General features: G+C 53.4%; 45 protein-coding genes (1 of these 45 running past the window's edge). 19 read left to right on the top strand and 26 right to left on the bottom strand.

Going from position 1 to position 57,671, the window contains the following annotated elements; translation table 11 throughout:
- The 4 genes from EGT74_RS23355 to EGT74_RS23340 form a co-directional block, all read right to left on the bottom strand.
- Nucleotides 1-315, bottom strand: partial view of a RagB/SusD family nutrient uptake outer membrane protein gene (locus tag EGT74_RS23355; protein WP_123849036.1) — the 5' portion only. It extends 1,533 nt beyond the left edge of the window; the window shows 315 of its 1,848 coding nt (coding positions 1-315); it begins with the start codon at nucleotides 313-315; its stop codon lies off the left edge, out of view.
- Nucleotides 316-327: 12 nt separating this feature from the next.
- A complete protein-coding gene (locus tag EGT74_RS23350) occupies nucleotides 328-3,462 on the bottom strand; it encodes a SusC/RagA family TonB-linked outer membrane protein (protein ID WP_123849035.1) in 3,135 nt (1,044 codons plus the stop codon).
- Between the two features lie 1,325 nt (nucleotides 3,463-4,787).
- Nucleotides 4,788-5,555: a LytR/AlgR family response regulator transcription factor gene (locus EGT74_RS23345; protein WP_123849034.1), complete on the bottom strand. Its 768-nt coding sequence runs from the start codon at nucleotides 5,553-5,555 to the stop codon at nucleotides 4,788-4,790.
- Nucleotides 5,536-6,591, bottom strand: a complete 1,056-nt coding sequence (locus tag EGT74_RS23340) for a sensor histidine kinase (RefSeq protein WP_123849033.1) — start codon at nucleotides 6,589-6,591, stop codon at nucleotides 5,536-5,538. Before EGT74_RS23340 ends, EGT74_RS23345 begins: the two co-directional genes overlap by 20 nt.
- Nucleotides 6,592-7,051: 460 nt before the next feature.
- Here EGT74_RS23340 and EGT74_RS23335 point away from each other — a divergent pair, with 460 nt between their 5' ends.
- Nucleotides 7,052-7,831 (top strand): Cif family virulence factor, encoded by a 780-nt coding sequence (locus EGT74_RS23335; RefSeq protein ID WP_123849032.1) that lies wholly within the window; start codon nucleotides 7,052-7,054, stop codon nucleotides 7,829-7,831.
- A gap of 412 nt (nucleotides 7,832-8,243) precedes the next feature.
- Here EGT74_RS23335 and EGT74_RS23330 read toward each other — a convergent pair whose 3' ends face one another.
- The 4 genes from EGT74_RS23330 to EGT74_RS23315 form a co-directional block, all read right to left on the bottom strand.
- On the bottom strand, nucleotides 8,244-8,609 hold the full coding sequence (locus EGT74_RS23330) for a nuclear transport factor 2 family protein (protein ID WP_123849031.1): 366 nt from the start codon (nucleotides 8,607-8,609) through the stop codon (nucleotides 8,244-8,246).
- Between the two features lie 485 nt (nucleotides 8,610-9,094).
- On the bottom strand, nucleotides 9,095-9,862 hold the full coding sequence (locus tag EGT74_RS23325; RefSeq protein ID WP_123849030.1) for a ThuA domain-containing protein: 768 nt from the start codon (nucleotides 9,860-9,862) through the stop codon (nucleotides 9,095-9,097).
- Between the two features lie 59 nt (nucleotides 9,863-9,921).
- Nucleotides 9,922-10,764 carry a tetratricopeptide repeat protein gene (locus EGT74_RS23320; RefSeq protein ID WP_123849029.1) on the bottom strand — a complete coding sequence of 281 codons (843 nt, stop codon included), beginning with the start codon at nucleotides 10,762-10,764 and terminating at the stop codon, nucleotides 9,922-9,924.
- A 128-nt stretch (nucleotides 10,765-10,892) separates the two neighbouring features.
- The gene (locus tag EGT74_RS23315) at nucleotides 10,893-11,087 is read right to left on the bottom strand and encodes a hypothetical protein (protein WP_123849028.1); all 195 of its coding nucleotides are present in this window, start codon (nucleotides 11,085-11,087) and stop codon (nucleotides 10,893-10,895) included.
- 391 nt (nucleotides 11,088-11,478) lie between these two features.
- On the opposite strand from EGT74_RS23315, the gene EGT74_RS23310 reads away from it, so the two are divergent.
- Nucleotides 11,479-11,751, top strand: coding sequence for a helix-turn-helix domain-containing protein (locus EGT74_RS23310; RefSeq protein ID WP_158618276.1), 273 nt, complete (start codon nucleotides 11,479-11,481; stop codon nucleotides 11,749-11,751).
- 42 nt (nucleotides 11,752-11,793) lie between these two features.
- Here EGT74_RS23310 and EGT74_RS23305 read toward each other — a convergent pair whose 3' ends face one another.
- The gene (locus EGT74_RS23305) at nucleotides 11,794-12,987 is read right to left on the bottom strand and encodes a copper amine oxidase (protein WP_181954774.1); all 1,194 of its coding nucleotides are present in this window, start codon (nucleotides 12,985-12,987) and stop codon (nucleotides 11,794-11,796) included.
- Nucleotides 12,988-13,619: 632 nt separating this feature from the next.
- On the opposite strand from EGT74_RS23305, the gene EGT74_RS23300 reads away from it, so the two are divergent.
- The 3 genes from EGT74_RS23300 to EGT74_RS23290 all read left to right on the top strand — a co-directional run bounded on the left by EGT74_RS23300 (nucleotide 13,620) and on the right by EGT74_RS23290 (nucleotide 16,041).
- The gene (locus tag EGT74_RS23300) at nucleotides 13,620-14,051 is read left to right on the top strand and encodes a carbohydrate-binding protein (protein ID WP_123849026.1); all 432 of its coding nucleotides are present in this window, start codon (nucleotides 13,620-13,622) and stop codon (nucleotides 14,049-14,051) included.
- A 107-nt stretch (nucleotides 14,052-14,158) separates the two neighbouring features.
- Nucleotides 14,159-15,130, top strand: a complete 972-nt coding sequence (locus tag EGT74_RS23295) for a glycoside hydrolase family 43 protein (protein ID WP_123849025.1) — start codon at nucleotides 14,159-14,161, stop codon at nucleotides 15,128-15,130.
- Between the two features lie 86 nt (nucleotides 15,131-15,216).
- Nucleotides 15,217-16,041 carry a universal stress protein gene (locus tag EGT74_RS23290; protein ID WP_123849024.1) on the top strand — a complete coding sequence of 275 codons (825 nt, stop codon included), beginning with the start codon at nucleotides 15,217-15,219 and terminating at the stop codon, nucleotides 16,039-16,041.
- 208 nt (nucleotides 16,042-16,249) lie between these two features.
- On the opposite strand, the gene EGT74_RS23285 is transcribed toward EGT74_RS23290, so the two are convergent.
- The 3 genes from EGT74_RS23285 to EGT74_RS23275 are packed head-to-tail and all read right to left on the bottom strand — an operon-like array spanning nucleotide 16,250 to nucleotide 19,150.
- Nucleotides 16,250-17,689: a glycosyltransferase family 2 protein gene (locus tag EGT74_RS23285; protein WP_123849023.1), complete on the bottom strand. Its 1,440-nt coding sequence runs from the start codon at nucleotides 17,687-17,689 to the stop codon at nucleotides 16,250-16,252.
- The gene (locus EGT74_RS23280) at nucleotides 17,686-18,783 is read right to left on the bottom strand and encodes a HEAT repeat domain-containing protein (RefSeq protein ID WP_123849022.1); all 1,098 of its coding nucleotides are present in this window, start codon (nucleotides 18,781-18,783) and stop codon (nucleotides 17,686-17,688) included. Before EGT74_RS23280 ends, EGT74_RS23285 begins: the two co-directional genes overlap by 4 nt.
- Before the next feature lie 7 nt (nucleotides 18,784-18,790).
- On the bottom strand, nucleotides 18,791-19,150 hold the full coding sequence (locus EGT74_RS23275; protein ID WP_123849021.1) for a response regulator transcription factor: 360 nt from the start codon (nucleotides 19,148-19,150) through the stop codon (nucleotides 18,791-18,793).
- A 100-nt stretch (nucleotides 19,151-19,250) separates the two neighbouring features.
- Between EGT74_RS23275 and EGT74_RS23270 the strand changes: the two genes are divergently transcribed.
- Nucleotides 19,251-20,489: a YaiO family outer membrane beta-barrel protein gene (locus EGT74_RS23270; RefSeq protein ID WP_220392959.1), complete on the top strand. Its 1,239-nt coding sequence runs from the start codon at nucleotides 19,251-19,253 to the stop codon at nucleotides 20,487-20,489.
- Nucleotides 20,490-20,953: 464 nt separating this feature from the next.
- On the opposite strand, the gene EGT74_RS23265 is transcribed toward EGT74_RS23270, so the two are convergent.
- The 4 genes from EGT74_RS23265 to EGT74_RS23250 form a co-directional block, all read right to left on the bottom strand.
- Entirely contained in the window at nucleotides 20,954-22,942 is a 1,989-nt protein-coding gene (locus tag EGT74_RS23265) for an LTA synthase family protein (protein ID WP_123849020.1), read from the bottom strand.
- 2 nt (nucleotides 22,943-22,944) lie between these two features.
- On the bottom strand, nucleotides 22,945-26,583 hold the full coding sequence (locus EGT74_RS23260; protein WP_123849019.1) for a PAS domain S-box protein: 3,639 nt from the start codon (nucleotides 26,581-26,583) through the stop codon (nucleotides 22,945-22,947).
- Nucleotides 26,584-26,933: 350 nt separating this feature from the next.
- Complete coding sequence (locus EGT74_RS23255; RefSeq protein ID WP_158618275.1) at nucleotides 26,934-29,528, bottom strand: S8 family serine peptidase; 2,595 nt, start codon at nucleotides 29,526-29,528, stop codon at nucleotides 26,934-26,936.
- A gap of 12 nt (nucleotides 29,529-29,540) precedes the next feature.
- Nucleotides 29,541-32,717 carry a caspase family protein gene (locus tag EGT74_RS23250; RefSeq protein WP_123849017.1) on the bottom strand — a complete coding sequence of 1,059 codons (3,177 nt, stop codon included), beginning with the start codon at nucleotides 32,715-32,717 and terminating at the stop codon, nucleotides 29,541-29,543.
- Nucleotides 32,718-32,901: 184 nt separating this feature from the next.
- On the opposite strand from EGT74_RS23250, the gene EGT74_RS23245 reads away from it, so the two are divergent.
- Together EGT74_RS23245 and EGT74_RS23240 are read left to right on the top strand one after the other, a co-directional pair.
- Nucleotides 32,902-34,737 (top strand): CHAT domain-containing protein, encoded by a 1,836-nt coding sequence (locus tag EGT74_RS23245; RefSeq protein WP_158618274.1) that lies wholly within the window; start codon nucleotides 32,902-32,904, stop codon nucleotides 34,735-34,737.
- Nucleotides 34,738-34,746: 9 nt separating this feature from the next.
- Nucleotides 34,747-37,833: an ATP-binding protein gene (locus EGT74_RS23240; RefSeq protein WP_123849015.1), complete on the top strand. Its 3,087-nt coding sequence runs from the start codon at nucleotides 34,747-34,749 to the stop codon at nucleotides 37,831-37,833.
- Here the strand turns inward: EGT74_RS23240 and EGT74_RS23235 are convergent.
- From EGT74_RS23235 to EGT74_RS23215, 5 genes are all read right to left on the bottom strand, one after another.
- Nucleotides 37,830-38,846, bottom strand: a complete 1,017-nt coding sequence (locus tag EGT74_RS23235; protein WP_123849014.1) for a sugar kinase — start codon at nucleotides 38,844-38,846, stop codon at nucleotides 37,830-37,832. The genes EGT74_RS23240 and EGT74_RS23235 overlap by 4 nt on opposite strands.
- Nucleotides 38,847-38,936: 90 nt before the next feature.
- Nucleotides 38,937-39,407, bottom strand: coding sequence for a RidA family protein (locus tag EGT74_RS23230; RefSeq protein WP_123849013.1), 471 nt, complete (start codon nucleotides 39,405-39,407; stop codon nucleotides 38,937-38,939).
- Nucleotides 39,408-39,420: 13 nt separating this feature from the next.
- Nucleotides 39,421-40,722 carry a gluconate:H+ symporter gene (locus EGT74_RS23225; protein WP_123849012.1) on the bottom strand — a complete coding sequence of 434 codons (1,302 nt, stop codon included), beginning with the start codon at nucleotides 40,720-40,722 and terminating at the stop codon, nucleotides 39,421-39,423.
- A gap of 225 nt (nucleotides 40,723-40,947) precedes the next feature.
- The gene (locus EGT74_RS23220) at nucleotides 40,948-42,495 is read right to left on the bottom strand and encodes a SusD/RagB family nutrient-binding outer membrane lipoprotein (RefSeq protein ID WP_123849011.1); all 1,548 of its coding nucleotides are present in this window, start codon (nucleotides 42,493-42,495) and stop codon (nucleotides 40,948-40,950) included.
- A gap of 11 nt (nucleotides 42,496-42,506) precedes the next feature.
- On the bottom strand, nucleotides 42,507-45,674 hold the full coding sequence (locus tag EGT74_RS23215; protein ID WP_123849010.1) for a SusC/RagA family TonB-linked outer membrane protein: 3,168 nt from the start codon (nucleotides 45,672-45,674) through the stop codon (nucleotides 42,507-42,509).
- A gap of 327 nt (nucleotides 45,675-46,001) precedes the next feature.
- Here EGT74_RS23215 and EGT74_RS23210 point away from each other — a divergent pair, with 327 nt between their 5' ends.
- The gene (locus EGT74_RS23210) at nucleotides 46,002-46,784 is read left to right on the top strand and encodes a DeoR/GlpR family DNA-binding transcription regulator (RefSeq protein ID WP_123849009.1); all 783 of its coding nucleotides are present in this window, start codon (nucleotides 46,002-46,004) and stop codon (nucleotides 46,782-46,784) included.
- A 504-nt stretch (nucleotides 46,785-47,288) separates the two neighbouring features.
- Here the strand turns inward: EGT74_RS23210 and EGT74_RS23205 are convergent.
- Nucleotides 47,289-47,669: an MmcQ/YjbR family DNA-binding protein gene (locus tag EGT74_RS23205; protein WP_158618273.1), complete on the bottom strand. Its 381-nt coding sequence runs from the start codon at nucleotides 47,667-47,669 to the stop codon at nucleotides 47,289-47,291.
- Nucleotides 47,670-47,775: 106 nt separating this feature from the next.
- On the opposite strand from EGT74_RS23205, the gene EGT74_RS23200 reads away from it, so the two are divergent.
- The 3 genes from EGT74_RS23200 to EGT74_RS23190 all read left to right on the top strand — a co-directional run bounded on the left by EGT74_RS23200 (nucleotide 47,776) and on the right by EGT74_RS23190 (nucleotide 51,194).
- On the top strand, nucleotides 47,776-48,543 hold the full coding sequence (locus EGT74_RS23200) for a cyclase family protein (RefSeq protein ID WP_123849007.1): 768 nt from the start codon (nucleotides 47,776-47,778) through the stop codon (nucleotides 48,541-48,543).
- A 104-nt stretch (nucleotides 48,544-48,647) separates the two neighbouring features.
- Nucleotides 48,648-49,232, top strand: a complete 585-nt coding sequence (locus EGT74_RS23195; protein ID WP_123849006.1) for a hypothetical protein — start codon at nucleotides 48,648-48,650, stop codon at nucleotides 49,230-49,232.
- A gap of 279 nt (nucleotides 49,233-49,511) precedes the next feature.
- Entirely contained in the window at nucleotides 49,512-51,194 is a 1,683-nt protein-coding gene (locus EGT74_RS23190) for a C25 family cysteine peptidase (RefSeq protein WP_123849005.1), read from the top strand.
- A 355-nt stretch (nucleotides 51,195-51,549) separates the two neighbouring features.
- On the opposite strand, the gene EGT74_RS26975 is transcribed toward EGT74_RS23190, so the two are convergent.
- Together EGT74_RS26975 and EGT74_RS23185 are read right to left on the bottom strand one after the other, a co-directional pair.
- Nucleotides 51,550-51,699, bottom strand: a complete 150-nt coding sequence (locus tag EGT74_RS26975; protein WP_158618272.1) for a hypothetical protein — start codon at nucleotides 51,697-51,699, stop codon at nucleotides 51,550-51,552.
- Nucleotides 51,700-51,965: 266 nt separating this feature from the next.
- Nucleotides 51,966-52,166: a hypothetical protein gene (locus EGT74_RS23185; protein ID WP_123849004.1), complete on the bottom strand. Its 201-nt coding sequence runs from the start codon at nucleotides 52,164-52,166 to the stop codon at nucleotides 51,966-51,968.
- Nucleotides 52,167-52,316: 150 nt separating this feature from the next.
- On the opposite strand from EGT74_RS23185, the gene EGT74_RS27105 reads away from it, so the two are divergent.
- The gene (locus EGT74_RS27105) at nucleotides 52,317-52,700 is read left to right on the top strand and encodes a Fic family protein (protein ID WP_220392958.1); all 384 of its coding nucleotides are present in this window, start codon (nucleotides 52,317-52,319) and stop codon (nucleotides 52,698-52,700) included.
- Nucleotides 52,697-52,879, top strand: coding sequence for a Fic family protein (locus tag EGT74_RS27405; RefSeq protein WP_220392957.1), 183 nt, complete (start codon nucleotides 52,697-52,699; stop codon nucleotides 52,877-52,879). Before EGT74_RS27105 ends, EGT74_RS27405 begins: the two co-directional genes overlap by 4 nt.
- A 298-nt stretch (nucleotides 52,880-53,177) precedes the next feature.
- Here the strand turns inward: EGT74_RS27405 and EGT74_RS23175 are convergent, their stop codons facing one another.
- Nucleotides 53,178-54,077, bottom strand: a complete 900-nt coding sequence (locus tag EGT74_RS23175) for an alpha/beta fold hydrolase (protein WP_123849003.1) — start codon at nucleotides 54,075-54,077, stop codon at nucleotides 53,178-53,180.
- Between the two features lie 37 nt (nucleotides 54,078-54,114).
- Nucleotides 54,115-54,540: a nuclear transport factor 2 family protein gene (locus EGT74_RS23170; protein ID WP_123849002.1), complete on the bottom strand. Its 426-nt coding sequence runs from the start codon at nucleotides 54,538-54,540 to the stop codon at nucleotides 54,115-54,117.
- 260 nt (nucleotides 54,541-54,800) lie between these two features.
- Between EGT74_RS23170 and EGT74_RS23165 the strand changes: the two genes are divergently transcribed.
- The 5 genes from EGT74_RS23165 (at nucleotide 54,801) to EGT74_RS23145 (ending at nucleotide 57,081) form a co-directional block, all read left to right on the top strand.
- Nucleotides 54,801-55,382, top strand: coding sequence for a Crp/Fnr family transcriptional regulator (locus EGT74_RS23165; RefSeq protein ID WP_123849001.1), 582 nt, complete (start codon nucleotides 54,801-54,803; stop codon nucleotides 55,380-55,382).
- A gap of 248 nt (nucleotides 55,383-55,630) precedes the next feature.
- Nucleotides 55,631-55,921 (top strand): cyclic nucleotide-binding domain-containing protein, encoded by a 291-nt coding sequence (locus EGT74_RS23160; protein WP_123849000.1) that lies wholly within the window; start codon nucleotides 55,631-55,633, stop codon nucleotides 55,919-55,921.
- Nucleotides 55,922-55,958: 37 nt separating this feature from the next.
- Entirely contained in the window at nucleotides 55,959-56,225 is a 267-nt protein-coding gene (locus EGT74_RS23155; protein WP_123848999.1) for a hypothetical protein, read from the top strand.
- Nucleotides 56,198-56,407: a site-specific integrase gene (locus EGT74_RS23150; protein WP_123849677.1), complete on the top strand. Its 210-nt coding sequence runs from the start codon at nucleotides 56,198-56,200 to the stop codon at nucleotides 56,405-56,407. The genes EGT74_RS23155 and EGT74_RS23150 overlap by 28 nt, the downstream gene beginning before the upstream one ends.
- Before the next feature lie 311 nt (nucleotides 56,408-56,718).
- Nucleotides 56,719-57,081 (top strand): hypothetical protein, encoded by a 363-nt coding sequence (locus tag EGT74_RS23145; RefSeq protein WP_123848998.1) that lies wholly within the window; start codon nucleotides 56,719-56,721, stop codon nucleotides 57,079-57,081.
- Nucleotides 57,082-57,671: the final 590 nt, after the last annotated feature.

Genomic DNA, 57,671 nt, shown 5'->3' with positions numbered 1-57,671 from the left:
GGTGGGGTCGTAAATACCGCCGGCTCCGTTGTACGCATCCCCCAACCGGAGGTCGGTGCTGCTCACGGCGCTGCCGCGCACGCGGGTGTACTCCCCATGGCCTTCCATTAAATAATCGCGGTCGAATACGGAGCGCACGTCCGCGTAACAGCCCATCATGGCCAGCGTGGCGTCCGATTCGGTTTTCCAGAGGTTGACCAGTTGCGGGTCAACAGTCGGATCCTGGTCGAGCAGGTTTTTCACACAACCGGAAGAAAATACTCCCCAGCCCGCCAGCATGCCTATCAGATATATTTTTGCAATTGATTTTTTCATGTTCGTACGTTTTTAAAGCCCAACATTAATGCCTGCGGAATAAGATTTATTCAGCGGGTAGGCATTGCTCCTGTTACCCGTCAGTTCCGGATCGAGGCCGCGGTAATTTGTGATGGTCGCGAGGTTTTCGGCGGAACCGAAAATGCGGAAGGAATTGATGTGCAGCCTTCTCAGAATTTTCGACGGCACGGAATATCCCAGCTGGATGTTCTTCAGGCGAACGTAACTCATATCGTCGAGCCAGTAAGCTGTTTCCTCCCGGTTGCCGCCGCTGCCCGCCAGGCGCGGCCATGGGCCGGTGCGGTTATCGAGCGACCAGGCATTGTTCCAGTGGTTCCAGGTCCAGGCGTAACGCGCGGCCGAGGGGTTGGTGTTGTTGTAGTTGTTCGTCACAAAATCCTTACGGCCGGTGCTGCCCTGCAGCAGGATGCCCAGGTCGATCCCTTTCCACGATACGTTGCCGTTGAGGGCGAAGAAAGTGGTGGGCCGTTCGCGCTGCGCGTTGGGATAAACCTTGCGGTCTTCCGCCGTGATCCTGCCGTCGCCGTTCAGGTCTTTACGGATAAGGTCGCCCGGAGAAATGCCCTGCGGTGTGGCGTTATACACGTCCTGCCAGGTTTGCGCGATGCCCGCGTCCTGGTAAGCGTATACAAAGCGGTAAGGCAGGCCGAGGAAAATGTTGCCTTTCCCGAGGAACTCGTTCCATTTTTCCAGTTCCGTCTGGTTATAGGAAGCGTTCACGTTGATGCTGTAATTGAATTCACCGACGCGGTCGCCCCAGGTGATGTTCGCTTCCACGCCCCTGTTCCGCAGGTTGCCGATGTTTTTGCGGGGCGCATCGTAAGCGCCGGTGAGCAGGTTCGACATTTCCGAGGGCCTGTTCATGCCCGTTGTCAACCTGTTGTAATAATCCAGCTCGGCGGTGAGGCGGTTATCGAAGAAACCGAGGTCGAGGCCGATATTCATGACCGTGGTGGTTTCCCACGACAGTGCGGTGTTGATCATTTTTTTGTAGACGATGCCCCTTGCGATGGAGTTATCCACGAAGTAGTGGCTGGCGTCGAGCGTTTCCTGCTGTTCGTACCGGCCCACGCCGCTGTTGTTGCCCAGGCCGCCGTAGGAAAACCGGAGCTTGCCGCTGCTCAGCACGTTTTTGGTGAAGGCGCTGATGAAGTTCTCTTCCGTAAACCGCCAGCCCAGTGCCACAGAGGGAAAGAAGCCGTAACGGCTGCCGGGCAGGAAGCGGGAGGAACCATCATAGCGGGCGTTGATCTCAAGCAGGTATTTGTCGTACGCCGTGTAGTTGATACGCCCGATGTAGGAACGCAAACCCTCGGTGTTGGAATTGCCCGCCGTCATCTGGATCCAGGTAAGGCCCGCGTCGATTTCACGCAGCGTAGGGTGGATGCGGTCGTTCCTGCCGCTGGCCTGGTAACGGTCGTACCAGAACTCTTCACTGTACACAAACAGCGCGCTCAGGTCGTGGTGCTGCGCGATTTTTTTCTGGTACGTCAACCGGCCGTTCAGCATGGTTTTGTACCCGGTGTTGGTGTAATTGTTCACCCCGGCGTTCTCCCCCACATACACGCGGCTGCCGAAGTTGCCCGTCTGGAAATTGAAGGCGCGGTTCGGCATGTTCGCGTTCCAGCGGAACTGGTTGTAGTAGTTGAGCGAATAATCGATGCGGCCGGTGAGCCCTTCGATCGGCGACCAGTCGATGTAAGCGATGGTGTTCGCTTCCTGCCGGTTCTGGCGGTTCAGGGTGTTCACGTAAACCGTATAGGGATTATAGGCCTGTGCGTCTTCGTTGTAGGCCATCACGCCGCCAAAATACCCGGTTTTCGGGTCGTAAGGCTGGATGCCCGCAATGGCGAACTGGAGGTCGAAACCGGCGGTATTGCTGCTGTTATCGTCGGTAAACCCGTCTTCCAGCGCATACTGGAATTTAGACCAGTTGCCGTTGAAACGCACCCCGATGTTCATGTTTTTGCGGAGCTTGTAATCGTAGTTGAAGCGCGCATTATAACGTTTGTAATCGTTATTGATCTGGAGGCCTTTTTCATCCATCACCCCGATGGAGAAAAAGAAGTTGGAATTATCGCCGCCGCCAGAAGCCGAGAGGTTGTAGTTCTGCAATTGCCCGTCGCGGGTGATGAGCTCCCACCAGTCCGTATTCGGATATTTCAGGGGGTCGATCATGCCGAGCGCCATCCACTGGTCGATGGTGCCGTCTTTGAAGAGCCAGTTGGTTTTAAGCTGTCCCACCGCGGCCTGCCGCTGGTGCAGGGTGAGCGCGCGGGGATAGTCGGCCATAAAATCGTATGCCTTGGTCGGTTTGGTGAGCCCATACGTGCCGTTGAAGTTCAGCTGTGTTTTCTGCTGGCCCTTCCCCGATTTGGTGGTGATGAGGATAACGCCGTTCGCCGCGCGGGAACCGTACACAGACGCAGAGGTCGCGTCTTTCAGCACCGAGATGCTTTCGATATCGTTGATGTTGATCCGGTTGATGTCGCCGTCCGGCATTCCATCGATGACGATGAGCGGGTTGGCGTTGTTGACGGTGCCGAGGCCGCGGATGATGAGGCTCGCGCCGTTGCGGCCCGCCATGCCCGTTGACTGCGATACCGCGAGCCCCGGAACGAGCCCCGAGAGCGCTGAAGAAGCGTTCGGGAGGGCGCGGTTGGTGATGGCCTCATCTACTTTGATGGCCGATACGGCGCCCACCAGGTTTACTTTTTTCTGGGTGCCATACCCCACTACAACTACTTCGCCCAGCGCACGCTGGTCCGATTTCAGCTGCACGTTCACGGCGCTGTTGCCCGAAAATGCGACTTCCTGTTTGGTATAGCCGATGAAGGAAAATTCCAGCACGCCTTGTGTGGCGGATGTTTTAAGGGAGAAGTTGCCGTTGGCATCCGTCACGGTGCCGAAAGACGTTCCTTTCAGGGAGACGCTGACGCCGGGGAGGGGGGACTGGGTTTCGTCTGTTACGCGGCCCCTGACGGCGCGTTCTTCCTGGAAATACACGGCCGTTGATGCGGCTGTGGCGGTTCCCTGCAATGGTCCCGCCAGTGGGATGCAGGCCATGAATATCCACCTGACGCCGAGGCGCCGCGGGGATATTGAAAGTGGTAGACAATTGAACATAACGCTTATTTTTTGAGTAAGGCAAGAAAAAGGAGGTCCGTTCCGTTCGTGGAGGAACGGCGGTACGGTGCGGCATGTCTCCATGCGGCAAACGTTTGCACTACATTGTTGTTTTCTGTACTGTCAGTTTACACGTGCACGCGGAAAGAATAATAAGTTTAGTTTTTAGTTGAATTACGAAATCAATTTCAAGAAAGCTCTGCTATTAAAGTTTACCATTGAAAAAATCCGCTTGGTTGATAGTCTTCACGTAATCGGAGATTACAATGTTAGCCATGGAATTCATTTTTGTACGGATCCGTCTCCAGATGTTAGATTTGGTATTTATTACCACCAGTTTTTAACGTGTCATTCAGTTCCCGAAAACACCCGATTTAGCATTTCAATCGATTGTTATTTCATCATCTTACCACAAAATAATACTATTTAATCATTTTCAAAAAAAAGTATATCGCGTACTTTTTACGTTTATCATTGAATAGTGAGGAGAGAAAACAGGGAGGCAGCAAACGTTTGCTTTAATTTTGTAATATCTAAGAATGGGCGGTTTGTTCCCGGGATTGGTTATTTACTTGTTTATGCTCTGCTGGCGTGGTATGATGGGCCCATCTATCCCTTATGAGAACTGGTGAAGCGCCCCACCGTCCCTTCTTCAACGCTAAGTTTTTGGGGAAGCGAACCTACAGCAGCCGATATTCGGAGGAATAACCAGCTTCGGGATATTATCGTGGATAGGCAGGAGCTCAAAATGATGAAGATAATGCTGGAATAACAGGCTTCGGGAGATTATCGCGGATACGCAGACCTCAAAATGGTGATGATTATGCGAATAACCGGCTCCGGGACATGAATACGGGTACGCAGATCTTAAAATGGTTATGATTATTCGATAACCAGCCCCAGAACATGATCGCGGGTACGCAGATCTTAAAATGGTGATGATTATTCGATAACCGGCTCCAGAACATGATCGCGGGTACGCAGATCTTAAAATGGTGATGATTATGCTGGAATAACAGGCTTCGGGAGATTATCACGGATACCCAGACCTCAAAATGGTGATGATTATGCAGGAATAACTGACCCTGAGGACGTGATCGCGGGTTCGCAGACCTCAAAGTGGTGACGATTATGCAGGAATCCGCCTCCGGAACGTGATCGCAAATTCGCAGACCTCAAAGTGGAGATGATACTCTTTCCATCTTTAACATCAATGGAACAGGAACCGCCGCCGCAAAGGCTCCACATGGAACGATGCAGTAATACAGTTCCCTATCAATAGGCCTGTTGAGCACCTCGCTGGCAGCTGCTTCATGACAACAACCTCACTCCCCTCCCAGCCATCTCTTAAAATCGTTGGCTTTCAGGCGGCTGACGATGATATCTTCATATGCCGCGGGCTTCACCTGCACTTTGAGTTTCCCGTTAAACCAGGTCTGTACTTTATCGATAAAACGATAGCCTACGATAAACTGGCGGTTGAGGCGGAAAAACGATTTGGGATTGATGTCTGCCTCGATGTCGTCGAGCCGTTTATCGATGATAAAATCAGTGTTGTTCACCGTTTTGATGTATTGCATCTTTTCGCGAGTGTAGAAGTAGGCGATATCGGTCACCGGGATGGAAATCAGGCGGGTGCCGTTACGGGCGAGGAAACGGTCTTTGTACGTGTCGCCCCCTTCCCTGAACTGGTGAAGAAAATGATAGATGTTATCCGTGACCGCTTTCTGCTGATCGCGGTGCAGGCGTTTGTATTTGGTGAGCGCGGCGGCCAGCTCTTCCTTGTTGACGGGTTTGAGCAGGTAATCCACACTGTTGAGCTTGAATGCGCGCAGGGCATGTTCCTGGTAGGCGGTTACGAATATGAGCGGTGCTTCAATTTTGACTTTTTTGAAAATCTCGAACGTCTGGCCGTCGCCCAGCTCGATGTCGAGGAATATCAGGTCCAGCGAAGGACGGGTGCTCAGATATTCCACGCTGGCTTCGATGCTGTCGATGATATCGACCACTTCAATATCCGGATCGATGGCTGTGATGGTGCTCTTGAGCAGGCGGCCGGCGATGGCTTCGTCTTCAATGATTAATACTTTCATACGCAAGGGGTCTTAAAACAGGGATGGTGACTGAAAAAATCTGATCTGTTTCGTGTATCTGCATATCCGGCAGCTCCAGCAGGCGGAACTTTTCCTTCAGATGGGAAAGGCCCTTGCCGGTGCTGACCGCTCCGCGTTTGCGCTGGAGGTTATTGGCCACCACCACCCGGCCCGCCTGTGCGTCTATTTTGACGGTAATGAAGAGGGGGCTGGCTTTGGTGATGACGTTGTGTTTAATGGCGTTTTCGAGCAGCATCTGCAGGCTCAGCGGGGGCACCTTCAGGCGGCCGATCTCTTCGCCTCCGCTCACATTGAGGTTCAGGCCTTCGTCGTAGCGGTTCTTCAGCAGGAAAAAGAATGCCCGGGTGAAGTTCAGTTCATCTTCCAGACTGATGAGCACATTTTCGTTCGCTTCGAGCAGGTAGCGGTACACATAGGCCAGCTCTTCCGTGAACTTGCGGGCCCGGGCTTTATCAAGCTCCATCAGGCCGATGAGCGTGTTCAGGGTATTGAACAGGAAATGCGGCTGCACCTGTACTTTAAGGGCATCGAACTGCATTTCGACATGGAGTCTCTTGAGCTCTTCGGCTTCCGTCATTGCGCTTTTCCATTCCCGGAAATAATAGATGGCTTCGTAGATCGCTACCTGCAGCATGATGAACAGCAGCACGGTGCTGGCCGTCCAAAAGTAATACCATAAAAAATTGATCTGGGTACCCCAGATGAGCGTATAGTTTTCAATGAAAACCCGTACCCAGGTGAGCGTCAATCCATATGGCACGAGCACCAGCATGGCGGTGCGCATGCGGTACCACGACCGGGTGAGGTCCGGCGTCCGTTTGCGGAGCCAGAGTATCACAAAACGGGTGGGCTCCCATACGGCGGCGGTGAACAGCAGGGTAAAAACGACGGCTTTGGGCACCAGGTGCTGTACATTCCATGGGGAAAAGAACATCTCCAGCATGAAGAAGATGAAAAAGAATGCGCTCAGGGCCAGATAACCGTAGATCCGCAGTTTTTGCTCCGGTATGTTCATGGTGCGACAGATTACAATCTGTAAAATTCAGGATTAGCGGGCTACTTTCAAACCCTCCCGGCCAAATAGTTCAAATAAACCGCTGAAATGACAAAAACGGCCACTGAAATGACGGCATCTTTTCGGTAGGGAATTTTGTTATTTCAGGGGTGCTGCTCCGTCATTCGGGAGTGGGGGCCAACGGCCGGGTAAGGGGGATGCCTACATTTAGCAGAAAAAAAAAATGAGACATTTTATTGGGTTATTGCTTTCCTGTTGGGCGTTTCCGGTGATGGCGGGGTTACCGGCGGGGGGCGAAACAACTCCTGGCGCCGGCATGCAATTCCGCCCCGGTACGGAACAAGGCTTTACAGCACAACCTAATGGCACGGGAATGACGCCAGGTCACCCTTTCCCGCAATCCCATCCCGGAACAACTCAAAGCATCACGGCGCAACCTGAATGTCTTTACATCCGACATTTGCCCGACACAGCCATCAAATCCCCCGAACAGCCGACCGACCCAGTGGCCGAGGCAGAGTACGCCTTTGCCAGACACGCAGTCGATAGTGGCGTGAAAGCGGCCTTCCTACGGTATATGGACACCAGCAGCGTGATTTTCAATAACGGGCGTGTCACGAATGGCATGCGCTATTGGGAAAAAGCCAAAGAGCCGGCGGCGACACTATACTGGCAGCCGGTATTCGCCTGTACCGCCGCAGACGGGCAATCCGGCTTTACCACCGGCCCCTTTGAGTGGCGGAGAACGACCGCCGACAGCGCCCTCAGTTGCGGGCAATACACCACGGTATGGCAAAAAGACGAAAACGGCGACTGGCATTTCTTTGCCGATCTCGGTATCGGATACCACGGTTCGCTGTTCAATAAAAAGCCGCTCCGGCTGTATACCCCGCATCTTCCCTCCCCGAACCATGCCACGGCTATTGCGATCGACAGTAATTTTATCGCGCTCTTCCGGCGGGAACCAACCGATGCTTTCAAACAGGTTCTGCTCCCCGAAACCTGGCTCAACTTCAATGGCCAGCACCCGGTACAAACAACCGCCGGTATTATGGCAACCCTGCAACAAATACCTGCCGGCCTTGACTTCGAGCCATTGGCTGGTTTTGTGGCAGACAGTCGCGACCTCGCTTACGTGTACGGGCACACCCTGCTCGCAGGTAAAAAGGAAAACTATCTCCGTGTATGGGCCTACACCAATGCAGGATGGAAGTTGTTATTGCAGGTATTGCGATGGTGAACAATCTCCCGCTACAGAAATTCACCATAAAGGCGGATACTGTTTTACCGGCTTTGGCGATGAAGGCATGCCTCCCTGGCGTATACACACCATACAGGTCCGGTGTTGTTATGCCGGGTACTACGAAGGTGAATAACCTCCGGCTACAGAAATGCACCATAAGGGCAGGTATTGTTTTACCAACGATGGAGACATACCCCCTGGCATGCGCACACACTATATAAGGTCCGTGCATCATGCCGGCTATCGCGCTAGTAAACTACGCTCCGTTACGAAAATGCACTCATACAGGTCCGGTGTTGTTATCCGGGTATCGCGAGGACGCAATGCATAACGGGATAACCTGCGCAGCAGCCGCCCGTTTTACAGAAAAAACCAAAATCTCATTGTATCAATCAAAGTATCGAGATCACTACCCTTCATAAAAGAACTGCTCGGAGATGATTTTCCCGTCTTTTACATGATACACACATAGTTCGTTAAAGGCTGTACGTCCGCGGCCCTTCATCGTCATGTCCATTTCCAGTACAAAGGCGATGATGTTGCCGCTGATCAGCGGTTCCGACACTTTAATGCTGTGGGTTGCCTCAGACATGGCTTCAAACTGGCGGCCCTTTTCGATATTGGCTGCGAGCCCTTTTGTTTCTTTCTCAAAACCGGGTGTGGCAAATGCTTCGATGCTCACTACGTCTTCAGCGAACAGTTCTTTTTGTGCCTGCTCAAACTGGCCGGCACGGCAGAGTTCAACCAGGCGCGCAGCGATTTGGGGAGTATCCATAACGATGTTTTTTTTGTTCCTGTTAAGTTAAGATTTATGTGCAGGCGGGGCAAATATTCGATCAAAAACTACAGTTCAACCCCGGATTTCAGCAGTTGAGCCGCAAACACCCGTTGTCTTTCCACCGCCTGTTTAATTTTGAACCGGTAAACAAACGCAGCATGTCTCACAAGATACTTACATCCACGCATGTTCTAATCCCAAAGAGTAAGGACCGGGCGCTCAAGCCCGGTCTTCTTTCCCGGCTATTCTGGTTCCATACGGCGGGAAAAACAGCGGTTCAATATTCCGGCCACAGGAACCGCATCCGCACGTATGGTGCGCCCGTTCGGGTGAAATGGATACGCCGGGCGGAATACCTGGGAGAACTACTGAAGAGGACCTTCTCTATCTAACGACACCACAGGTCAACAGGCTCCATTATGTGCGTTTCCACAAACTGCAAATCAAACATACAACTTGCATACATTTCGAAGATGCCGCGTCTAACGGGCGTCTTCCGCCGCCCAGCATATCGCATTCCGGAATAACTTCTTATAGGCATCATTCGTAAACAACAGCGGCGAATGACCCATAAATATGTATACGTTTTTTGCCTTGACGCGGAGATTCGTCCACACCACCGGATGGTCTCCCATTTTTTTTGCGCTGGGCGGTGAATACGTGGATTCATCTACGTTGGCGATCACGTGCACATCCTGCCGTGGGCTCCGGTTATACGTGTACCATTCTTCCTTTTCGATCAAAAATGTATCCTGAATCCCTTTCATGACAGGATGCTGTCTGTCTTCAATCACCACTTTACCGCTGGCAAAATCCGCGATGTAATCCGAAAAGCGGATATCCCCCATAAACTGCGAGAACCATTGCCACATCGGGTAACCGTCGAATTCGCCGAGCAGCGTCGCATGATGAAAACCTATCCAGCCACCCCTTCCCTGAGTGATATACTCCTCAAAAGCTTTCGCCGCCGTATCATTCCAACCGTAAGGCGGATAGTCGAGTTGAATGAACAGCCGGTATGCTGAGAGCATCGTAGAATTGATGGATGCCGTATGCTGAATATAATCCACTGCAAAACCGCTGTCTTTCGCCAGCTGGCTCAACCATTCGGTAGCCGCTTTCGTGTATGCGACATGATGCCCTCCCGCTTCAGCCAGCACCAGCACGCGGAAGCGCGGCCGGCCGGCAGGGCGGCATGACAAATGAAGAATCAGGAAAACTGCCCACAGCAGCGTTGGTAACTGGCGCATAGAAGTTTCTTTACGCGTTTGATTGCATGAAGACCAGGCTCGTACAATACAAAACAGTATTATTTACAATGCAGCTGCAACTGTTCAGCTGCATATGCCGCACCCAGTTCTTTGGCCTTCCGCCAGTCGGCGCAGGCCCCGGTTGTATTGCCCATATTATGCAGGGTATTACCCCGGTTGAAATAAGCGGTAGCGTTGTTCCCATCCAGCTCGATCGCCTTGCTGAAATCCACCAGCGCGGCATCGTACTCTTCTGTGATATCTTTGTTGATGGCGCGGTTGATATAGGCTTCCACAAAAACAGGCGCCAGTTCGATCGCTTTATCATAGTCCTGTCGCGCCAGCTGCTGCAGATAAATACCATCTTTAGCGGTCCCCCTGGAATACCAGGCGTTAGGATTCTCCGGGAAAATCCGGATGGCGGAGGTAAAGTATATAATAGAGGTGCTGTAATTCCCGTTGTTATAAGCTTTCAGCGCCTCTTCGAAATACCAGGGCAGGCGGCCGCCGTCTTCATCCGGGAATTCATCATTGGAGGCGTTTGCAAAAGTGCCGTATCCATCCAGCCTGCAATCGAACTGATACCCTTTGAGCAGCAGATCTATCGCCCAGCAGAGCAGGTTTTCCTGGTTGAGAGGGAAACGGGGAAAATCGGCAGACAATTCCCAACGACCATCTTTTTCCTCCACACCAGTCACTTTGGCTTCATATACGCCGGTCAGAAAAGTGCCGAATGCTTCCGCCTTTTCTTTTTTGTCGGTGATAAACACCGCATCAAATTCCGCATATGCATACTCTTTGAAACCGCTACCCAGAATCCGTTTGTACACTTCTTCCGCCAGCAGGGCTTCCTGGTTGAATTTGCCGGCGAACTGGCCGGGCGTAAAAAATCTGTCTGCCATATCTGTCAATATAAAACACAAATGTAAGTTGAAAAAATATCATCGCTCCCTCCGGCCCGTATTCGCATGATATCAAATATCTGATCATGACGGGTAAAAAGAGGCCGGTTATACCGGCCTCCGGGACCTTAGTCCCATTTCAAAGCGGCCATCGCCCAGTTACCAAGCACCGCGCAGGTGCCGCCGATAATCTGTTCCGCGGTACGCCCAACAGCCTGGCCGACATCATATGCCAGCGAGCCATCCATTCCCCCGCCGATTTCTGCCTGTTCCGTCAGATGAAGTTCCGTTAATTGCAAAGCTTGCAAATCGAGTGTTTTCATAGTTGAAATTTGGTTAACAAAACAATTGGTTTCATTTGGCCGGCATCGCGGCGACGTCTTTTCCCCAGCCTTAAGAAAAATCTTCTAAAACGCCATTGAAAAATCGTTTCATCACCGCCCCCATGCAATGGAGGCCACCCAGCGTGTGCGGTTCGATGATAATTTCTCCGCCGTTGATGTCGCGCATTTCGTGCTCATTTAATGGTCGCATATTATGCTGCTTTTATTGCCTACTCTGTTCATTGGCCGGTTTTCAGCATTCCCGTAATGTTTGCGCAAACAGTGAAGCAAACTTATTTTCTTTTTGAGGTTGAATAAGATTAAATTGGTTGAAATAATGATAGCGCAGGTACTATCTTTTCAACATTCACCATTGTTTAAATTGTTAACTATGAGCGTCGGACAAAACATCCGCAAAGTGCGCGAGCTGAAGAACCTCACACAAAGCTACGTCGCCCGCCAGCTGGGCATTACAGTAGCAGCTTACAGCAGGATAGAAAGAGACCGGACCAACATCGGCCTGAAACGGCTCCGCCAGATTGCAGCTGCGCTGGACACGGATGCGGCCACCATTCTTAATTTCAGGGAACAGGAAATTTTCGGCATCCAGGCGCTGATCACGGAAATACGCCTGCTGCGCGAAGAAATCAAGGCAAAACGCTGAAAAGAAAAAAGCCCGCTTCGTCAGAGAAGCGGGCTTTTAAATTTATCTGATGTCAACCGGAATAAAAATCAACGGCGTCGGTAAGCAGGATGCCCCGGGCGGAGAATACGTCAGTTTGATCGTCTGTTCTTCCCCGTTGGGAGCAGGCTTGAATACCTGTATCAGGATGGCTTCAGGCGCTTTTTTGGTAATCAGCCGGTCGCTGGGCAACTGGATGATCCCCTCTTTGAATTTACCGCCGCTTACCACCATGGTATTGGCCATACCGCCGCACCACTGGTTGTTGTCGCTTCGGGAGTTCCAGGTCACCAAAGCCAGCCCTTTCCCGTCGCTGCTTTTCCACTTCATTTCGATGTTGTACATCACACCGTAGTTACCTGCGAGATGCGCCACACCGGGGGTGTTCTTTTCTTTTCCTTCCACCCAGGGATCAAGCTTGCCATCGGCCAGGATGATCTCTTTCACACCGTCGCGGGTATCATGTACGCTGTCGGTCACAACCCGGTAGTTGCTCACGCCGAACACACCCCTCCCGGCTCCGCTGTGGCCTTTGGGCGGCAGAATCGTTTTGATGCGGGCCAGCGCTTTGGGACCGGAGGTCTGCAGATCGGTCTGCAACACACTGATCTCTCCCGGCTGGTCGATCGTAAATTCATAAAACCCGTGCACCAGTTCATCATACTTCACTACATGCTTCTCCAGCTTTTCATCGATGGCAATAACCTGCCCGGGCTTCACCGTACGGATAATATTTTGCGGTTCCGATGCAAAATAATCGGCCAGGCCCTGCTTACCGATCTGGTAATAGTTGGTACTCGGCGGCTGGGAAGAATATTTCAGCATACGGATGTGCATATCTGCCTTACCGGTGTTGCGGATAACCGCGGTAATGCGCCGGTCTATTTTTGCGGGCTCTTTCACCCCGTTCACATTGTATACATACAGCCGCACTGCGCCGGGCTGTACTGGCTCCTGCAAAGCGATAGCCTCCGGCACGCGGATGTATTCCGGATCGTCGGAGATCACATGCTGGGGACCAGGCAGGATAATTTTCCGGTAACCAAGGTCAGGGAGTTTTTCTGTTAAAAAGTCAGGCAGGGATACAATGCCACCCTGATGCGTCTTCAAAATTGCGCTTTCCAGCTCCGGTTTCAATGCCTGCGCGCCTGCGTGCATGCTGCACACGCCTGCCAGGGCACAGGTCATCAGAAACGGCTTCCAGTTTGGTTGCTTCATAAATTATAAAGTTTGGCTGTTGACGTGGTTATGATTCCTCAAACTTAATAATTAAATTTAAAAACTAAAAGTGTGTTTTTAAATAAAATATTAAATTATATAAGAATTTCCTTCTTCCGGAGCCTGTTTATCACAATGGAAAGGGATATAAACAAACATGCCGTCCTGTGAATGGCGGCATGTTTTTACCGGAGCGGTCCCGGTTATCATAGTTGAATAAAGCCGTCTTTAATTTACTTCCCCCGGCTTCTATTCGGCTTCGGCTTCGGCTCCTGTTCCAGCGTTCCGCCACCATCAGCTGCCACTGGCAAGTATACCCGTTATTCTCATCATAATAATCCCGGCCGCCCATGCCGCCGTCGATTTTCGGATCGATTTTAATCCAGCCGCCTTTTCATCTTTGGGCATAAACATGCACTGCTCCGGGTTCCGGGAGACATGATTCAATCCCCGGCTCCTGAAGTACATGCATGGAACCTGCTAAGCGAAGACAATTGTTTTTAATATGCAGGAAGGATACCGCCAAACTAAATATTATTATTTATCTTTATGTAAAAATCAGCGTAATCAGCAGGAAATTGTGCATGTAAACCCGGCACTTCCTTGCCCAAACCGTGAAACGGACCTAACCTATGAAGCCTCTTGCATTAGCTGCGCTGGCAGCTATCTTGTTGTTCATTGCACTGCCTGCAAGAGGTCAGTCTGCCGGCCCGTCTCCGTCCAGACCGGCGGATGCCGCCAAAAAGTTCCTGATGAAAGAGGGCTCTTTCCTGGGGTTCAGCCAGATCAACCTCAGCATGGGCGAGATCGGTTTCGAAGTATTGGTTTCCAGCAATATCAAAGGCAAATCATCACCCCGGCTCGAGTTCCGGATCGATAAACCGAAAGGCAAAGTGATCGGCACACTGAGAATACCGGATACGGCCGATACCACCTTCTCCCTGAAACTCACCGGGCAGCTACGGAACGCAGCAGGCGTGCACGATCTGTACCTCGTGGCGAAGGGAGAAGGGGAATTCAACATTTCAGGGTTTTCTTTTATAGCGAATTACTGGACGGACTGATGGTTTCGCATGGCAGTTTCGCAGTTTCCTTACACCGGAGTCTCCGCACAACATCACCGCTCAACACGCATACTTCTCCCGCCCCGATAGTTTTATTATATTTCGACATGAAGCAACTTATCGTGTGCGCCGCCCTGTTACTGGCGGCAGGCCCAACGCCGGCCCAGGAAAAAAAGAAAGCCGGCAACCCTGTTTTCCCCGGCTGGTATGCCGACCCGGAAGGAATCATCTACGGCAAAAAATACTGGATATTCCCTACGTATTCCGCGCCGTACAACAAACAGGTGTTTTTCGATGCGTTTTCATCGCCGGACCTGGTACGCTGGACCAAACATCCCCACATTCTCGACACCGCCTCCATCAAATGGGCGAAACGCGCCATGTGGGCGCCATCGGTGATTGAGAAGGATAAAAAGTACTACCTCTTTTTCGGCGCCAACGATATCCAGAGCGATGCGGAAACGGGCGGCATCGGGGTGGCGGTGGCCGATAAACCGGAAGGCCCTTACAGGGACCATCTGGGCAAACCGCTCATCGATAAATTCCATAACAAGGCGCAGCCCATCGACCAGTTCGTGTTCAAAGACGCCGACGGCCGGTATTACCTCATCTACGGCGGATGGCGCCACTGCAATATCGCCCGGCTGAACGACGATTTCACCGGTTTTGTTCCCTTCGACGACGGCAGCACCTTTAAAGAGATCACCCCGGAAAAATATGTAGAAGGACCATTCATGTTCCGGAAAAACGGCAAATACTATTTTATGTGGTCCGAGGGCGGCTGGACGGGCCCGGATTACAGCGTAGCCTACGCCATTGCCGATTCGCCGATGGGGCCGTTCAAACGGATAGGTAAAATCCTGCAGCAGAACCCCGCCATCGCGAAAGGCGCGGGACATCATTCCGTGATACACGAAACAAAAACGGATACCTGGTACATCGTATACCACCGCCGCCCGTTGACGGAAACGGATGCGAACTCGCGCGAAACCTGTATAGACCGGATGTATTTCGACGAAAACGGCCATATCAAACCCGTTGAGATCACTACCGGGGGAGTTGACCGGCATAAACTTTAATGCGGATAAGCTGTTATTGATGAACATCACCGGCATGTTTGATCCATGTCATCAGCGGTCATTGATAAATAACTGAAATTTATAGCATGAAAAAGATCATTGTAGCCCTGGACGGCCTTAAACTCTCAGACAGCAGTATGCAAACTGCGGTGGCGCTCAGCAAACAGCACCACGCGCACCTGGTAGGCGTTTTTCTCGATGATTTCACCCGCAATACTTTCAGCGTGGAAGAAGCTATCCAGCACAACAAGATGGATGAGCTGCTGAAAAAAGACCAGCATCTCCGCGATACGGCAGTAAAAATATTTGAAGAAAAGTGCCAGGCGCAAAAGCTGAACTTTACCATTCACCGCGATAAAAATTTCGCGATACAGGACCTTCTACGGGAAAGCATATACGCCGACCTGCTGATCATAGCGGCCAATGAAACATTCACCCGCTTCGAAGAAGCGCCTCCTACCCGTTTCATCCGCGACCTCCTGTCGGATGTGCAGTGCCCGGTGCTGATTACCCCGGAGGTGACCCGCGAACTGGAAAAAGTAGTGATGCTGTACGACGGGGCGCCGTCTTCGGTGTTCGCCATCAAGATGTTCACCACCACGCTCTCCATCACCAAACTGCTGCCCACGGAAGTGATCACGGTGAAGGGCCCGGCAGACGACAGCCATTTACCGGAAAACAAGCTGATGAAGGAGTTCATGAAACGCCATTCCCCCGATGCGATGTTCTCCATACTGAAAGGCGAACCGGAAGCGGCCATCCTCGAAAAGCTGAAAACAGAAAACGAAAGCACGCTGATCGTGCTCGGCGCTTACCAGCGCGGCACCGTATCGCGCTGGTTCCGCAGCAGCATGGCGGATTTGTTATTGAGGGAATTGAAATGCCCGCTGTTTATCGCACATAATAAATAACTTTCAGAGGTGTCAGGTAATAAAACAATCCACCGGCCGGCTTCCCAAAGCCGCGCCGGTCTTTTGTGCGTTGTACAACCATATGTATAGTACACGGAATACCGGTGATACGCCGCTGCCAGGCGGGCCGCTTTTTGCGGAATACAGGATGCGGCTCAAATGCCGGGGCACACTGCCCTATAACGCCAGCTTTTTTAACCAGGATTGATCAGGAAGTTTTCCCCTCGGGTTGTTTCCCGAAACCGCGGCGGGTCATTTCGCCCCACGATTTCTTCTTGCGGAAATAGTCGAAGTACCCGCGGATAGCGGACCATACCACGAAAGGATGGAAAACGAACGGCTCCGATAACGCGGCCAGTATCAGTTTCCGGATTTCCTTTCTCCGCCGGTACTGGTTGTAGGTGTACACCTCCATATAAATGGCGAAGATGGAATTGAGATAGCCGAAAAAGAGGATAAAAAGCAGGAAGGCAAAGAACATATGCCAGTTGATGAGACCGGCAAACGCCATCACCAGGAATACGATAAACCCGATAAATTCGATGACCGGCGCCAGCATCTCGAACAGCAGCCAGTACGGATAACTCACCACACCGAGCAAATCATAACGGGGATTGAGGAAAATGATTTTATGAAAACGCAGGGTTTCGATGGTGCCTCTCGTCCAGCGGTTGCGCTGGCGGCCGAGGATTTTGGTATTTTCCGGGGCTTCCGTCCAGCAGAGGGGGTCGGGGATGTAAGTGACCCTGTACGGCAGGTTCTGCTCATGCATATACCGCCGCATCCGCACCACCAGTTCCATATCTTCCCCCACGGTATTGGTATTGTAACCGCCGCACCGTATCGCAATCTCCCTGTCGAAAGCACCAAAGGCGCCGGATATCAGCAGCAGCCCATCCATACGCGCCCAGGCCATACGGCCGAGCAGAAATGCACGAATGTATTCCAGCGCCTGCATGCGGGCCCAGTAATTCTCGGGCAGGTATACCCGCACCAGGCGGCCGTTGCGCACCTCGCACGAATTGGCGATGCGTATCACGCCGCCGGAAGCGATTACCTTGGCTTCACCTTCTTCCATGAAGGGTTTCACCATTTTCAGGATGGCATCGTGCTCCAGGATACAGTCGGCGTCGATACACACTATATAATCGTGGCTGGCGATGTTGATACCTACGTTCAGGGCGTCGGCCTTGCCGCCGTTCACCTTGTCTACCACCACCAGTTTATTGTAAGCAGGGTGTTTCGTTTTGTATACGGCTTTCACCTCCTTCGTGGGGATGCGGTAGTTCACATAGAAGTCCACTTTCTCCAGCTGGTAAGCATCGATGAGCTTCTGCAGGCTGTCGTCCTTACTGCCGTCGTTGATCACCACCAGTTCCAGCTTGTTGTAGTATAACGACAGCAGCGACCGCACGTTTTCGACGATCGTGGCGCCTTCGTTGTAGGCGGGCGCCAGCAGGCTCACCGTGGGCGCGTGCGGCGATGCGGCCAGCAGGCGGTAATCGGTGAAGTCGTTTTTATGGAGGTATTCCCGCGTTTCATTGATGGAATTGATGCCGATGAACACATAAAAAAATATCAGCAGCACCGAATACAGGAAAATCGCGGAAACGACCAGGTATACAATGACTTCGGCTACTTCTTTCATTCCCGGGCCAGCTGGTATTTAACGTGAAGAAATATTTGATGGTACGGCGCCGCATCGGCCTCTCCCTTTTGCTGCAGCCACTGCAGCCCACCCGTGCAGCAGTTGGCGATGATGCGCGCGATCTGCAGCTGATTCGCCGGATCGCCCTGTTCGTACTCCCGTTGCAGGAAGCCCCGTTCGTTGTCGGTAGCGATGTGTTCCAGTGCGTCAAGGATGGCTTTTTGCAGGTGATCGCCGGCCGTCGGGTACATCTGCGCCAGGGTAGCCGCCGACTCTTCGTCGCCGATGCGGGTGAGGGTTTTGATGGCCTGCTCCCGCACTTTGGGAGAGGGATGCTCCAGGCAGGCGGTAGCTTCGGCTTTTACCTGCATCTGCTGGTAGATCTCGGCCAGCTTCAGCGAAAATTCCACTACACTGTCTACGGGCGACTGCAGCCATTTCGGCAACTCTTCAAAGTGTCCGGGGTCGAGTGCCAGCAGCTGGTCGAGCAGTTTTACCTGCTGCCAGTTATTCATCGGGTGTGTAAGGGTATTGAGGAAACGCAGCCCTTTGAATCCCCCGAAGGCCAGCACCGCCGTCTGCGCTTCGAGGCGCACATATTCGTTACTGCTGTTGGTATATTTCTGGATTTGCTGCTCCGCCGATTGCTGTTCCATCATGTACAGTTCATAAATGCCTTTGGCTTTGCGGTGCCACACGGCGCTGTTGAATTTAGCCATGGAAGCGCTTTGCAGGCCCAGGTGCTCGTACAGATAGATGACGTTGCGGGCGGCTACGCCGATGAGATTCTTTTTAGTATTGATGAGCTGGTTGATGGCGTACTGGCGGCCGATCTTGTTGCGCGGCAGGTCTTTCAGCTCTTCAGGCACCTGCAGTTCCACCCCGCCGGAAAAATCGTCGAGCAACGCCTGGCTCAGCCAGTGATCAAAGAAGTCCTGGATCTTTTTTTCCTGCAGGAAGCGCCGCTTCTTCACACGCAGGTAGATGCTGGTGGCTACCAGGATAATGGCAATCACGGCAGCGAAGAAAATCGTATAGGCATATAACGATCCTTCTGGAATGGATGTCGGTTGTATAAAGGATAGCAGCTGCAAGCAGTAGTTATATTGATTTAACCAGTTTTTTTACGCGGATGGACAGTTCGGTGAGGCTGAAGGGTTTGGTCATATAATCGTCCGCACCCAGCCGGAACGCTTCTTCCACGATGTTCTCCTGCCCCATGGTAGAGAGCACCATTACCTTGATGGGCTTGTCCATGCTTTTTACGGTGCTCACGATCTCAAGGCCTGACACCGACGGCAACATGATGTCCGTCAGTACTATGTCGGGTAATTCAGTGCGGATGCTATCTACAGCTTCATTTCCTTCAGCACAGGATATGATCGTATATCCGTCTTTCGCCAGCTTTATTTCGATAGTCTTCCGGATGAGGTTGTCGTCTTCTGCTATTAATACTTTCATCTCACAGGATTGGCTGCATAAATATAGAAATATTCCATTGAATCCTAAACGGTTAAGAAATATAAAATTATATTGCACATCATAACTATATCCTATTCGTATGATGAGGGCCATCTTCTCCACCGTTGTTCTCTTGTTTTTATGCGGCGCCCTGTTTGCGCAGGACAACCTGTCGTCCGACGAGCTCTTCCAGGAAGCCCGGAAAGCGGCTTTCGACCGGAAAGATTACCCGGAGGCCATCCGCCTCTGCCGGATAGCGCTGGCCAAAAGCCCCGACTATTCGGACATCCGGGTGTTCCTCGGCCGGGTATACACCTGGAGCGACAAAATCGACAGCGCCCGCACGGAATTCAGGTACATCCTGGAACGCCAACCCGCATACGAAGATGTGTATGTGGCCATTACCGATCTGGAGTACTGGAACGACCGGCCGGCGGAGGCGCTGCAGCACGTTAACAAAGGCCTGGAATACCACCCCAAATCGGAAGAGCTCCTGCTGCGCAAGGCAAAGGTGCTGGCCAACCTGAAACAGCTCCACGGCGCTGCGGAAACGGCCAACCGGCTGCTGGCCATCAATCCCGGCAATGCAGCCGCCCGGTCCCTACTCAATGGGATCAAAGACCAGGTGCGGAAAAACAAGGTCGATCTCAGTTACGACTATACGTATTTCGATAAACGCTTCGATCAGCCGTGGCATATGCTGAGCCTCAGCTATGGCCGGCAAACGCCGCTGGGCTCCGTGATCGGGCGGGTGAACTACGCCAATAAATTCGGGGAAGGCGGCGTGCAGGGTGAAGTGGAGGCATATCCCCGCTTTTCCAATACATTCTATTCTTATGTAGGGTTCGGTTATTCCGGGAACGATATTTTCCCCCGCTACCGCGCGGGCTTTTCATTGTACGCCAACCTGCCGCGGAGCTTCGAAGCGGAACTGGGCTTCCGGTACCTGTATTTCTCCAGTTCCACCTGGGTGTATACGGCCTCTCTGGGCAAATACATCAGTAATTTCTGGTTCAATTTCCGCACGTATCTTACACCGGGCGAAGACAACAACCTCTCCAAATCGTTCAACCTCACGGCCCGCTATTACACGGCTGGCGCCGACGATTATTTCACGCTGGGCATCGGCACGGGTATTTCACCGGATGATCAGCGGAACAACATCAACTACAAGATCAACACCAACCTGATGACCTACAAACTGAACCTGGCCTGGCAGCGCACCTTTGCGCGGCAGAACATCATCGGGGTATACGGCACCTGGTTCTATGAAGAATACCAGCCGGATACCTACGGCAACCAGGTGAACGTGGGAGTGAGCCTTGCGAGGAGGTTCTAGGGAAATACGGTACAAATTCATTTGCGTCTGGCAGGCATGCGCCTCGTCGGACGTTTTATTTATTGGCCTGGCGGGAGGAAACATCCATATCCTTCAAATCGTCCGGCAGGAACTGCACCTCACCGGACGTTTCATTCATCGACGCGGCAGAAGGCGGGCAAGAAAAGCTTCATCCACATGCATGGCACCTCGCCGGACATTTCATCTGCTTACGCGGCAGAGGGCACACAAAAAAAAGCGTCACCCACATGCATGGCACCTCATCGGACAATTTATTTACTAACGCGGCAGAGAACCCACAAGAAAAACTTCATCCACAAGCATGGCACCTCGCCGGACGTTTCATCTGCTTACGCGGCAGAGGGCACTCAAGAAAAGTTTCATCCACATGCATGGCACCTCACCGTACATTTTATTTAATGACAGGGCAGAAAAAACCCCGCAACGAAAACTTCATTCATTGATCAGCGCGAGAACCGCTGGTAGAGGGAATCCGGTAACAGCTGCCGCGTTTGCAGCAACTGGTTGTTTTTCTGCCGGTAGCTGTTGAAGCCCGCTTCCAGCCGGCGCTGCATGTCTTCGTCGGTGGCCGGTTCAAGATCGAGGTTCGGGAGTATTCTGAAGAGGCTGCCGTTGTTCAGCATCCAGGTGCCCGCCACAAAATCCACCAGGTCGTTTTTGGTTTGCATCAGCGGATACTGGTGCACGTTCCTGAATTCACGCGCCGTATCGAGCCCGCTGCCTACCCAGGTCACCTCTCCCGGTGTATCACCCAGCAGCGCGGCGAATGAAGCCGGCACATCGAGGTGGGAGGAAACGGACGAGAATTTCGCGGGGCGCTGCAACAATGGCGAATGCACCAGCAGCAGCGTATGGTAACGGTCTATTTTAGAGCGCATGGGAATCTCCGGCAGGCGGTGGTCGCCGGTGATCAGCACGATGGTATTGTTGTAATCCGCCCGTTTCACCAGTTCCCGGAAAAAGCCCCGTAGCGCGTTATCCATATATAACACCGACGCATATACGGGCAGGTACTGCCGTTGCGTGGCCAGTTGTTCGGGCTTGAGTGAAAGCGATTGCAGGCGCGCTTCCGCCAGCTGGTTGTAATGCGCCTGGTCCGGCACTTTAAACGGCGAGTGGGTGCTCACGGTCAGCATCACGTCCAGCCGCGGCTGCCCCGAATCCGGCGTTACGGCGAGGTACTTGCGAAACAGTTCCGCATCGCCATAGCCCCAGGTGAAACCGGCGCTGTTGACGGGCAATTCCATATACCCTTCCCCGAAATCAGCCCTGTCTATCACCGAATCGACGCCCTGGTTTTTCACGAACAGATCCATCTTGTCGAACGACGCATCGCCCGCGTAGAGAAACCGGGTGCTGTAACCATTATGTTTGGCCAGGTTCAGCAGCGTGAGCGACGGCGGCAGCTGCGGCGCCAGTTCCGCAAAACCGTTGCGGGCGTAGGGCAATGAGCCCATCATCGACGGCAGTACGGCAAAGGTCCTTCCGCCCGCACTCAGGAAGTTCTCCCAATAAAGGCTGTGCCCGGCCAGCGAATCGAGAAAGGGCGTAAAACTGCCGAGGTAAGCGCCCGGTCCGGAAAATGCCCGGCCCAGCCCTTCCACCAGTACCACCACGATGTTCGGGCGTTGTGGGGCGGCGGCGAAAAAGGGCGCCAGCGCATTGCCGGCAGGGGGCCTGTGTAAAAAAGGATATTTATCCGGCTGCACATAATCCAGGCGGGCCAGCGAATCGGCCGGCGGCATGGGAATGTTAAATTCTCCTTCCGGCAGGTCTGTCGGGAAAAAGTGTTGCTGCGTCCGGGTCAGGAAAAACCCGGCCTTATTCAGGGCAATGTTGCCCGCGAATTCGGAACGCAGGTTGTTGCGGGTGAGGCTCCGGGAAAGGGGCACCGCCAGCAATGCCAGGCAGCACAGCGAAAACCAGAAACCGCGGCGGTCGCCGTTGATCGTACCACGGCTGAACAACACCATCACCCCCACCCCGGCTATTACGACCACTCCCAACGTCACCAGCACGCCGTTCGGGATGCTGCCTGCGGCCGCACCCACCGTTTGCTGAATGTCTTTCAGGGAATACCCGAACAAATCGGCGCCAAGCGGCACATTGGTCTGCTGGAAATACAGGTTCAGCGAAAAGCTGAGGATCACATACAGCACGATCAGCGTGATGTAGAAAATATCTCCGGCCCTTCTGCCGACGAACATATACAATAAAAGAAAAGGCAATACTATCCAGCGCACGATACTCAAAAAAGTGAGCAGGTCGGCCCAGAGCGCCCGCCCCGCCAACTCCGCCAGGGGTATGGGCAAACGGCCGATGCTGGCCAGGTCTGCGACCCGCAGCAGTATGATCAGGGTCAGCAATAAACACGACAGCAGCAGGAAGCGGTTAAAGGCCGGTATCCACAGGTGAAGTTTCGGAATTTTCATAGTTACCCTTCAATGCGTTTTTTGATGATATCCACCACCAATGCCGCCTCTGCTGTTGTTTCCCCCAGCAGCGCCTGCACGTCGGCTTCGTTATATTCCTGCAACCCGTCGAGGCGCCTGGCCAGTTTGTACAGCGCGGGCAGGCCCACGCTGCCGGTAGTGCCGGCCAGTTTGTGGCCGATGGCTTTAAGGCCGGCAAGGTTTTGCTCCCGCACATGTTTGGCCAGCACCTCCATCGACTGTGCGATCTCGTCGCAGGTAAGCTTTAATATCATAGGATCTACGTTATCCTCGCCGAGATAGTTTTGCAGCACCGAAATGTCGAAATGTTCTTTTTCATCATCGGGGACGGCCTGCTCGTTTACCGGTTCGCGCCGTTCCATCGCCTCGGGCGTTTTTTCCGCCTCCCCGGTTTCGCCGTTGCCATCCAGCCATTTCCTGAAAATGGTCGCCAGCGACTCCTCCACGATGGGCTTGGACAGGAAATCGTTCATGCCTGCGGCCATCGACTTTTCTTTTTCCCCGCTGATATTGCCCGCCGTGAGCGCCACAATCGGCACGCGGGTACCTCGTTCCATTTCGCGGATTTTATAAGTGGCTTCGTATCCGTTCAGTTCGGGTATCTGGATGTCCATCAGGATGATGCCAGGCATTTTCTCCCGGCAGATCTTCACGGCATCGAGGCCATTCCCCGCTTCGATAATGGTGGCCCGGGGCATGAGCTTGCGGATGATGGTTTTGGACAGGAGCATGTTCACCGTATTGTCTTCCACCACCAGTACGCTGGTCGTAACTTTTTCAAGATCTACCGTACCGGCCGGCGGCAGCATTTCTTCCGTTGCATGTGTCATTGATTCGTCTGTTGTTTCATCAGCCTGCAACGTTACGTAAAAATAAAAGATGCTGCCCGATCCGGGGAAGCTGATCAGCTGCAGTTTGCTGCCCATCAGCGCCAATATCTTGTTGGAGATAGTGAGGCCGATGCCGGTACCGCCGTAACGTTTGGTGGTAGAAGCGTCTTCCTGCGCAAAGGCTTCGAAAATCCGCTGCTGTTTTTCGGGGCGGATGCCGATGCCGGTATCCCGCACTTCCATCCTGCAGGTAATGCTACCGTCCCGTTCGCGGGTGACGGAGGATATTTTCAGTTCCACCTCTCCCTCTTCGGTAAACTTCACCGCATTGCCCAGCAGGTTCACCAGCACCTGTTTGAGGCGCAGGCCGTCGGCCATGACCATCTGCGGCATATCTTTCCCGATGTCGAGTATCACTTTCAGCCCTTTCTGTCGGGCCTGGAAGGAAATGATATCCGTAGCGGCCACAGCCAGTTCTATGAGGTTGGTCCTTTCCGCATGCAGCTCGAGCTTGCCGGCCTCGATCTTGGACAGGTCGAGTATATCGTTGATGATGCTCATCAGGATATTGGCGGACTGGTTCACTACCGTGATATACTGATGCTGTGTTTCGTCGAGGTCAGTTTTCAACGCAAGATCGGTAAACCCGATGATGCCGTTGAGCGGGGTGCGGATTTCGTGGCTCATATTGGCCAGGAATTCGGTTTTGGCGCTGCTCACCTGCTCCGCCTGCAATTTGGCGGCGATGAGCGCCTGCTCCATCCGCTTCCGTTTGGTGATGTCTGTGGCGATGCCCAGGTAACCGATGATCTTGTTGCGGATATCGCGGATGGGCGTCATCACCAGCGACACCATGCAGCGCGAACCGTCTTTTTTCACGTATATCCACTCCCGTTGTTCGGAGCCGTATTTTTCTGCATTGTAGGTAAATACCCGGCCGCCGATGATTTTTTCACCCGTTTCGTGCGACAGTTCAGCCGCCCGCTCCAGCACCTCGTCTTCGTCGTGCACCACCGTGGGCATATGGCGCCCGATCATTTCGGCCGCTTCGTATCCCAGCAGGCGCTCGGCGCCGCGATTGAACACGGTGATCATGCCGTGGGCGTCGGTAGCGATGATGCTCACCTCCGAAGCCGACTGCAGCACATCGTTCAGCAGTTTGCGGGAATTGGATATTTCAAGCTGGGCTTTTTTCCGTTCGTCGATATCCTGGTAGGCGCCGTACAGCCGTTTGCATACGCCGTGCTCGAATGCTGCGTGCCCGAGGGCGCGCACCCATTTTTCCTCCCCGTCGGCGTTGATGATCTGCACTTCCAGGTCCCACGACTTCCCTTCCTTGATGGCGCGGTTGATAGCGCGGGCAATTTCGTTCTGGCTGGCGCCTTTTTTGAAAAAACGGATGGCTTCCGTGAGGGTGGGCTCATAATCCGGGGGCACGCTGTGTATTTCCTTGGTCACGTCTGTCCAGAACAGCGACCCCTTCCCCATTTCGGCCACCCAGCCGCCCACGCGGGCTACCTGGTTGGTCTGTTCCAGCATCTCTTTGGTGCGGGCCAGGTCTTTTTCGAGGTAATATCTTTCGGAAATATCGATGGCGTTGGCAATCACATAAGATTCCTCGTTCACACCCTGCTCCAGTACATTATTGAAATACCAGATGCGGATGGAGCCGTCTTTGTGGATGGTGGACATCTGCCCGCTGGCCCGTCCTTTTTCTTTGATCAGATCGAGATAGGCTTTGAAGGCGGGATGATGGGCCCTTGGAATGATATCGTAAATCCCCAGCCCTTCCATTTCGTCGACCGTATATCCCAGCAGCGAAGCCCCGGCGGCATTCACGGAAAGGAACTTGCCATTCAGGTCGTGGGTACACATCAGGCCCTGGGAATGTTCGAAAAAAGAGCTGAGTTTGTTCTGGCTGGCTTCGAGCAGTTGCTCGCGCTCCCGCTCTTCCGTCACATCGCGCGCAATGGCGTAAATGATATCGGAAAAGGGCGTCCTGTTCGCCACCCATTGCAGGAGTCGGTAATCGCCCCCTTTCGTGCGGTAACGCCGGTAGAAATGCACCGTCTGTTCTTTCCGGGCCTGCATCCGCTGCAATTCCTCCCGGGAAGCCTCCTCATCGTCCGGGTGCACGAAATTCACATAGGGTGTGGCCAGCAGTTCGTGCTCGGACCAGCCGAGCACATCGGTAAAGGCAGGGTTCACCCGTTTGAAATAACCGTCGGTGCCCACGATGCAGATCATGTCGTGCGACAATTTGAATATCTGCTCAAAATGGCCGAGCTCCTGGCGCTTTTTCCTGGTTTCGATGAGCGAAACAACCGTACCGGCTAACAGCTGTAAGGATTCCCGCTGGGCTTCGGTAAGGTGGTTGGGTTTGTGATCGAGCACACAGATCGTACCTAAGGCGTGCCCCTCCCGGTCGATCAGCGGATAACCGGCATAAAAGCGGATATGCGCCGGGCCTTTAATGCCCGGAAAATCGGCAAAGCGGCTGTCTTTCGAAGTATCTTCCACCTCGAAGTACCGCGGTTCCATGATGGTATAATTGCAGACGGATTCGTTCCTGGGTATTTCGTTCACGTGCGCGATGGCGCCCACGCCGGATTTCACCCAAACGCGGTGTTCATCGACCAGTGAAATCAGGGAAATGGGCATGCCGCAAATCTGAGAGGCCAACCGCGTCAGTCTGTCATATTCTTCTTCACGAAAAGTATCGAGGATCTCATAGCTGCGGAGCGCAGCCAGGCGGCGCTGTTCTATTTCAGGTACAAGCGGTGTATTCATAATATGCCCAATACAGTAAAAACTCCTGTATAAAAATAGGTTACAAATTCAATACCTGCAAATAATAAGCGCCACGACTTTCGCCGTGACGCCCGTTAAACCATATCCTCTACACACACCACCATGAAACTTACTGCTGTTACTAACAAACAGTACAAAGATGCGGCCTTCCGGCCACCTGTACTATGACCGCAGTCAGCCCACCCGATGATAATGGTTAGGGGCCCTTACGGCATCCGGTACCGCCACCCTTCGGTAATACCGGAGCGGAAGGAAAGGATATAGGCCCGCATGGCCTGCGGGCAGGAGCGTGTCGGTTCGTCCTTGTATGAAAATACGCGTCTGCGGCGTCATGCCGCTAAAACAGCTTCTTTCAGGTAATTGGACGCATACGGGCTTTGCAGCACCTGTTCCTGGAATGCAGGATCGTTCAGGAGCATTTCCATGGCGGTTGTATCGTGCAGGTTGAGTGAAGAAAACAATGCAAAGAACTGCGGATCCGTCTGCAGCAGATGCAGCAACTCCAGCCCCAGGGCATTGGCTGGCGGGCAGGGGGCGCTGCTGCGGAAGAGTTTCCTCCTTTTGAAAAATGCGCCGATGGTTTCCACGATGCCGAACAGCGAGCTTTCGGCGGAAGGTGACATGCTCAGTTCCGATTCATCCGCCACACCCGCCTGCAATGCGTCGTAGGCTCTCAGGATGCCGTTGCCGTAGTATTTTTTCCATTCGGGGAAACCGGTGTATGCAGATTTGTACAGGGCATGGCGCACCGCTTCCACTTTCAGCCACTGCCGGCCGGGCTGATAATATCCTTTGGCTTCCAGTTCGGCCCTGTGATAGGCGATCCATAAGGCCGCGGCCGCCGCTACCTGCGGCGTGGCGGAAGATGTGCCGCCCCCGCTCCGCAGAAACGTGTGGTGTGTGGACGCCCAGGGCGTATTGGGCGTGTAAGCGGCCAGCGCCCGCGTCATGCGCGAGGCCGGCCCCCAGGAGCCCTGCATATACTGGGTGCTGATAGCCCGCTGGCCACGCAGGTATGCCACATCGTACGGCTGATGATCGTACATGGCGCCGGTGGCGGCTATCACCCGTTCGAATGCGGCGGGGTACATCACACATTTCGGCAACAGGGCGCCGGTGCCCTTGTACCAGCAATTGCTGGCGGCAGACACGATCACGATGCCGGCCTCGTAAGCCCGGTTCACCGCCTGCGCCATCCTGTTGCTGGGTTTGCCGGCCATCGACATCGACACCACTTCGCAGCCTTTTTCGATCGCGTAGTCGAGCGCGGCGCTGAAATTCCTGTCGTTCATGATCACCACCGACTCGGAAATACGCATGGGGATCACGTCGGCAAATGGCATCCCGCCGATATACCCCTCGTATTCATCAAAGGTATCGGCCTTCGTCACCTTGTTGCCGGCGAGCAATATGAGCGTTCCAAGCCCGTGCCCGTCCTGGCCGGAATCGGGTTTATCCACAGCCTGCGAGCCGTCTTCCTTTTTCACGAAACTGCGCTGGTTGGCGTAGTCGAGCTGCGGTGGCAACGCCACATGCCCGGCGATGTAACCGGTATCGAGGTGGGCAATGCGCACATGGGCGCCCGGCCGTTCCTGCAGGGCGCGCTGCGCCTTCAGCAATTGGGAATGCGCATCATCGAGATGCCAGCCGATATGCCCTTCCGCTTTCGCGGGCGGCCATTCGGGGATATAGTCGGGGTTGTTGATATCTCCTTCGCGCGTGGCTCTTTTATCCTGCGCCGGGGTTACGCTCAGCACGGGCTCTACGGACGCCTGGATGCCTTTGGCCGCCAGCTGCTGCTGCAGGGCATGCGCGGCGCTCCAGGCATGTTCGTGCGGCGTGTTTTTCAGTTCCAGCAGCAACGAGCTGCCGTCGTTCTCCAGTATCACCATATCGCCGCCGCCGGTAAAAGGCCCGGTCAACGGCGTATCGAACTCAACGAGGAGTTGCGCGTTCTTTTTCACCTTTGCCTGGTCCCACTCCTCTTCCGCACTGAGTGACCGCCGCAGGGGCTGCGGCTGCAGCTCGGGCGCACGGTGTCCCTTCACCACCGCCGCATCCGGAATGTCGATGGTAAACGGGAACGACCGGTCGAACGACGGGATGATGGCCCCGTATTGGAAAAAGTTCGGGCGCGGGAAATAATACTGCTCCCGGATCTCGTCGATGAACGTTTCCGCGGTAGCCTTTTTGAACGCGGGCTTTTTGAACAGTTCCATGAACGCTTCGGTGAACACGCCGTTCTTTTCCCCGTCGTAGGTGGTCTGATCATCCTGGCAGGCGGCCAGCAGTTTCACCGAGGCTTTCATGTTTTCCGCCTGCGCGGTTTTCTGATATTTTTTCTGCAAAGGCGCGTACACGGAATTACCGAAGCGGGCCGCCACCGCCTGCTCCACTTCCAGCGGCAGCTTGCGCGAGCGCATGCCCCGCGCGGCCATACTGCGGCTCAGGCCCTCTTCCAGCAGGGCGCTCAGGTCGAGCCCATCGGGCAGCGCCCGCACCATGGTTCCGGAATGGCAGCTGTCGGAAACCACCACGATGCGCGTCCCCTCCGCAAAGGCGCGGAATGCATCGAACAGCTCGTCGTCGAGCAGTTCGCGGTTGTAGAGGCACCAGGTCTGATCGTTCCTTTCGCGATCGAAACCGTCTTCCTTTTCATTCTGCAGCTGGCTGCCGTGGCCGGCATACGTGAGCAGCAGGATGTCGCCACTTTGCATATCGCGGGCATACCCCGATAAAATATCGAGCACCGCCTCGGCGGTGGCGGCTTCGTTGTGAAGCGACTTCCCCTTGTATCCCTGTTCCGCCGCGAACGACGCCCAGAAAACGGCATCGTTGACAGCTGCGAATAAAGCGGGCACGCCGGGATAATTTTTTGCGTCCACGTTGTTCAATCCAATGTGCAATGAATAACCTTTAGGCATATGCATGAATTTTTAAGTCAGTTGAATGCCGGTTTCTTTCCGGAAATATCCCAGGTGATGACAGGGCACGATGGCCACCTGGTTTTGCAGATCGAGGCCGGGAATGGCCTGCATGCTGGCTACGGTCACGGCACGGTCGTTACGCTCCTGGCCGAACACGTGTACAATAGCCTTGTCGATGATGCCGCCTTTCATCAGCGAAGCGTCGCCGGCGATGATCTTGTATTCCACGCCAGGCGCCATCACGGAGGCCTGCATTTGCTGCATCAGCTCCGAACCGGGTTGCATTTCCTTAAAAGCGGTGGCGGGATGGAGTTTTAGATGTTTCAGCAACCATGCCAACCCGGTGATCGCATATTTAACGGGGCCCGTAAAATTCAGGGCGTCTGCGAGCATACCGGTGACCGATGCGGTGAGCGCGGCGAGTTTCGCGCCGGCATTGGGTGTGCCCACGAGCACGAGGCGTTTTACATACGGCGCCTTGAGCTGCTCCGCCAGCCAGCGGGCCACCAGTCCGCCCGTGCCGTGCCCCACCACCGTCAGCTCCACACCATTGCCCACGCCCGCATCCAGTAATGCAGTATGCAGCAATTCGGCAGTGCGCGCAACCGGCGTGGCCAGGTTTTCGTAATCGTACGTGAGCAGCGCATCCCCGTTCGCACAGGCTTCGCGCATGCTCTGCGTTTCGCCGGTAAAACCATGTATCAGCAAGGTGGCTTTACCCTTGAGGCCGGGTGGCGCCACCAGCAGGTTCACCTGTCTGGGTTTGAATATCTTTTTGAAATACAGCTTCACCGCCCCGCCAATACTCCGTTCGCCGGACGCCGGCAACTGTTCGATGAAAATATTCCCTGCATCGTCCGCATACCCCAGCGGCACGAATTGCCGGGTGGCAGGATCAAAACCATACGGCAACACGATCTCTTCCAACTGATCGTCTTTCAGGGAACGGACCGCAGCGGCCGGTGGCTTGAGCCGCAGCCTAAGCGCGCCGCCTTCGGGAATGGGCGTCTCCGGGTACAGCAGCAGCGCCTGCCCGCCGAGCACCTCCCCGGTGAGCGTGGCGCCCCACAAATCAGGCTCCATACTGCGGGTGGTATGTTCCTTTGGCTGCAAGACCACGCGGCCTTTAAAACCGTCCGGCGCTTCGATATCGAAGGCATAGAATGCCGCCTTGCCGCCGGACTGCAATGTTTGCTCGGCAGGTGTCCGCTTACACATCACTCTGAAAGTGAACACCGACCATTGCGGCTGCTCCGCCGCAGCGCCTCGCACGGCGCCCGGCACGGCCAGTCCACGCGTAACCGTGCCATCGTCCAGCTCCAGTTCTTCCTGTTCATATTGATCGAGGTGCACGGGTGTATCGGACACGATAATTTTCAGGTAATCGGTGATTTCGCGGATGTTGTACCGCGCATATTTTTCGTCGATGCTGACGGGCAGGCGGGTGTAGGTGTTGCCCTGGTACTGGAGCGACAAATCGAGGTAACTGCCGGGCGTGTTGGTCAGCTTGTTGTTGTCGTCGCGGATAAGGGAGGTATTGACGCCATATTTGCTGCCGAGGTACAGGGCTTTGATATAACATTCCTTCAGCGGGGAAACAGGATTGATGGATATTCTCAAACCGAAGGACGGATACTGTTCGCCTTCATACCGCAGCGCCACGCCGTCAGGCAGCACCTCTCCCGGCTCCGCCGCCCATTGGAACACAAAATCGCCCTGTGAGAGACCGGCGGCCTGGTGCTGCAATTCCAGCGCCGACAGCCAGCTGCCAACTTTATTGACGTTCTCCAGGAACACCGCCGCGTCGGATTGGCGTTTGAACAACGGCATATCACCGTTCACCGGCAACAGCACATACGCGGCGTCCGCCAGTTGCCGGATGACATATTGCACACCGGGAGCGCCTTCTTCCAGCAGCGTAAAATAAGGATACGTTTTCCTGGCAGCGTTTTCCGGGGAAGGGGATGCGCTTGCCCCGTCCGCCTTTTCAATATCCGCCAATGCGATAATGTCTTTCAACGCCGGCTGCACACCCACTTTCATCACTGCGGCAGCGGAACGCACCAACACGGCAGTGACCGTTGTACTGTCTTCATCAAAACCACCCAATGCAACCCAACTCCACGCCGCCGCCACTTCCTGCAACACCACGTCCGCCTGTTTCTCCCCATCGCTCACACGAAGCGTATCGCCGGTTGTAAGCCCATGCATCGCCCCGCCGTAAATTTTCCAGCGCTTTTCCCGCGCATTGTAGCGCACGTTGTAAAATGGACGGTAGGGCCGGATGTTGCCGGAAAGGAACTGCTGGTCGAGGTCGCCGTCTTCCACCGAAAACGCAACGGGGGTCTGCCTTTCGGCACGGTTGCCCACGCTGATGGTGAGCCCCTGCATCAACTGGCGATAGCTGCCGGCAGCACCGCCGGAGCGGAGCGCCTCGGTCAAACGGTTAGTGAAAAGCCCGCCCTGCATCGTTTCCTGCGCCTTCTCGTCGTCGCGGCAGGCGGCCAGGTGCACGTAACGGGGTATTTTGATGCTCATTTTACCGCCTTCACTGCTGTAAAAACCGGCATCGCCATAACCGAGGTATTGCTCAAAAGGTATTTTGTTACGGTCGCTGGGCAGGTAACGGAACTGCACATCGGCTTCATTCTTCAGGCTGCGGGTATTATTACCGGAATGGCAGCAGTCCATCATCACCAACACATGTGCGGGTTTCCCGGAAAACGTTTTCCAGAGCAGCCACGCCAGTTCTTTATCGATCAGGTCGCGTGCGGCGGGATTGTTTTCATCGCGGCTGTCCACACACACCAGCGTTTCCATCATGAGGCGGTCAAACACGGGAGGAGCCTCGGTTTGGGAGCCATGGCCGCTGTAATAGAATACACAGATATCGCCTTCGCCGGCGTCTTTAAAATGGGTAAATAACCGTGTCGACAGATTGGAAAAGGTGGGTGCTTCGTACCGCAGCTTTTCACCGGTGGCCGCTTCATGCGCTTCGATACGCCATGCGTCGGCGGCATTGGGGGCCAGATAATATACAGGCTGGTAACGGATGCCGGTTTGCTGCGCGCACTGTTCGCGGAACAGGAGATCAAGCTCCAGCACATCCCCTACGCAACCACTCAGTGCGCCCTGCGGATAAGCGTTTATGCCCACAAATGCGGCATAAAACATACGTTCCTGCATACAAGCGAAATTTTTCGGGGTTGGGAGATACTGACTTTTGGGATTACACTCTACTGACGGTTCTTACGACCTGTAACAAATATAATTTAAAATTCGTAACTTACAGTGAGTAAATATTGTATACGCTCAGAAAGGACCCCAAATAATACGAGCGCTTTTTTTAATGCCCCGAAGTGTTTTTGTCATGAAAACGATCATCATATCTTTTGCAAACAGCTCGCGTGAGCCCCTTGCATCCATCACTGAAGAAGACGATCATATCCACCGCATACTGATAGAAAACAACCGCGGTAATTACAGTGTGCACCGGGAATCGTTCGCCACGGTAGACAATATCAATAACGCCCTTGGTACCTACAGCGGCAACATCGCCATTTTTCATTACGCCGGCCATGCCAGCCAGACCTCTCTGCTTTTTAACGACCAGGAAGCCAACGGCATCGGCATCGCCTATCAGCTAAAACCCAGCATCGCCGCGGGCAACCTGCGGCTGGTGATACTCAACGGCTGCTCCACCGCGCAGCAGGTGACCAAGCTGCTCGACCTCGGCGTGCCCGCCGTCATCGCCACCAACGCCTCCGTGAACGACACGAGCGCTAAGATCTTCGGCGTGGAGTTTTTCCGCAACGTCTGCCAGAAAAGAATGAGCCTCCGCAACGCCTTCAACGCCGCGCTGGCTTCCGCCCAAACCGCCGCCAAAGAAGCGCTGGGACTCGACGATGCCGTCAACCGCGACCTGCACGTTCCCGGCGAGAAACCGCGCGAGCCTTTCTGGGGCCTGTTCTATAAAAACGCCGATGCCGTGGACATGAATCCACTGCCGAGTGCGCCCGAAACGGCCACTGCCCTGTACGAACCGAACATCCAACTGACGCAGACCATCTTCACCGCGCTCGTCAACGACGGCAATGCGCCCGCCATACAACTCGACGAGAAGAAAAAGATGGAGATCATCGAAGATTATGTGTTCCAGAAAACGATCATGGACGTATTCCCCCACCCCATCGCCATCCAGCTGAAAACGCTGTTCGCGGCCGAATACGGCGCCGAGGCCCTGAAAAAGCCCAGCATCAAACGGCTCGAGCAGATCGCCCGGGTGTTCCAGATCACCACGGAGTTCATGGGCATCATCATGATCAGCCAGCTGTGGGAACTGAAGATCACCCAACGGGTGAAAGAGCTGCCGGACGAAATCGAGCAGCTCCTGGAAAGTTATTTCAACCTCAACATAGACGAACGCGCCATATACAATTACAGCACGCTGATCAAAGGTATCCGCAAATACATCGACACCCTCGATAAAGTGGACTATTTCGTGACCGAACTGGAAACGCTGCGCGAAGAAGACGAGCAGAATAAAAAGTTCGGCGAAGCCTGCGAGTACCTGGCTTATATCCGCAACGCCACCTATCCCGGCAAACCCGTCGGCATCCAGGAAGCGGAAGTGGGCGACCTCTGTCTCACCGCGGAATCGATGCTCTCCGTTTTCTTTGAAAAACTGGGCTTCCTGCACCGCTACACCCTCACCAGCATCCAGAACATCCGCATCAACAAATACCGGCACGACGTGCTCACGGAATTCGACCACCAGGTGGTGAAACTGATGAACTCCAACGCCAGCCACGAAGTGAATTATTACCTGCTGGCCAAGCACCTCGACAATAGCGGCGTGATCCTCACCAAACAAAACCTCAGCGTGTTCAACGTGGAAAGACGGCAGTATAAAGGCGAAGCCCTCGAATTCCTGAACCTGTCGCCGCTGGTGATAGACATCAACGCGTTCGAAAGCCGCGCCGACCGTTCCAACCTGGTATTTTACGGGCAATACCGCGAGGCGGACAAAGTGTACGTGTTCCGCAACGTGAGCAAACCCGACGACGATATGAACCACGTGGAAATCAATATAGACCGCAAGTTCGGACGGACGGAACAACAGGAGCAAAGCCGGTACGAAGCTGTGTGCAAACAGCTGAATGCCTTCAGGGATTTTGCCATGCACGCCACCACCTTACAGCCATAACCGCAGCACATGATCAACAGCCCCTTTAAATTCCTGGATCCTTACGGGCGCGACGACTACAATATTTTCTTCGGCCGCGACGAGGAGATCCGGCAGCTGTACCAGCACATCCACAAAAACAGGCTGGTACTGGTGTACGGCACCAGCGGCACGGGCAAAACCAGCATCGTACAGTGCGGGTTGATGAACAGGATGGAAGACACGGACTGGACGCCCTTCTTCATCCGCCGCAGCGAAAACATCAACGATTCCCTGAAAAACATCCTCCAGAAAGCCCTCGCAAACAGGGAACCGGCGGAAACGATGGTAAGCGGCAAAACCAATGTGGCGCAGACCCTCATCGTCAAACGACCCGGCGCCCAGCAGGCCGAAAACGGCGAACAGGTATACGAGTCGCTGAAGAACATCAACCTCCGTTACCTGCGGCCGGTGTACCTGATTTTCGACCAGTTCGAGGAATTGCTCATCATGGGCAGCCAGGAAGAGAAGCAGGCTTTCATCGCCGGTATCGATCACATTTTATCCTCGCCCGACCTGCAGTTCTGCAGCATGCTGTTCATCATGCGCGAAGAGTTTTTCGCCGGCCTCAGCGAATTCGAAAGGGAGATCCCCGATTTCTGCGACCGCCGCCTGCGCATCGAGCCCATGAACGCCCGGAACGTGGAAGAAGTGATCATGCGCTCCTGCGAAAAATTCTCCATCACCCTCAAGGAAGGCGCGGCCAACGCCCAGCAGATCATCAGCGTGCTGACGGAAAAGAACAGCATCTCCCTGCCCTACCTGCAGATCTACCTCGACCAGTTGTGGCGCAGCGTGTACATGAGCACGGGCGACCGGCGCACCAACGGAGAAGAGGCCTACCCTCCGCTGACATTCGATTCGCAGATCATCCAGCGATTCGGGAAAATGACCGAGGTACTGAACCGCTTCATCCGCGAACGCCTCGACGTGATCCAGGATGTGCTCGAAAAGGAATTCCCGGGCATCCCCGGCGACTTTGTGAGCAACGTGCTGGACGCGTTCGTGACCCCGGAGGGCACCAAACGCCCACTCGCCTACTACCGCATTACCGACGGCAAAACCAGCAGCATCTGGTTTACCGGGCAGGTGGCGCCCTACCTGCAAAAAAGGCCCGGCAACCTGATGCTGCGCTGCCTGCAGGAGCTCGAAAAAAACAAGATCCTCCGCACCGACGGACAAACGTACGAACTGGCGCACGACGTGCTGGCCGGCCTCATCGACAGCCGCCGTACCGAAGAACAGCGCCGCGCCAACTACACCAACGAGCAGCTGCAAAGCCGCTTCACCGGCTTCCAGAATAAAACCAGCGATTACCTCACCCCGAAAGAGATCGAGGCATACCGGCCTTACATCGGCCAGCTCAACCTGTCACCCGATATCCAGAAATTCTTCGCCGACAGTATCAGCGCCCGGGACCGCGAACAGCGGGTGATGAAAGAAAAAGAAGAACGGCTCGAAAAGCTGAAGTTCCGCCAGCGCAACTGGAAATGGATCTGGGCGCTCATCGGGCTGATGCTGGCCTACACCGCCATCTTCTATTTCACCTACGTCAAAGGCGAAATGGCCCGCAACAAGGCGCTGGCCTATATGAGTTACCAGCTCGGCCACATCCACCCGGTAGAAGCGCTGAACCTGTTTGCGCCCCTGCGGAAAAAAGTATACGAGGAAGACACCCTGCAGATCAACAGCAAACTGATGGAGTACATGCAGCGGCAGGATATCCAGTCGCTCTTCGCCCTCTACACCGATACGCTTTCCTCTTCCATCCAGCAGGCCAACCGGTTCGATATCTCGGCCAGCGGGCGGTTTATGGTGGTGGACAATTCAGGCGACGCCACCAATCCCAATGTGCAGGACTATCTCGTACTGAACGAGAACGGCGAGGTGCTGCGCAGCTTCCGGGAGATCGCCTACATGTATTTCACCAACAAAGACAATGTGCTGCTGCTCTGCCGGAAATCGAAACCCGCCGACCCGCGCTCCATCTGGCAATACAGCCGGGAATCGGCGCTGCCCGATGAATTCATCCTCTACGACTGTGCCGCGCAAACGGAAGAGATCGTCACCCTCGGCGGTCCCAACCGTTACCTGCACCCGGCGGAAAACATCGCCGACGGGCCTTTTTCACAGTTCGATTCGTACCGCGTCCGGTTCACCGCCTCCGGCAACCTCGTGATACCGTATGTGCAGCTGGCGCCCAGCGACCAGCTGATCCAGAAGGTGCAGATACTCGATCCGCAGAAACAGTTTATCTGCAACGTGCCGTCTGACGCTACCATCACCAGTTCCCGCGACATGAAACAATTACTTACGCTCTATCCTGTTTCGGACGATGTGTACCAGCTGGATGTGTACGATGAAAACGGGAAACGGCTGCACCGCATCACAAACGCGCTCTTTGGGGACTTTACGGAAGACGGCGCCGTGGTATGGGGCACCTTCGACAAGATCAACGTGCTGCAAAACAACGATACGCTTTCCTTCACCACCGACCAGTATTACACCTACGGTTACGGCAACCTCGCGCGCAACAAACTGGTGGCGAAAATGGAACTGAGCGCATACGCGCAGATGGTGGAGGTGATAGACCTGAAAACCAACGCACGCCTGCTGTTCCGGGAACAGCTGATTGCGCCCGTGTTCGATAAAAACGCCATCATCACCTATAAAGCCCCATACGACGAACAGAAAGACACCATCTTCCGCCGCGACCTCGACGGCAATGCCGCACCCCTCATTTTCACCCACCCGGACGGTATCGAAACCATCCGGCATAACCGCGCGGCCGACGAACTGGTGGTGCTGACCAAGAAAAACAAACTGCTGGTGCTGAACAGCAGGCTGCAGGTAAAAACCGGCCTGCAGGTAACGGCCAACGACCTGTACGGCATGTCCGCCAATGGTTCCGTGCTGTATTACGTGCGCGATCAGTTCTTATGCGCATTCCCCAATAACCTCGATTACCTGAATGTGTTCAATGCGGAGCGGGTGTGGAAACTGCTGGAGCAGGAAAGGTCGCCCATCAAGCGGGAGCTGAGCAGGCAACGGCAAAAGGAACTGGGCGTACCCTTCTAGCGCGCGATGCGCCCTGAAATGCCCTGTTTGAGCAGCAACTCGATGTCTTTGAGAGAGAGAATGGCCCAGTCGCCCGGAATGCTTTGTTTCAGCAGGCCGCAGGCGGTGGCGAAGTTGATGATATCCTGCGGGGCATGGCCATTCGTAAGGCCGTAGAGCATGCCCGCCGTAAACGCGTCGCCGGTGCCGATAGCATCGGTCACCATGGGAACAGGGAACCCGTCATGAAAATAAAATCCCCCTTCGTGCGCCAGCGCGCCGGAATATACCGGTGCGGCGCCCTGTGTTTTGCGGAAGCTCATGGCCAGCGTTTTCAGGCGGGGCATGTGCCGTTGCAGGGTGGTGAAGGTTTGCCGGAAGCGTTCTTCCAGCGGAAGAGAGGCATCGGTGGTGATGCCATAATAAATTTCCACCGCGTCGAGGTCGGCTACGGCTACGTCGCTGTGATAGAGCAAGGGAGGCATCACTTCCGCCGGCTTTTTACCGTATTGCCATAAGGTGGCGCGGTAGTTAAAGTCGGAGGAAATGAGCAACCCTTTATCGCGGGCGGTTTGTATGGCTTCCGCGCAAACTGCCGCCGAAGAGGCGGACAAAGCGGCGGCCACGCCCGACCAGTGAAAACATTGATGTTCCTGAAAGATGCTGTTCCAGTTGAGCATGCCCGGTTCCAGTTCCGCATAGGCGCTGCCGTTCCGGTCGTAGATCACGCGGATGGGGCGCAGCTGGTTGCCCGGTTCCGAAAAATAGAGGCCCAGTTTCTGGCCGCCCAGCGCCACGTGCGCAGTGCCTACGCCGTGGCCCCGGAGCTGTTGCAAGCCCGCGGCCGCCAGGTCGTTGTCCGGTACGCGGCTGATATAATCCACCTGCATGCCCAGCCTCGCCAGCAATACGCATACATTCGCTTCCGCACCTGCATAATAAGCCGTGTATCCATCCGTTTGTCCGAAACGCTGGTGGCCGTTGCTGTGCAGGCGCAATAAAAATTCCCCGAAAGCGGCAAGGCGGTAACCCATGAATCCCTATTTTGACGGAAAAGTAAATATTTTCATCCGTTAAACCGCACTTTCAAACATGCATGAGAAAGGCGCTCGTCACCTGTTGCGTCAATACAACTCGAAGAGCGCCTCGATTTCCACCGGGATATTGTCCGGCAGCGAACCGAACCCTACGGCGCTTCTGACGCCGATGCCGTTCTCTTCTCCCCAGATCTGTGCGAACAGTTCGCTGCAACCGTTGATCACATATGGGTGGCGTTCAAACTCCGGCACACAGTTCACCATGCCCAGCACTTTGATCACGCGCTTCACCTTGTCGAGGCTGCCCAGGTTGGTTTTGATGGTCGACAGCATGGTGAGGCCCACCTGGCGGGCGGCGAGCTTGCCCTGCTCCATATCGAGCTCCCGGCCGATGCGGCCGATGATCAGCGATTTATCGTTCTGCACCGGGCCGTGACCGGAGAGGTACAGGTACTTGCCGTCGATCAGGCAGGGTTTGTAAACGCCCAACGGCGCCGGGGCCGGGGGAAGGGTTAATCCTGATTTTGCCAGTTGCTCTTCTGCTGTGATGTTTTTCATATTGAGATGTTTTTTAAACGATCAGATCCAGTAATAATACGCCCGCCAGGCCGGCAATGCCTACCACGGTTTCCATCACCGACCAGGAGAGCAGGGTGTTTCTGAGGCTCAGGGAAAAATATTCCTTGAACATCCAGAAGCCGGCGTCGTTGACATGCGAAAACATCAGACTGCCCGCCCCTACCGACAATACCATGAGGTTCGGGTCGGCATGCCCCTCCAATACCAGCGGCGCGATCATGCCCGCTGCCGTAATGCCCGCAATGGTGGCCGACCCTACACAGGCCCTGATGATGGCGGCCATCAGCCAGCCCAGTATCAGCGGGTGCATCCGCCAGCTTTGCATGGCGGCCGCAATTTGCAAACTTACACCACTATCCGATAAAATTTGCTTTAATGCGCCCGCGCCGGCAATGATCAGCAAAATCATGGCCACGTCTTTCACCGCTTCCGTATAGATCTGCATCACTTTTTTCACCGCTGTGCCCTGGAGGATACCCAGCGTGTAAGTGGCTGCCAGCAGGCAGAACAGCATCACCACCTGCGCGTCGCCGGCGAATTGCAACAAGGGCCTTCCGGGCCACACGTGTTGCATCACGGTCGTCACGATCAGCAGCAGCACCGGCAGCAAAGCTGTGAGAAAGCTGTTGGTCGCGCCGGGCAAAGGCGCCGCATCGTCTTCTTTCAGCTGGAACAACTGCAAAGGCCCGGTGCGCATCCGTTTCAGGCGCGTCGCAAATACGGGGCCGGCGATGACGATGGCGGGAATGGCCACGGCTAATCCGTACAACAGCGTAACGCCCATATTGGCTTTAAACTGCCCCACGAGCGCCACCGGCGAAGGATGCGGCGGCAGGAAACCGTGGGTGACCGACAGGGCCGCCAGCGTGGGCAGACCGATGTAAACTGCGGGTAATTTGTATTGATAGATCACGGAGAAAATCAGCGGCACCATCAGCACAAATCCAACGCCGTAAAACAGCGGGATGCCGATGATAAAACCGGCAAGCAGCAATGCCCATTGTACGTACTTCGGTCCGAACGTGCGCATGAGCGCGTTGGCGATCTGCCGCGCGGCGCCGCTTTCAGCTACGAGCTTGCCCAGCATGGCGCCGAGGCAAAGTATGATGATGAGCCCACCCACCGTATCGCCGATGCCTTTCTGCAACGACGCGGGAATCTGCTGCAGCGGCAAACCCAGCCAGACGCCGGCTACGACAGACACCAGTAAAAATGCGAGGAAAGCGTTCAGCCTGGCCCAGGTCAACAACAGCACCAGCAACGCGATACAGCAGACTACGATTACAAAAGCCATTTATGCTACGATTAATTCACCTTTCCATAGCAGCCCATCGCCGTCTGTGGCGGACGGCTGCATGTTCGCCGGGCATTGGCGGGCCGCTGTGATGCTCAGCCACATGTCGTACCCCCCCACCCTCCTGCACAGAAGCGGAGATCGGCGCCGTAGCGCCGACCCGCTGTGCCTGTCCACCGTACACACTAGTGAGGAAATATATAATCAGGAGAAATGGTCGCGTGTTTATTGTTTATCCCACCAGATACGCGTGGTGAGCAAATCCGGTCCCTGCCGCGCCACCGCGTCGTCGTAATGTTTTTTGTTGATGCCCTGCTCCGGAACGGAATACGGCAGCCGCCGCGGGATGGTGCCGCCGGTAGCATTGCCGGTAAAGTTCACCGGCGTGAGCACGGGGTAACCGGTACGGCGCCAGTTGGCGTACGCCTCCTGCTCGTCCAGCAGCGAAGCCACCCAGAACTGCGTATGTATCTGGTTCATCTGCGCATCCAGTGTGCCACCTGTGTTGAGGGCATGGGCTGCGGTATAGGCATCGATGCTGGCCTGCGGGATCACGCCGGCCGCGCCGAACAGCGCCCAGTTTTTCATGGCCGCCTCCATGCCTGTTTTGAAAGCAGCGGCAGCATTCCCGCTCGCCCAGCCACGAATGATCGCTTCGGTGAGCAGGTAATGCGTTTCCGCTCTCGATAATACGATCAGCGGCGCGGAGTATTGCAGGATGGTGGCCGGGTTGGGCTCTGAGAAGGTGCCGAAATTGGCCGGCTTGCCATCGGTGCCGTTGGGCATACCTTTTTGCAGGGCGGGTGTATTGTCGGGCGTAGCGCCGTTCCATACTACCGACACCACACTCAGCCGCGGGTCGTTATTATTTTTGAGATAATCGATGAAAGTCTTGCTGTACTTGCCCCACTCGGTATTATTCACCCCGTTGGCGCCGCGCTGCAGGTCCTGGTTCACGATTTCCCAGGCCACCGGGTTGTTGTTGTAGATCTGCGGGCCGTTGGAGTATTTCACCACCGCCTGATCGGCCTCATCCAGAATGATACCGCCCTGGATGGCTTTCGCCGCCCACTGCTGCGCCTTGGCGGGATCCCTTCTCGTCATCCGCATCGCCACGCGCAGCATTAAAGAATACGCGAACTTCTTCCATTTCGGGATACTGCCTTCGTAAAGGAAATCGGCCTTGCCGAACTTCAGCTTGCTTTCGTCGAAAGCGGCGATGGATTCGTCGAGCTCCTTCAGCAGGTCCGCATAGATCTGCTCCTGCGGGTCGTATTTCGGCAGCAGGATGGCCTCGCGCAAACCCTTGTTCGCATCGGAATACGGCACATCGCCATACAGGTCGGTGATCCGCTGCATGATCAGCACGCGCCAGATACGGGCGGCGGATTTTTTGTTGACCAGTTCGGGCGACTGCGCCGCCTCGATCAATTCACGCAGCGTGGTCAGCACGTTGGTGTACGTATAGCGGAAATAAAAACTCTGGTAAAAATCATACACCCCGTATTTATCGCCCGAGCCCGCCACGGAAATTTCCTTGGCCGTGGCGAAGTGCTGCACATAGTTACCGCAGGTGATGTAGGAAGTATAAAAATACGCGCGGTCATACACGTAGTTCCCTTTCAGGATGCTCTGGGAAAACATGTAGTCCACATCCGGCACCACCGGTGCGTTCGGGTTGGTATTCAGCTCGGTGAAGCCTTTATCACAGGCAGTGAGGCTCATGGCCACTCCCAGCAATAGTGCATATGTATATCTGGCAATTCGTTGCATAAAAGTTGTTTTTACAATTTAACCATCAGGTTCAGGCCGAAGCTGCGGGTACGCGGCACGCCGAACATTTCAAAGCCCTGTGCATTGGAGTTGTTGAACGTAGACTCCGGATCGATGTTCGGCGCTTTTTTGTGCAGGATCAGCAGGTTGCGGCCCACCAGTGAAAGCGATACCGACTGGAACTTCGCGAACGAAAACAGGTTCGCCGGCAGGCTGTAACCCAGTATCACCTGTCGCAGCTTGATGAAATCGGAGGAATAGATGAAACGCTCCGACTGGAACTTGTAGTTATCGTAATACGCCTGCAGATCGTTGTTGTACGTAAAGGTTCTGGTGAAGGGTTTGTTCTCGTCGTCCACGCCGGTCACGGTCAGCCCGCCTTCACGCCCCGGCAGCGTGATCCGGTGCAGCCCGAAACGCGTAGCGTAGAGGTTGGTGCCGGAATACACATGCCCGCCGAATTTCCCGTCGATCAGGAAACTGAGGTTAAAACGTTTATAACTGAAACTGTTGTTGATCCCGCCGGACCAGGGCGATACGCCGGTGCCGAGATCTTCCAGCCCGGTGGTGAGCTCGAACCCGTTGGCTTTGTTGTACATGGTTTTGCCTTCGGCATTCTTCTTCACTTTATATCCTTTGATGGTGCTGTAAGGTTTGCCTACTTCCGCGAAGATGAACGCGTAGCTGTTTACCGCTACGTCCATTTGAATGCGGTCGAGCCCGTCGGCCAGCTTCAGCACTTCGTTTTTATTGTAAGAGCCGGTGAACGTCACATCCCAGCTGAAGTCCGGTTGTTTCACCGCCGTGCCGCTCAGCATCAGTTCGATGCCTTTGTTGTTCATCTCGCCCACGTTGAGGAAAGTGGTGTTATAACCGGATGCCGGTGAAATGCTCACCTGCACGATGTCGTCCGTCGTGCGGCGGTTATACACGGCGAGGTCGGCGCTCAGTCTGCCGCCGAGGAAACGCGCTTCCAGGCCGGCTTCGTACGTGGTGGAAGTATACGGTTTGAGGGAGGCGTTGGGCGCGTTCAGCAAACCGGAAGTGGTGCCCACGGTTTGGGTGGGCGTTTGCAGCGGCTGGCCCAGGTGGCCGCCACCGGGCACGAGGCTGTACGTTTGCGTGAGCACATACGCCGCCGGCGTGCCGCCGCCTACCTGCGCCCAGGAGGCGCGCACTTTGGCGTAGTTGATCCACCCCGGTAATTTGACGGCTTCGGAGAGGAGGAAGCTGGCGCCGATGGAAGGATAAAAGATGTTGTTGTCGCGTGGGTCGAGGGTGGAGAACCAGTCGTTGCGGCCCGTGGCGGTGAGGAACAACATGTCTTTATACCCCAGGTCCACCGAACCGAATACCGAGTTCACGGCGGAGCGGATATTCTGGTTGGTGGTGGTGAGGCTCACCACGTTGGAAGGGTCATAAAAGTTGGGCACGGAAAAATCGGTGCCGAGCAAAATCACGTTGTTCGTTTTGGCTTTGCGCTGGTTGCCACCCGCCATCGCATCGAGCGTGAAGTTTTTGCCAAGACGGCCGCTGTAGTTCAGCGTCAGTTCGCCATTGGTTTCGGTGATGCCGTTGGTCTGCTGCTGGAAAAACCCTTTTGGCGCATATGCCGTGCCGGTGGGCACAATGCCCGTCCAGCCCACGTCCGTGAAGTCGTGGTTCACGCGGCCGCGGAGGAACAGGTTGTCGAGGATATTGAACTTCACGCTCACATTCCCGATGAAACGGCGGCGGTCGTCGTTGTTCACAAACCGGTTCACCACGAAGTACGGGTTGCTGGCGAAACCGGAGGGGTTCCACAGCGTTTCCGCACCGGTGAGCGTATTGTAACCGGGCGCGAGGTTGCGCACGTCCACCGTATTGGCGAGCATGTAAGTGCCCCAGTTGGGGTTGCCCGGCGCATCGGATACGTTGGCGCGGTTCACCGCCTTTTCGATGTTGTACTGCGCGTATCCTTCCACCGTTACCCGTTTGTGCAGGTTGCCGGTGAGCGACAGCGAGAAGATCTTTTTATTGAGCTGCTGATGCGGCACGAGGCCGTAGTTATTCATGTCCGACAGCGACAGGCGGTAGGTACCAAAGTCACCGCCGCCGGAAGCGGCGATGGTATTGGTAAACGTGGTGCCCGTTCTGTAGAAGTTTTTGATATTGTTTTTCTGCGCGGTGTACGGGCGGCTCACGCCATCGAACTGCATGGAGTTGGCGCCGTCGATGCGGGGCCCGAATGAAAGCCGGCCCGACGCAATGGCGTCTGCCTGCGTAACCGGTTTGAGGCCTTTCTGTCCCTGGCCGTATTCATATTGCCAGTCCGGGATGATGGAAGGTGTTTCCACCGTGAGAGTGGAGTTGAAATCGACCCCGATGCCTTTTTGTTTCACGCCTTTTTTGGTGGTGATCATGATCACGCCGTTCGCCGCGCGGGAACCATACAGCGCCGAAGCGGTCGCGCCTTTCAGTACGGTGATGGACTCGATATCGTCCGGGTTGATGCCCGCGATGCCATCGCCACGGTCCGCATTCAGCCCGATGGAAGCGTTGCCGCTGGCGGGCACGTTGGGCGTGCTGTTGTCGATGGGCATGCCGTTGATCACGTACAGTGGCTGGTTGTCGCTCCCGAAGGAGCCGTTGCCGCGGATCACCACGCGGCTGGAGCTGCCCGGGCCGCCGGCAAGGCTCGACGCGTTGACCCCGGCGATTTTTCCGGTGAGGGCGTCCGCCACATTGATTTCACGGGCCTGCGTGAATTCGCTGCCTTTCACTTCCGTCATGGCGTAGGTCACGGCCTTGCGTTGTTTTTTGATGCCGAGTGCGGTCACCACCACTTCGTTCAGCGCTTTGGTGTTCTCACCCAGGGCAATGTCCACCTGCGTTTGACCCGCAGGTACATTGATCGTTTTGCGTTCATAACCGATGAAAGTGACAATGAGCTGAACGGGGCCATGCGAGGCGGGTACACGGAGGGTAAAATGCCCCTGCGGATCGGTGACGGCTCCCACATTTTTTGCGTTGGCCAGCGTGATGGTGGCGCCGATGACGGGTTGTCCGTCTGCTGCACTGGTGACCGTACCGGAGAGCTGTACGGGATTGGGAGACTGAGCGGTACTTTCCATGAAAAACAGCACACTGCACAGCAGCAATAGCAGGTTACGGAAAGCCACGTGTGTTATTGTTTTCATCACTGTGGTTTGGTTGATAAGGAGTTTAAAATCGTTGTCCTAAAATTAGGTATTCCAGCGAGAACTGCAAATTTTTTGCATAATTAATTTGCACTATACGCAAGATAAGTTGACGATGATTTTAAATAACATACTATTTATCAGCTAATTGAAAATATGTCAACCGTACACTAAGCACCTATTTTTTGCATAATTATTATTTAATTCGTCAAAAAGTGCAAATTTCAGGCATAAGTTCTAATTTTGAGGATAGCGCAGACCGGGCATTGCGGAGGAGGCGATTTGCATATACCGGGTATTTTTCTTAACATCAACCGCTAGATGACTATGGATATTAATACACAGGACCAGTTACCCCCTGTTTCGCTGACCAAAAAAGCACGTAAAGAACTGATCATCAAACAGGTAAACATCCACACCCGGATTACTTACGCAGACCTGGTTAGCCTGATCAATGTTTCGGAGGATACGATCCGCCGGGACGTGAACGAGTTGGCGGACGACGGAGAGGTGGTAAAAATCAAGGGCGGCGCGATGTCTATTGCCTATCATTACGGGCACGACTCGCAGACCTATGCGCAGAACAACAAGGTGGCCATTGCGGACAAAACCCTGCAGCTGCTGCGCGACGATATGATCGTGCTGATCGGCGGCGGCACCACCATCCGCGAATTCATCAAAAAAATACCCGCTAACCTGCGCGCCACTTTTATTACGGTCAACGTGCTGAGCGCCGTGGAGCTGCTCGACAAACCCATGATCAAAACCATCGTGATCGGCGGGCAGATTTCCACCTACAGCCAGATGACGGTGAGCGGCGAGGTATTTGAATACCTGTCGAACATCCGGGCGGATCTCTGCATCATCGGCACCAATGCCATCGACCCGGCCAACGGGCTTACCGATTCCGACTGGGAAACCATACAGGTGAAAAAGGCGATGATCAAGGCGGCCGATAAAGTGGCGATACTCGCCATTTCGGAGAAGCTGAACTCTTCCATGAAAATGAAAATAGCCGACCTCCAGGAGATCGACTACCTGATCACGGAACTGCCGGCAGACAGTGCGGACCTCCAGCCTTACAAAGCGAAAAATCTCACGATATTATAAATCGTCTCGCGTGCACAACGTTGCACGGGCGTAATATTTACAACAAACAATGCGGCCGGCATTTCACCCGCAATCGGGGTATAAATGCCGGCCGTACTTTTTCACAGCACCATTTTCCAACCCCTTCCCGCCCCTTTTTTTATAAATACACAACGCTCCCCCGCTTTATCACATCATCTGAAATTTCGGCCCGAAACATCATTTTCCCGGATCACACCCAAAAACATCCTCCAAACACCTGTGATCCTCCTGCGATCCTTCGGTCATCCTATAGCGATTGTCCGTCGATTCTCCTACCGCTTTCAATACCACAGCGAGTTTGACGGTGTTTGACAGGAGGATCACAGGAGGATGACAGGAGGATGGCAGAAGGATGAGACAAGCAAACCGAAGGACAAACGACCCGATTGTCATGGTGCGCCAAATCGTAAAGCGGCAGTAATAAAAATATTTATACCAGCCAACGCAGCCATGTGCCGGTACCGCCAAGGCATTTACCGGCACTTACTCCAGCCCGTTTTCGAGGCGGTACTGCTCCTGCAGTTTGGGTGGAGCGGCGCCATACCACGCGCTGTGAATGGCGCTTTCGAGCATTTTCTTTTTGACCTTCCAGAGTTTTACCGTAGTCCATCCCTGGCGGCCCCATCCGCCGGGCACCGGTAAAAAACTGTCAGGCGCGGAATTGCAGAAGGCCGCCTGCTCCTCCGGCGTAAAGCCGAAATTGGCGCTGGGTTTGGTAATGGCGGCATTCGCCGGGTTCTGGTCCGGCCATAGCGTGGCAAAAATGCGGCGCTTTGTCCGGAAAGCCGGGGAACCCCCGTGCGTCACCTCCTGCACTTCAGGCAGGGCCAGGCACATCGCCTTAAATGTTTCAACGGAAATCATACTTAAAATTACCAAAGCCTGCGTTCCTTTAATTGTACAAACACGACATCCGGAATAAATATTTATCATTGCGGCATCAAATACATCCTAATCTCCCGGCATCACCATGGCAACCATCATCGATCTGTCGAAACCTATCCGCTACAACCGCTCCGATCCCTGGTTCATGCGCGTAAAAATCAAACACAAACCGCATCACAAGGCAAAATGGCTCATCAGGCTGGTGGGCCTTCCTTTCAGATTATTCCCTTCGGGGTTTTCCGGCTGGGCGGATGACACCATTCAAAAAATGGGCGTTCACGCCACCACGCACGTGGACGCTCCCTGGCACTACAGTCCCGTGGTAGATGGCCAGAAAGCGAAAACGATCGATGAGATACCGCTCGACTGGTGCTACGGCAACGGGGTGGTGCTGGACATGACCCACAAAGCGGACTTCGATCCCATCACGGCAGACGATGTACGAAAAAGCCTCGCGCAGATCAACGTTACCCTGCAACCGGGCATGATCGTACTGATCAAAACGGGGCGGGACCGCTTTAACGGCACGCCTGACTTTCATAAAAAAGGGACCGGCATGAGCAAAGAGGCTACCAGCTGGCTGATCGGCCAGGGCATCAAAATGATGGGCATCGATCAATGGGGCTGGGACCTGCCGCTTCCTTACATGATCAGCCAGGCAAAACTGACCGGCAACCGGGAACTGTTCTGGGAAGCGCACCTGGTCGGGCAGCGGGAAGAATACTGCCATATGGAACAACTCGTAAACCTGGATGCACTGCCGCCTTCCGGTTTCAAGGTATGCGTGTTCCCGCTGAAGATCGTTGGCGCTTCAGCGGCGCCGGCAAGGGTAGTGGCGATACTGGAGCATTGACGGGCCCGTTAAAATTATTTTTTGAAAAACCTGCAGCAGCAAGGCAACCATGCGCGGAGAATTCCGGTATTAAAGGAAATTTTCACCTAACTCAATCCAATTGCATGTTTAAATCACCGAATGTTCCTGCACTTGCAGCCATGTCTTTTTTCGCCGTTGCTTTGGCAGCCTGTTCCAAAAGCGATGACGGACCGAAAAACACCGACCCCTGCGCCAGCAAAACGATCGTGGTGGCGGCCGCCGTCACCGCCTCTGATGCATGCGCCCCCACCGGCACCATCATCGTTACCGCCACAGGCAGCTCCGGCTTTACCTACAGCATCGACGGCACCACTTTCGCGGCAGCGAACACTTTCAGCGCCAAAGCCGCCGGTAATTACACCGTTACGGTAAAGGACGCGGACGGCTGCACGAAAACCGCACAGGCTACCATCGCTGCGGCAGCAGCCGGCCCCAAGTTCGCCGAAGTAAGAACGCTGGTGGCCGCGAAATGCCAGGGTTGCCATAACAACACCAACCAAAGCGGGGGCCGCAACCTCCAGGGCGATTGCAACATCGTCAGCGCTGCTGCCAGAATAAAGGTAAGAGCGGTTGACCTTGGCACCATGCCCGTGGGTGGCTCTTTGACCCAGGCGGAAAAAGACAAGATCACGGCCTGGGTAACCGCCGGCGGCCGTTACTCCGACTAGGCGCAGGCTCTTCAGCATTGCTTCATGCATCATCACTATGCCTGTACATCCGCCGGATGGCGCGGTGTGCAGGCATTGTCAACAACAGTATGGCCACCGGAAAACAAGCGGCGCCCCCAAAAAGGGGCGCCTTTCCGCATTTCAGGCGACAGGTACAATATACAGCGGGAGGCCTGCGTATAAATACGCTTAAATTCAGGTAGATGCTACCTGTTCAACCGCTCCACGGCGGCGTAGCTTTGAGGTATCAAATTGTTTAACCTCAAAAAAAGCGAGACAATGTCTACCGAAAAAAAACCTCTCAACGGCAGCCCTGTTGCCGGAGAAAAACAATCCATCACCAACCTGCAGACCATCCGTACGCAGGTGCTGCAAGACCGTACCCTTTTTAACATGCAGGCCGTGGGCCGCAACTACAAACTGGCCCAGGCATACAAAAGCGTGCGAAACCTGAAGCTGATGGACCAGAACAACCTGGCCCTGAAAAGCTTCGCCGATTACCTTACCATCAATAAAAAATTCCTCGACCTGCTCCCCCTCATCGAGGAAAAACCACGCCCTTCCTACCCCGTTAACGAGGCCTACCTCAACACCTACAGCTGGCTCCGCCACCCGCGCGGCAAGGTGCTGGTGCTCGTGCATACAGACGTATATACCGCCACCAAAGACAAAGTGGAACGTTATGTGCTCGACCTCGGCCGCGACGGCTATTGGGCTACCGTACACGTGGTGAAAGGCGGCAAACCGTCTTACATCCGCAACTACATCAAAGGCAAAAACCCTGTTGGCGTTGTGATGGTAGGCGCCATCCCGCCGGCCTGGTTCGAAATGAGCGACGACTTTTACGGCGCGTCCACCGAATTCCCCTGTGATTTATTTTACATGGACACCAACGGCACCTGGACCGATTCCGACGCAGACGGAAAATACAACGCCGTTACCGGCGACGTGATACCCGAGATCTGGGTAGGCCGCATCTGGACGCCCACACTCAACGGCAACGACCCCGCCCTCATCAACAACTACTTCGACCGTAACCACCTCTTCCGCACCGGCAATCTCGGCCATTCCCGTTCGGCGCTGGCGTATGTGGAAGACGACTGGACCGGTTTCGACGATTGCGAGATGGACCTGATGACCCCCGCTTCCTATATCACCAAATACACCAATCCCGACATCACCGACGCCGATCTGTACAAAGTGGAAGTGAACAAAACCCGCTCCTTCGTGCAGCTTTGTTCGCACTCTTCTCCCCACTCCCATTCATTCCGCATCCCGTCCACCAGCAGCACCGAATGGATCAACACCGCGTACTTCCGCGACGAGCGCGCCCCCAATGCGCACTTCTATAACCTCTTCTGCTGCAGCACAGCGAGGTTCACGGAAAGCGACTACCTCGGCGGCTGGTACATTTTCGACAAATCCGGCGGCGAAACCAACTACGGCCTTACGGCGGTAGGCAGCACCAAAACCGGCTCCATGTTGTTCTTTGCAGACTTCTACGACCCGATCGGGAAAGGGAAATGCATCGGCGATGCGATGGTAGACTGGTGGAAAGCCCGGGGCAGCGACCACGACCTCGGCGAGCGCCAATGGTTCTACGGCATGAGCATATTAGGGGACCCCACCCTCACCTGGTGGAAAGGCGCGGTGCCCCGTCCGCTGGAGCCTGCAGAAGGCAGCGTATTCCATCATTTCCCGCGCACCATGACCTTCAAATGGGCGCCCGTGAACATCCCCGGCGCCACCTACAGCATCGAGATCGATGCGCATGGCGCGGTGAATGCAGGCCAGTGGGCCGCACAGTCGTTCCGGAGCTTCGCCGTCTATCACGGCATCACCGGCACTACGTTCAATCACAATTTCGTGGGAGCACAACCGGGCCGCTGGCGTGTACGCGCCAAGATCGGCGACCGGTATTGCGCATGGAGTTGCTGGTGCTACTTCCGCTTCACCATCTAGTGCAACGTGGATGACAACAAAAAAACAGCTCCCCTGTCGGACAGGGCGGGCTGTTTTTTATTGTGGTGCGATTATAATCGGAGAGGGAATTTTATATACAACTTCCTTCAGTCCCACGCCCCATTGACGAGCCTGGGATCTCTCGTACCTGTTTTTCCGGCAATCCCTATTCCGCAGGAACTGCTGCCTGATCCTGATGGGAAGATCGTCGCGAAGAATATCAACGTAACGGCATTCGATCAGACGATTGGCGATGTTGTAACTGGCAGTAAATTTCATAACCATATTTTAATACGTATGATGAAACATAGCGGCCTGTAAGTATACAGGCCGCTATGTTTTATCATTACAGGTATCAATACTTGCTGTCTTTGCGGTGTTTGAATACCTGCCTGGCCATTTTAGTGAACTGCTTTTCATTTCGCCTCTTATCCGCCTCGCTGGCCTGGAAATGGTATTGCTCCCGCAATAGTTTCAGGTAGCTGCGGTATACCAGCTCAGGCAATGTGCCGTTCTGGACAGCTGCAATAATGGCGCAACCGGGCTCATGCTGATGGGTGCAGTCGCCAAACCGGCATTGCGGTGCCAGCTCATCTATCAGCGGGTGATGCTCGCGTTACCCGCCGAAACATCAGTGTAAATATGGATGGGCTTGAAAAGATCCTTTTTAAAGGTAAAGGGGAATTTAGGGTTGCGAAGTTGCGGGAACTCTATAAGCGTTACAAAATCGCGGCTTAGGGTATGTAAAAAGGGAGCTTTTGGCTCCCTTTACTATTTTTTCTTTTTCGCAGCAGCTTTTTTCAGTTTTTCCAGTTCGGCGAGATATTCATCTATATCCTGTTGAGTGACCCCATCGAAATATGCCGCCAACTGGGTGTATGAAATGCCCAGCGCTTTGGCTACGGCAATGTTTGTAGTGAGTGCGGCATCTATTTTTCCACGCGAAAGTTTTTGCACGTGTGCAGCTTCCATCCCTGCTAAAGTTGCCAGCTTTCGGAAGCTCTTAATTATGACGTACGAACATACGTCAAAACGAAATTTTTCCTATATTTAAATGAGAGAAATGGCTGAAAAGCGATTTCTCCAATATTTATTACTTTTGCGATCCTCCTCAAAAAGGATTTGAAGGATTTCGCTATATCGCTTTATCTCGCTCGAAAACCGCGAATTTTCAGTAACCGAGATGGTGGTAGTGAAAGCCTGCCCGACTATACCCGAAAGATCGATGATCTGTATACAGCCTATCAATATGTAAAAGACGCGCCCTTTGACCGGCAAACGTTAGTTGAAGCCCATAAATTGCTGACCCGGCACATCCTTCCCTTATCTTCCCAGGGTAGATTTCGTAACCAAAATATGTACGTAACGACCAGTGACGGGCGGATTGAATATGTGGCCGCGTCTCCCTTCTCAGTGGCTACCGAAATGGAGAAATTATATGCTGATATCACCACATTGCAGGATACGCCGTTGTCGATTGCCGAAACATTCTTTTTTCCAGTATGATACACCTGGTGTTTGTAAAGATCCACCCCCGGGCAGATGGCAATGGGCGAAGCGCTAGATTGCTGGAAAAGTGGTTTCTGGCGGTGAAGTTGGGGAAAAGGCATGGTTTGTACAATCGGAAAAGTATTATTACGAGCACCATCAGGCGTATTACGATAATATCCGTTTGCTGGGTTTGAAGTATGAGCAGTTGGATTATGGTAAGGCGGGGGAGTTTGTGCGGATGTTGGTGGGAGCGGTGGTTGGGATAGGTTATTAGTAGAAAAACTATGCCTTCTCAGGCACTATATCAAAAAAAAGTTGTGCTTTTTATAGCTACAACTTTTTTATAATATAAATACCTCTAATACTATCCATTTCAACATCTCTTTATTCTTCCGCATATTGTTGGCAAAATCCTGTTCTTCGAAATCTTCTCTCTGTGCTTCGGGCAACAAGCTGTTGGCCATACAAGGGCCTGAAGATATCCCCTCCTTACTACCTTGCAAATTTTTCAAGTTCCTCATTGAACTTATCCCGTTCCTCCAAAAACAATGAATGGCCACTTTTTTCAAACCTCACTATGTATGAATCCTTGATACCTTTTTGCAATATCCCTGCAAATGCGAAGTCGCACAACTTATCCTGGGTACCATGGAATATGGCCGTGGGAACCTTGATCTTTGATAGACCCGGCCTTAGGTCAAGGTCACGCAACGCAATGATGGATTCCGTCGTGGCATAAGGTGATGCTTCTAAATTGATGCTCTCCAGCCATTTTTCCTCATTTTTTGTTAAACCATCGGCCTTTGCAGGAAAGGCGCTTCCAAAACCAGCAATAAGGTCCTGCCTGCTTGTCATTGTCTGCTTGATCAAACCTGCTGCATCGGCATCAGATATCCCATAGGGGAAACCTTCCCGCTGTTTCCAAGATGGTGCGGCGGCAGCAAACAGGGCAAGTTTACTAACATGGGCCGAATTATATTTGATCAGGTAATGGATCACCACCGCCCCACCCATCGAGAATCCGCCCAACACGGCATCCTGGACCTTTAGTTTTTCAAGGACCACCTTTATGTCATCTGAAAAAACATCAAAGTCATATTTTCCGTAGGGCTTATCAGACTTGCCAAAGCCCCTGAGAGTAATCCCTATCACTCTAAACCCCTTTCGGGAAAGATATTGATATTGATATTCATACATGGCATCACTCAAGGGCCAGCCATGCACCAATACAATTGGCCTGCCTTCCCCAAGGTCTGTCACGTGTAGGCGTACATTCTTTTCCACCTCGATGTACTCTTGCCTTTGCAATGATGCAGGCATTCTATTCCCCTGTGACCAAACCGGTTGGCCAAGGCCTATCGCAATACAGATTGCTAAAATTAATTTTTTCATTTTTTTTGCTTTATTACCTGATTAAATGATAAGATAATTATCCGAAGATGGTTTTAACGAGCTCTGTGTCCATGTATTCACGGACCTGGGTGATCTTTCCATCCTTTAAGCGGAGTATTATTCCATACTTGTTATTGTAATCCAATCCATCCTGGGTTTTTGATTCGCCCTCTGCCTCGACGAAGACCTGATCACCTTCTGCAATCACATTGGTAACGGTGATCCTAATCGGGCCGGCAAGGCGGTTGAGCAACACAGGCACGTAGTTGTCCAGGATATCCTTCTTGCCATGGTAGGTCCCGGTGAACAGGTGGTTGCCAAAGTAGGTAAGCGTGATGTCGTCGGCCATGGCGTTGAAGTAGCCCTCAACATTGTCTGCCTTTAGAGAGGCGTAGGCCTGTAATACGATTTGTTTGTTTGACTCAGTTGAATTTACCGGAATGACATTTTTTAATTGTTTCATGATTTCTATATTTTAGATTTAAAAATTGTTTAGTCAAAAGTAGTCCAGTGCGGCACGCCGCAAAGACGACAATTGATAAAAAATAACGTTGATAAATGTCAAAGGATATCTATTTCAGCACTGTCAACAGAGGAAATCGTACTTACGGACCCTTTTTAACAATCCAATTGTCGTATATTAGTTAATGGTTGATACCATAACGTGTCCGTTGGCTCAAGCATCGCCAAGGGCAATCTAGCCAGGACCTTAAATTTCGCTTTATGCATGATTCACTGATTTCATATATCAATAGGTACGCAGGTAGCCCCCTGACATCCCAGGAAGAGGAACTTGTCCGAACGACCTTCACCCCCAAGCGACTTAAAAAACGCCAATATCTACTCCAAGAGGGAGATGTCTGCAAACATTTCTGCTTCATCGTAAGCGGGGCAATGAGGCAGTACAGCGTTGATGAGAAGGGAATCGAGCATGTTATACAATTGGGCATAGAAACGTGGTGGATGGGCGATAGGGAAAGCATAGTCATGCACACCCCATCAAAATACAACATCGATGCCTGGGAAAATTGCGAGCTGCTCATCATTAGTTATGCAGATACCATCCGCTTACTCGACCAGGTACCCTCGATAAGGAAGATGCTGCAGATGATGGAAGAGAGAAACTCCATCGCCAACCAGAAGCGCCTGAATTCCACGATCAGCCTTGCCGCAGACTCCCGATATGCAGATTTTGTAAGGGAGTATCCCGATTTCCTGCAGCGATTTCCACTGCATATCATTGCATCCTATCTTGGGATTACCAAGGAAACACTGAGCAGGGTACGCAAGGGTACTATACTTTGAGCTGATGCAAGGTATTAACATGAAAGCCAAATTCCTTGCTGAAAGAGAAGCGAAGCGAAATGCCCCAAAGGGGTAATGCCCTTTTCCCGAATATATTCAATAGCTGTGCCCCAACAATACTGAGATACTTCCTCCCCCACTAAGTCATCCTCGACTACGGCCAGGTCTGCGAATACATCTATTTCACCATCACCGGCCTCGTCACCTCCCTGGAAAAGGAAGACGGCAAGGAGTATAACTGCTGGTTCATGTCCGACGGCGATGTGATCATAGCCATCGAAAGCTTCTTCATGCAGCACCGCAGCCGCGAGCGTCTAATAACGCTTGAAAAAACGGAATGTATCGCCCTGCATGTGGAAGACCTGCATATATTACGCGAGAAACACCCCTCTTTCAACTTCGTGGAGCTTATGCTCACCCGGCATTACTACCAGCAGGCGTTTAACCGCACCAAGTGCCTCAGAAAGGACGCTAAAGGGAAATACCAGAGTAAGGACCATCCCCTCCCTCACCCATTTATGTATTTGGCGGCTTTTTGAAAATGATTGATATTTAGGTACCATCAATACGCTAAACATGACCATCGAACAGATTTTCCAGGACAAAGTCATCAAAGCTAAAGCCAAAGTATCCACCATCGGCCAATGGTTAGCCAATGGCGAATTACCCGTGGAAGAACTGCTGGCATTCGCCGAAAAGCAAAAGGCGGCCGACAAGGCCACCTGCATCGAGGCGGTTGAATATGCCACTAAAACAACGCCCGCTTTGGCCGATGAGCACCTGCCAACACCGCGCGCCATACGTTCGCTACAACCATTTGTCTGGATAACGGCGTTCCGTTAGAAACGGTAAGTCGGATGCTGGGGCATACAAATTTACGAACGACACAGATTTACGCTCGCGTTACCCGCCGAAACATCAGTGTAAATATGGATGGGCTTGAAAAGATCCTTTTTAAAGGTAAAGGGGAATTTAGGGTTGCGAAGTTGCGGGAACTCTATAAGCGTTACAAAATCGCGGCTTAGGGTATGTAAAAAGGGAGCTTCGGCTCCCTTTACTATTCTTTCTTTTTCGCAGCAGCTTTTTTCAGTTTTTCCAGTTCGGCGAGATATTCATCTATATAAGCAAGGTTATGATAATTTTACTATAGAACTAAATGATGAGGTTGCAATTATAAATGGATTAATTCTAAATGATAATAAAAAAAACTCGTGTACAAGCGCGACCGGAATATTGCTTTGATAGAACTTAGATAGAGGATTTTATCAACGAAATAAATGGAATATCTGATTTAGTTGAAAATCAAATTCGCAAAGGAATTACAGAAAGTTTTACATTGTTTCATGATGTAAGAACTTCTTATGCAATTGCATTTTCAATATTAGAATCAATAGTATTTGAGCAGGAAGGAAAAGATTTTCATGCTAAACTGCAGCGATGCAGTAGGAAAATTATTGACCTATATGAAAGTTTAGATTTAGTAAATTCTCAATTGGAGTTAATTGATGTGATGGTTAATTCTAGCGCCATAACACAGGGTTCAAAAAGAGAAAGCAATCTATACCAACTAACTCACAAGCTAACTAAACTTTTTGAAGTCAGAGCTAAAAAGCGGGAGCTAAAATTCAGATTAATTCCAAACTCGGATATTCCAAATAAGTACTACCATGAAAGCATAAAGTTGATTGCTAAAAAATGAAAGTGGACAAACCAGAAGAATTTCCGATTTGTCCACTAAGGTGCACCTAAGTGGACTTTTCTCGAACCATTTTATAAAGGATATACAATTATTACAGTGTATAAATATTTGAAAAATAACTTGTTGTATAATAATGGAATTGGTTGATTTGTGTTCGTTTTTGTAGACATTAATCTTTTAACCTAATTAATAGAAGTTTCAGCTTGTATTCGGTTTTGTGAAACTTGATGGCTTTAATTAGGCATATTGCCACCATAATTGGTTTAAAAATATATGCGCAGGAAACTGAAAATTTGTAATATGTGCGAAGCTGATGCCAAAAAGAATAATTATGTTAGAAGATTTGCAAGAGTTTAAATCGGAGAAATCAGCATGGGTACCTTCGATGTAGCTCTTCTGTACGCTGATTCCCGTCAAAAAATCCAGAAGGGGATGATTATGGGAGGTGTAGCTGGGTTTTCAGGAGACTATTACAAAAAGTGTGTCAGTTTAAAGTTGCTTAACTTTAAACTGACCATATGGACAAACAACAATTCGATTTTGAAGCATTTAAGAAGCAGGCAGCCAGCCGGCTGAAGAAGGGTGACACG

Source organism: Chitinophaga lutea, assembly GCF_003813775.1.
Lineage (GTDB): Bacteria > Bacteroidota > Bacteroidia > Chitinophagales > Chitinophagaceae > Chitinophaga > Chitinophaga lutea.
Note: the sequence above shows the minus strand (reverse complement) of the source record. Positions and strands in the feature narration are given on the sequence as shown.

Bases quoted from the DNA above. Each gene is read 5' to 3' on its own strand.
- EGT74_RS23260 (WP_123849019.1), bottom strand. From the start codon at position 26,583: ATGAATACACCGCTTGTACCTGAAATAGAACAGCGCCGCCTGGCTGCG.
- EGT74_RS23295 (WP_123849025.1), top strand. From the start codon at position 14,159: ATGAAGCAACTTATCGTGTGCGCCGCCCTGTTACTGGCGGCAGGCCCA.
- EGT74_RS23300 (WP_123849026.1), top strand. From the start codon at position 13,620: ATGAAGCCTCTTGCATTAGCTGCGCTGGCAGCTATCTTGTTGTTCATT.
- EGT74_RS23340 (WP_123849033.1), bottom strand. From the start codon at position 6,591: ATGAACATACCGGAGCAAAAACTGCGGATCTACGGTTATCTGGCCCTG.
- EGT74_RS23325 (WP_123849030.1), bottom strand. From the start codon at position 9,862: ATGCGCCAGTTACCAACGCTGCTGTGGGCAGTTTTCCTGATTCTTCAT.
- EGT74_RS23175 (WP_123849003.1), bottom strand. From the start codon at position 54,077: ATGAAAAAATTAATTTTAGCAATCTGTATTGCGATAGGCCTTGGCCAA.
- EGT74_RS23250 (WP_123849017.1), bottom strand. From the start codon at position 32,717: ATGCAGGAACGTATGTTTTATGCCGCATTTGTGGGCATAAACGCTTAT.
- EGT74_RS23240 (WP_123849015.1), top strand. From the start codon at position 34,747: ATGATCAACAGCCCCTTTAAATTCCTGGATCCTTACGGGCGCGACGAC.
- EGT74_RS23315 (WP_123849028.1), bottom strand. From the start codon at position 11,087: ATGAAAACACTCGATTTGCAAGCTTTGCAATTAACGGAACTTCATCTG.
- EGT74_RS23165 (WP_123849001.1), top strand. From the start codon at position 54,801: ATGCATGATTCACTGATTTCATATATCAATAGGTACGCAGGTAGCCCC.
- EGT74_RS23185 (WP_123849004.1), bottom strand. From the start codon at position 52,166: ATGGAAGCTGCACACGTGCAAAAACTTTCGCGTGGAAAAATAGATGCC.
- EGT74_RS23205 (WP_158618273.1), bottom strand. From the start codon at position 47,669: ATGATTTCCGTTGAAACATTTAAGGCGATGTGCCTGGCCCTGCCTGAA.
- EGT74_RS23275 (WP_123849021.1), bottom strand. From the start codon at position 19,150: ATGAAAGTATTAATAGCAGAAGACGACAACCTCATCCGGAAGACTATC.
- EGT74_RS23270 (WP_220392959.1), top strand. From the start codon at position 19,251: ATGATGAGGGCCATCTTCTCCACCGTTGTTCTCTTGTTTTTATGCGGC.
- EGT74_RS23350 (WP_123849035.1), bottom strand. From the start codon at position 3,462: ATGTTCAATTGTCTACCACTTTCAATATCCCCGCGGCGCCTCGGCGTC.
- EGT74_RS23230 (WP_123849013.1), bottom strand. From the start codon at position 39,407: ATGAAAAACATCACAGCAGAAGAGCAACTGGCAAAATCAGGATTAACC.
- EGT74_RS23265 (WP_123849020.1), bottom strand. From the start codon at position 22,942: ATGAAAATTCCGAAACTTCACCTGTGGATACCGGCCTTTAACCGCTTC.
- EGT74_RS23245 (WP_158618274.1), top strand. From the start codon at position 32,902: ATGAAAACGATCATCATATCTTTTGCAAACAGCTCGCGTGAGCCCCTT.
- EGT74_RS23255 (WP_158618275.1), bottom strand. From the start codon at position 29,528: ATGCCTAAAGGTTATTCATTGCACATTGGATTGAACAACGTGGACGCA.
- EGT74_RS23215 (WP_123849010.1), bottom strand. From the start codon at position 45,674: ATGAAAACAATAACACACGTGGCTTTCCGTAACCTGCTATTGCTGCTG.
- EGT74_RS23225 (WP_123849012.1), bottom strand. From the start codon at position 40,722: ATGGCTTTTGTAATCGTAGTCTGCTGTATCGCGTTGCTGGTGCTGTTG.
- EGT74_RS23310 (WP_158618276.1), top strand. From the start codon at position 11,479: ATGAGCGTCGGACAAAACATCCGCAAAGTGCGCGAGCTGAAGAACCTC.
- EGT74_RS23290 (WP_123849024.1), top strand. From the start codon at position 15,217: ATGAAAAAGATCATTGTAGCCCTGGACGGCCTTAAACTCTCAGACAGC.
- EGT74_RS23330 (WP_123849031.1), bottom strand. From the start codon at position 8,609: ATGGATACTCCCCAAATCGCTGCGCGCCTGGTTGAACTCTGCCGTGCC.
- EGT74_RS23160 (WP_123849000.1), top strand. From the start codon at position 55,631: ATGTCCGACGGCGATGTGATCATAGCCATCGAAAGCTTCTTCATGCAG.
- EGT74_RS23345 (WP_123849034.1), bottom strand. From the start codon at position 5,555: ATGAAAGTATTAATCATTGAAGACGAAGCCATCGCCGGCCGCCTGCTC.
- EGT74_RS23190 (WP_123849005.1), top strand. From the start codon at position 49,512: ATGTCTACCGAAAAAAAACCTCTCAACGGCAGCCCTGTTGCCGGAGAA.
- EGT74_RS27405 (WP_220392957.1), top strand. From the start codon at position 52,697: ATGATACACCTGGTGTTTGTAAAGATCCACCCCCGGGCAGATGGCAAT.
- EGT74_RS23305 (WP_181954774.1), bottom strand. From the start codon at position 12,987: ATGAAGCAACCAAACTGGAAGCCGTTTCTGATGACCTGTGCCCTGGCA.
- EGT74_RS23285 (WP_123849023.1), bottom strand. From the start codon at position 17,689: ATGAAAGAAGTAGCCGAAGTCATTGTATACCTGGTCGTTTCCGCGATT.
- EGT74_RS23210 (WP_123849009.1), top strand. From the start codon at position 46,002: ATGGATATTAATACACAGGACCAGTTACCCCCTGTTTCGCTGACCAAA.
- EGT74_RS23155 (WP_123848999.1), top strand. From the start codon at position 55,959: ATGACCATCGAACAGATTTTCCAGGACAAAGTCATCAAAGCTAAAGCC.
- EGT74_RS23220 (WP_123849011.1), bottom strand. From the start codon at position 42,495: ATGCAACGAATTGCCAGATATACATATGCACTATTGCTGGGAGTGGCC.
- EGT74_RS23200 (WP_123849007.1), top strand. From the start codon at position 47,776: ATGGCAACCATCATCGATCTGTCGAAACCTATCCGCTACAACCGCTCC.
- EGT74_RS23170 (WP_123849002.1), bottom strand. From the start codon at position 54,540: ATGAAACAATTAAAAAATGTCATTCCGGTAAATTCAACTGAGTCAAAC.
- EGT74_RS23195 (WP_123849006.1), top strand. From the start codon at position 48,648: ATGTTTAAATCACCGAATGTTCCTGCACTTGCAGCCATGTCTTTTTTC.
- EGT74_RS23320 (WP_123849029.1), bottom strand. From the start codon at position 10,764: ATGGCAGACAGATTTTTTACGCCCGGCCAGTTCGCCGGCAAATTCAAC.
- EGT74_RS23235 (WP_123849014.1), bottom strand. From the start codon at position 38,846: ATGGGTTACCGCCTTGCCGCTTTCGGGGAATTTTTATTGCGCCTGCAC.